This is a genomic window from Lawsonibacter faecis (assembly GCF_014287675.1).
Classification (GTDB): Bacteria; Bacillota; Clostridia; order Oscillospirales; family Oscillospiraceae; genus Pseudoflavonifractor; species Pseudoflavonifractor faecis.
Window position 1 is genome coordinate 287,063 of record NZ_JACOPQ010000004.1, and the last position, 56,494, is coordinate 343,556.

General features: G+C 62.9%; 55 protein-coding genes, 2 riboswitches and 1 other annotated feature (2 of these 58 cut by a window edge). Of the genes, 11 read left to right on the forward strand and 44 right to left on the reverse strand.

Going from position 1 to position 56,494, the window contains the following annotated elements; all coding sequences use genetic code 11:
* The 11 genes from H8S62_RS07115 to H8S62_RS07165 form a co-directional block, all read right to left on the reverse strand.
* A protein-coding gene (locus H8S62_RS07115) for a M16 family metallopeptidase (protein WP_155150272.1) crosses the window boundary here: on the reverse strand, positions 1–349 show its start. The gene continues 899 nt to the left of window position 1, outside the view; only the first 349 of its 1,248 coding nucleotides appear in the window; it begins with the start codon at positions 347–349; its stop codon lies off the left edge, out of view.
* Between the two features lie 112 nt (positions 350–461).
* Entirely contained in the window at positions 462–2,612 is a 2,151-nt protein-coding gene (locus H8S62_RS07120; RefSeq protein ID WP_186918866.1) for a polyribonucleotide nucleotidyltransferase, read from the reverse strand.
* Positions 2,613–2,791: 179 nt separating this feature from the next.
* Entirely contained in the window at positions 2,792–3,058 is a 267-nt protein-coding gene (rpsO, locus tag H8S62_RS07125) for a 30S ribosomal protein S15 (protein ID WP_155150268.1), read from the reverse strand.
* A 245-nt stretch (positions 3,059–3,303) separates the two neighbouring features.
* The gene (locus H8S62_RS07130) at positions 3,304–4,095 is read right to left on the reverse strand and encodes a class I SAM-dependent methyltransferase (protein WP_186918867.1); all 792 of its coding nucleotides are present in this window, start codon (positions 4,093–4,095) and stop codon (positions 3,304–3,306) included.
* Positions 4,096–4,134: 39 nt separating this feature from the next.
* Positions 4,135–5,235 carry an MFS transporter gene (locus H8S62_RS07135; protein ID WP_186918868.1) on the reverse strand — a complete coding sequence of 367 codons (1,101 nt, stop codon included), beginning with the start codon at positions 5,233–5,235 and terminating at the stop codon, positions 4,135–4,137.
* 401 nt (positions 5,236–5,636) lie between these two features.
* Positions 5,637–6,422, reverse strand: a complete 786-nt coding sequence (locus tag H8S62_RS07140) for a putative ABC transporter permease (RefSeq protein WP_155150262.1) — start codon at positions 6,420–6,422, stop codon at positions 5,637–5,639.
* A gap of 213 nt (positions 6,423–6,635) precedes the next feature.
* On the reverse strand, positions 6,636–8,255 hold the full coding sequence (locus tag H8S62_RS07145; RefSeq protein WP_186918869.1) for a hypothetical protein: 1,620 nt from the start codon (positions 8,253–8,255) through the stop codon (positions 6,636–6,638).
* Positions 8,248–8,958 carry an ABC transporter ATP-binding protein gene (locus tag H8S62_RS07150; protein WP_186918870.1) on the reverse strand — a complete coding sequence of 237 codons (711 nt, stop codon included), beginning with the start codon at positions 8,956–8,958 and terminating at the stop codon, positions 8,248–8,250. Before H8S62_RS07150 ends, H8S62_RS07145 begins: the two co-directional genes overlap by 8 nt.
* Before the next feature lie 7 nt (positions 8,959–8,965).
* Positions 8,966–9,391, reverse strand: coding sequence for a hypothetical protein (locus H8S62_RS07155; RefSeq protein WP_186918871.1), 426 nt, complete (start codon positions 9,389–9,391; stop codon positions 8,966–8,968).
* On the reverse strand, positions 9,381–9,575 hold the full coding sequence (locus tag H8S62_RS07160) for a helix-turn-helix domain-containing protein (RefSeq protein ID WP_186918872.1): 195 nt from the start codon (positions 9,573–9,575) through the stop codon (positions 9,381–9,383). The genes H8S62_RS07155 and H8S62_RS07160 overlap by 11 nt, the downstream gene beginning before the upstream one ends.
* Before the next feature lie 191 nt (positions 9,576–9,766).
* A complete protein-coding gene (locus H8S62_RS07165) occupies positions 9,767–10,594 on the reverse strand; it encodes a MerR family transcriptional regulator (protein ID WP_155150254.1) in 828 nt (275 codons plus the stop codon).
* A gap of 95 nt (positions 10,595–10,689) precedes the next feature.
* On the opposite strand from H8S62_RS07165, the gene H8S62_RS07170 reads away from it, so the two are divergent.
* Positions 10,690–12,018 (forward strand): MATE family efflux transporter, encoded by a 1,329-nt coding sequence (locus H8S62_RS07170; RefSeq protein ID WP_155150252.1) that lies wholly within the window; start codon positions 10,690–10,692, stop codon positions 12,016–12,018.
* A gap of 80 nt (positions 12,019–12,098) precedes the next feature.
* Here H8S62_RS07170 and H8S62_RS07175 read toward each other — a convergent pair whose 3' ends face one another.
* Positions 12,099–13,496 (reverse strand): MATE family efflux transporter, encoded by a 1,398-nt coding sequence (locus tag H8S62_RS07175; protein ID WP_155150250.1) that lies wholly within the window; start codon positions 13,494–13,496, stop codon positions 12,099–12,101.
* A 135-nt stretch (positions 13,497–13,631) separates the two neighbouring features.
* Complete coding sequence (locus H8S62_RS07180) at positions 13,632–14,219, reverse strand: hydrolase (protein ID WP_186918873.1); 588 nt, start codon at positions 14,217–14,219, stop codon at positions 13,632–13,634.
* 167 nt (positions 14,220–14,386) lie between these two features.
* On the opposite strand from H8S62_RS07180, the gene H8S62_RS07185 reads away from it, so the two are divergent.
* Positions 14,387–14,953, forward strand: a complete 567-nt coding sequence (locus H8S62_RS07185) for a manganese efflux pump MntP (RefSeq protein ID WP_155150246.1) — start codon at positions 14,387–14,389, stop codon at positions 14,951–14,953.
* A gap of 59 nt (positions 14,954–15,012) precedes the next feature.
* Entirely contained in the window at positions 15,013–16,482 is a 1,470-nt protein-coding gene (locus tag H8S62_RS07190) for a M20/M25/M40 family metallo-hydrolase (RefSeq protein WP_186918874.1), read from the forward strand.
* Positions 16,483–16,700: 218 nt separating this feature from the next.
* On the opposite strand, the gene H8S62_RS07195 is transcribed toward H8S62_RS07190, so the two are convergent.
* The 21 genes from H8S62_RS07195 to miaB all read right to left on the reverse strand — a co-directional run bounded on the left by H8S62_RS07195 (position 16,701) and on the right by miaB (position 39,724).
* Positions 16,701–17,519, reverse strand: a complete 819-nt coding sequence (locus H8S62_RS07195; protein WP_186918875.1) for an HAD-IIB family hydrolase — start codon at positions 17,517–17,519, stop codon at positions 16,701–16,703.
* Between the two features lie 15 nt (positions 17,520–17,534).
* Positions 17,535–18,122: an energy-coupled thiamine transporter ThiT gene (thiT, locus tag H8S62_RS07200; protein WP_243255464.1), complete on the reverse strand. Its 588-nt coding sequence runs from the start codon at positions 18,120–18,122 to the stop codon at positions 17,535–17,537.
* 73 nt (positions 18,123–18,195) lie between these two features.
* A riboswitch (TPP riboswitch) is annotated at positions 18,196–18,312 on the reverse strand.
* A gap of 79 nt (positions 18,313–18,391) precedes the next feature.
* A complete protein-coding gene (locus H8S62_RS07205; RefSeq protein WP_186918876.1) occupies positions 18,392–19,303 on the reverse strand; it encodes an RluA family pseudouridine synthase in 912 nt (303 codons plus the stop codon).
* The gene (lspA, locus tag H8S62_RS07210; RefSeq protein ID WP_186918877.1) at positions 19,278–19,766 is read right to left on the reverse strand and encodes a signal peptidase II; all 489 of its coding nucleotides are present in this window, start codon (positions 19,764–19,766) and stop codon (positions 19,278–19,280) included. Before lspA ends, H8S62_RS07205 begins: the two co-directional genes overlap by 26 nt.
* 284 nt (positions 19,767–20,050) lie before the next feature.
* Positions 20,051–20,638 carry a hypothetical protein gene (locus H8S62_RS07215; RefSeq protein ID WP_155152175.1) on the reverse strand — a complete coding sequence of 196 codons (588 nt, stop codon included), beginning with the start codon at positions 20,636–20,638 and terminating at the stop codon, positions 20,051–20,053.
* Positions 20,639–20,691: 53 nt separating this feature from the next.
* Complete coding sequence (locus H8S62_RS07220; RefSeq protein WP_186918878.1) at positions 20,692–21,984, reverse strand: hypothetical protein; 1,293 nt, start codon at positions 21,982–21,984, stop codon at positions 20,692–20,694.
* Positions 21,981–22,934 (reverse strand): PstS family phosphate ABC transporter substrate-binding protein, encoded by a 954-nt coding sequence (locus H8S62_RS07225; protein WP_173023477.1) that lies wholly within the window; start codon positions 22,932–22,934, stop codon positions 21,981–21,983. The genes H8S62_RS07220 and H8S62_RS07225 overlap by 4 nt, the downstream gene beginning before the upstream one ends.
* A gap of 200 nt (positions 22,935–23,134) precedes the next feature.
* Complete coding sequence (locus H8S62_RS07230) at positions 23,135–23,314, reverse strand: Arc family DNA-binding protein (protein ID WP_186918879.1); 180 nt, start codon at positions 23,312–23,314, stop codon at positions 23,135–23,137.
* A gap of 338 nt (positions 23,315–23,652) precedes the next feature.
* Positions 23,653–26,472, reverse strand: coding sequence for an isoleucine--tRNA ligase (gene ileS, locus H8S62_RS07235; RefSeq protein WP_186918880.1), 2,820 nt, complete (start codon positions 26,470–26,472; stop codon positions 23,653–23,655).
* Positions 26,473–26,606: 134 nt separating this feature from the next.
* Positions 26,607–26,835 (reverse strand) — a binding site (T-box leader).
* Between the two features lie 86 nt (positions 26,836–26,921).
* Entirely contained in the window at positions 26,922–27,740 is an 819-nt protein-coding gene (locus H8S62_RS07240; protein WP_155152165.1) for a DivIVA domain-containing protein, read from the reverse strand.
* Between the two features lie 334 nt (positions 27,741–28,074).
* Positions 28,075–28,554, reverse strand: a complete 480-nt coding sequence (locus H8S62_RS07245) for a cell division protein SepF (RefSeq protein ID WP_155152163.1) — start codon at positions 28,552–28,554, stop codon at positions 28,075–28,077.
* 29 nt (positions 28,555–28,583) lie between these two features.
* Positions 28,584–29,291, reverse strand: coding sequence for a YggS family pyridoxal phosphate-dependent enzyme (locus H8S62_RS07250; RefSeq protein WP_186918881.1), 708 nt, complete (start codon positions 29,289–29,291; stop codon positions 28,584–28,586).
* 118 nt (positions 29,292–29,409) lie between these two features.
* The gene (locus H8S62_RS07255) at positions 29,410–30,666 is read right to left on the reverse strand and encodes a biotin/lipoyl attachment domain-containing protein (protein ID WP_186918882.1); all 1,257 of its coding nucleotides are present in this window, start codon (positions 30,664–30,666) and stop codon (positions 29,410–29,412) included.
* Positions 30,667–30,957: 291 nt separating this feature from the next.
* Positions 30,958–31,071, reverse strand: a complete 114-nt coding sequence (locus H8S62_RS18675; protein WP_243142390.1) for an RNA chaperone Hfq — start codon at positions 31,069–31,071, stop codon at positions 30,958–30,960.
* Between the two features lie 98 nt (positions 31,072–31,169).
* Positions 31,170–31,283, reverse strand: coding sequence for an RNA chaperone Hfq (locus H8S62_RS18680; protein WP_279234170.1), 114 nt, complete (start codon positions 31,281–31,283; stop codon positions 31,170–31,172).
* Between the two features lie 98 nt (positions 31,284–31,381).
* Positions 31,382–31,609, reverse strand: a complete 228-nt coding sequence (hfq, locus tag H8S62_RS07270) for an RNA chaperone Hfq (RefSeq protein ID WP_155152156.1) — start codon at positions 31,607–31,609, stop codon at positions 31,382–31,384.
* A gap of 53 nt (positions 31,610–31,662) precedes the next feature.
* Positions 31,663–32,607, reverse strand: coding sequence for a tRNA (adenosine(37)-N6)-dimethylallyltransferase MiaA (gene miaA, locus H8S62_RS07275; protein WP_155152154.1), 945 nt, complete (start codon positions 32,605–32,607; stop codon positions 31,663–31,665).
* A gap of 207 nt (positions 32,608–32,814) precedes the next feature.
* On the reverse strand, positions 32,815–34,800 hold the full coding sequence (gene mutL, locus H8S62_RS07280; protein WP_186918883.1) for a DNA mismatch repair endonuclease MutL: 1,986 nt from the start codon (positions 34,798–34,800) through the stop codon (positions 32,815–32,817).
* Positions 34,801–34,894: 94 nt separating this feature from the next.
* Positions 34,895–35,587 (reverse strand): CPBP family intramembrane glutamic endopeptidase, encoded by a 693-nt coding sequence (locus H8S62_RS07285; protein ID WP_243141824.1) that lies wholly within the window; start codon positions 35,585–35,587, stop codon positions 34,895–34,897.
* Positions 35,588–35,604: 17 nt separating this feature from the next.
* Positions 35,605–38,208, reverse strand: a complete 2,604-nt coding sequence (gene mutS, locus H8S62_RS07290) for a DNA mismatch repair protein MutS (RefSeq protein WP_186918884.1) — start codon at positions 38,206–38,208, stop codon at positions 35,605–35,607.
* 100 nt (positions 38,209–38,308) lie between these two features.
* Positions 38,309–39,724, reverse strand: coding sequence for a tRNA (N6-isopentenyl adenosine(37)-C2)-methylthiotransferase MiaB (gene miaB, locus H8S62_RS07295; RefSeq protein WP_186918885.1), 1,416 nt, complete (start codon positions 39,722–39,724; stop codon positions 38,309–38,311).
* A 448-nt stretch (positions 39,725–40,172) separates the two neighbouring features.
* Between miaB and H8S62_RS07300 the strand changes: the two genes are divergently transcribed.
* The 6 genes from H8S62_RS07300 to H8S62_RS07325 all read left to right on the forward strand — a co-directional run bounded on the left by H8S62_RS07300 (position 40,173) and on the right by H8S62_RS07325 (position 45,735).
* Positions 40,173–41,240 carry an alanine racemase gene (locus tag H8S62_RS07300; protein ID WP_155151860.1) on the forward strand — a complete coding sequence of 356 codons (1,068 nt, stop codon included), beginning with the start codon at positions 40,173–40,175 and terminating at the stop codon, positions 41,238–41,240.
* 76 nt (positions 41,241–41,316) lie between these two features.
* On the forward strand, positions 41,317–41,778 hold the full coding sequence (dtd, locus tag H8S62_RS07305) for a D-aminoacyl-tRNA deacylase (protein WP_155151857.1): 462 nt from the start codon (positions 41,317–41,319) through the stop codon (positions 41,776–41,778).
* A gap of 74 nt (positions 41,779–41,852) precedes the next feature.
* A complete protein-coding gene (locus H8S62_RS07310) occupies positions 41,853–42,455 on the forward strand; it encodes an MBL fold metallo-hydrolase (protein ID WP_155151854.1) in 603 nt (200 codons plus the stop codon).
* On the forward strand, positions 42,452–43,939 hold the full coding sequence (gene hemZ / locus H8S62_RS07315) for a coproporphyrinogen dehydrogenase HemZ (RefSeq protein WP_155151852.1): 1,488 nt from the start codon (positions 42,452–42,454) through the stop codon (positions 43,937–43,939). The genes H8S62_RS07310 and hemZ overlap by 4 nt, the downstream gene beginning before the upstream one ends.
* Before the next feature lie 3 nt (positions 43,940–43,942).
* On the forward strand, positions 43,943–44,881 hold the full coding sequence (locus tag H8S62_RS07320; RefSeq protein WP_186918886.1) for a uridine kinase family protein: 939 nt from the start codon (positions 43,943–43,945) through the stop codon (positions 44,879–44,881).
* 29 nt (positions 44,882–44,910) lie between these two features.
* Positions 44,911–45,735, forward strand: a complete 825-nt coding sequence (locus tag H8S62_RS07325) for an Mrp/NBP35 family ATP-binding protein (protein ID WP_186918887.1) — start codon at positions 44,911–44,913, stop codon at positions 45,733–45,735.
* A gap of 334 nt (positions 45,736–46,069) precedes the next feature.
* Here H8S62_RS07325 and H8S62_RS07330 read toward each other — a convergent pair whose 3' ends face one another.
* The 10 genes from H8S62_RS07330 to H8S62_RS07375 all read right to left on the reverse strand — a co-directional run bounded on the left by H8S62_RS07330 (position 46,070) and on the right by H8S62_RS07375 (position 53,644).
* On the reverse strand, positions 46,070–46,501 hold the full coding sequence (locus tag H8S62_RS07330) for a hypothetical protein (protein WP_186918903.1): 432 nt from the start codon (positions 46,499–46,501) through the stop codon (positions 46,070–46,072).
* Between the two features lie 54 nt (positions 46,502–46,555).
* A complete protein-coding gene (locus H8S62_RS07335; RefSeq protein WP_186918888.1) occupies positions 46,556–47,617 on the reverse strand; it encodes a type IV pilus twitching motility protein PilT in 1,062 nt (353 codons plus the stop codon).
* 35 nt (positions 47,618–47,652) lie between these two features.
* Positions 47,653–48,039 carry a hypothetical protein gene (locus tag H8S62_RS07340; protein ID WP_186918889.1) on the reverse strand — a complete coding sequence of 129 codons (387 nt, stop codon included), beginning with the start codon at positions 48,037–48,039 and terminating at the stop codon, positions 47,653–47,655.
* Entirely contained in the window at positions 48,032–48,364 is a 333-nt protein-coding gene (locus H8S62_RS07345; protein WP_155151834.1) for a type IV pilus modification PilV family protein, read from the reverse strand. Before H8S62_RS07345 ends, H8S62_RS07340 begins: the two co-directional genes overlap by 8 nt.
* The gene (locus tag H8S62_RS07350; protein ID WP_155151831.1) at positions 48,361–48,855 is read right to left on the reverse strand and encodes a DUF4860 domain-containing protein; all 495 of its coding nucleotides are present in this window, start codon (positions 48,853–48,855) and stop codon (positions 48,361–48,363) included. The genes H8S62_RS07345 and H8S62_RS07350 overlap by 4 nt, the downstream gene beginning before the upstream one ends.
* A 35-nt stretch (positions 48,856–48,890) precedes the next feature.
* A complete protein-coding gene (locus tag H8S62_RS07355) occupies positions 48,891–49,205 on the reverse strand; it encodes a hypothetical protein (protein WP_155151828.1) in 315 nt (104 codons plus the stop codon).
* Positions 49,206–49,354: 149 nt separating this feature from the next.
* Positions 49,355–50,398 carry a type II secretion system F family protein gene (locus H8S62_RS07360; protein WP_186918890.1) on the reverse strand — a complete coding sequence of 348 codons (1,044 nt, stop codon included), beginning with the start codon at positions 50,396–50,398 and terminating at the stop codon, positions 49,355–49,357.
* A 295-nt stretch (positions 50,399–50,693) separates the two neighbouring features.
* Entirely contained in the window at positions 50,694–51,605 is a 912-nt protein-coding gene (locus H8S62_RS07365; protein WP_173023896.1) for a transglutaminase domain-containing protein, read from the reverse strand.
* Positions 51,602–52,381: a sortase gene (locus H8S62_RS07370; RefSeq protein WP_186918891.1), complete on the reverse strand. Its 780-nt coding sequence runs from the start codon at positions 52,379–52,381 to the stop codon at positions 51,602–51,604. The genes H8S62_RS07365 and H8S62_RS07370 overlap by 4 nt, the downstream gene beginning before the upstream one ends.
* Before the next feature lie 63 nt (positions 52,382–52,444).
* Entirely contained in the window at positions 52,445–53,644 is a 1,200-nt protein-coding gene (locus H8S62_RS07375) for an AfsR/SARP family transcriptional regulator (protein WP_186918892.1), read from the reverse strand.
* Between the two features lie 236 nt (positions 53,645–53,880).
* On the opposite strand from H8S62_RS07375, the gene H8S62_RS07380 reads away from it, so the two are divergent.
* Positions 53,881–54,075 carry a hypothetical protein gene (locus H8S62_RS07380; RefSeq protein WP_155151818.1) on the forward strand — a complete coding sequence of 65 codons (195 nt, stop codon included), beginning with the start codon at positions 53,881–53,883 and terminating at the stop codon, positions 54,073–54,075.
* A gap of 110 nt (positions 54,076–54,185) precedes the next feature.
* Positions 54,186–54,275, forward strand: a riboswitch (cyclic di-GMP riboswitch).
* 36 nt (positions 54,276–54,311) lie between these two features.
* A protein-coding gene (locus H8S62_RS07385) for a VWA domain-containing protein (RefSeq protein ID WP_186918893.1) crosses the window boundary here: on the forward strand, positions 54,312–56,494 show its start. The gene runs 3,829 nt beyond the window's last position; 2,183 of the gene's 6,012 nt are visible here — the first part of the coding sequence; the start codon lies at positions 54,312–54,314; its stop codon lies off the right edge, out of view.

A 56,494-nucleotide genomic window follows, 5' to 3' on the forward strand; every position in this document is an offset into this window, starting at 1 on the left:
GGACGTCGGCCTCGTCAAACCTGGAGGAAAAGAACATATCGCAGAGGATGTCGGCGGCCCGCTCCAGGTGGCTGTCCAGGGCGCGGGCGTAGAAGCAGGTGCTCTCCTTCGTGGTGTAGGCGTTCACCTGGCCGCCAATGGCGTCCATCTCCTCCGCGAGCGCCGCGGCGGAGCGCCTGGCGGTGCCCTTGAAGAGCATATGCTCGATAAAGTGGGCGGCGCCGTTCTCCGCCGCCTTCTCCTGGCGGCTGCCGGTGGCCACATAGATGCCCAGGGCGGCGGAGCGCACGCCGGGGACCTCCTCGGTCAGAATGCGCACGCCGTTGGGCAGGGTCAATTTTTCGTACATGAGGACCTCCTTGATATGGACGGCAAGGGCGAAGCCCCTTGCCCTGCAGGACAGCGATTGAAAAGACCGGGCGGGCAATTATGCCCGCCCGGTCTCAGTATAACCAGATATTTTACTTTACGCTCTCGCCGGCGTCCTGCTTGGCCTTAATCTCCTTCAGGGCATCCTTGTAGGAGAGGTTCACGCGGCCCTTCTCGTCGATCTCGGTGACCTTGACCCAGATCATATCGCCGATGTTGACCACGTCCTCCACCTTCTCCACCCGGCGGTCGGCCAGCTTGGAGATGTGGACCATGCCGTCCTTGCCGGGGGCCAGCTCGACGAAGGCGCCGAACTGGAGAATACGGACCACCTTGCCGTAGTAGAGGGCGCCCACCTCGGGGACGAAGACGATCATATCGATCATCTTCTTGGCGGCCTCGCAGCTTGCGGCGTTGGGGGAGGCGATGTGGATGGTGCCGTCGTCCTCAATGTCAATCTGGGCGCCGGACTCGGCGGTGATCTTCTGAATAACGCTGCCGCCCTTGCCGATGACCTCGCGGATCTTGTCGGGGTCAATCTTGACGGTGACCATCTTGGGGGCGTTCTCGTTGACCTCGGGGCGGGGCTCGGCGATGCAGGGGAGCATAACCTCGTCCAGAATGGCAAAGCGGGCGTCCCGGGTGATCTCAAGGGCTTCCTTGATGATCTCGTGGGTCAGGCCGTCGTTCTTCAGGTCCATTTGGATGGCGGTGATGCCCTTCTTGGTGCCGGCGACCTTGAAGTCCATCTCGCCGTGGAAATCCTCCACGCCCTGGATGTCGATGAAGGTCTGGAAGGAGCCGTCGTCGTCCTGGATGAGGCCGGAGGAGATGCCGGCCACGGGGGCCTTGATGGGTACGCCCGCGTCCATAAGGGCCAGGGTGGAGCCGCAGATGGAGCCCTGGCTGGTGGAGCCGTTGGAGCTGAGCACCTCGGACACCACGCGGATGGCATAGGGGAACTCATCCACGCTGGGGAGGACGGGCTCCAGGGCCCGCTCGGCGAGGTAGCCGTGGCCGTACTCCCGGCGGTTGGTGGAGCGGGGGGCGCGGGCCTCGCCCACGGAGTAGGGGGGGAAGTTGTAGTGGTGCATATACCGCTTCTCCTCCTCCTCCCAGATGGTGTCCAGCTTCTGGTTCATGGAGAGGGTGTTCAGGGTGGCGACGGAGAGCACCTGGGTCTGGCCGCGGGTAAACATACCGGAGCCGTGGACCTTGGGCAGCACGCCCACCTCGGCGGCCAGGGGACGGATCTCGTTTTTGGCGCGGCCGTCCACGCGGTGGCCCTCCAGCAGCCAGGCCTTGACGATCTTCTTCTGGAACTTGTAGGTGAACTCCTCCAGGTACTTGTCCATGTCGGGGTACTGCTCCAGATACTTCTCATGCCACTTGTCGATCATGGCGCTCCAGCGCTTCTCACGGACATTCTTGTCGTCCGTGTCCATGGCGGCCCTGGCCTCGTCCATGAAATTGGCGACGATATCGTCGAAGAGCTCCTGGTTGAAGTCGGCGTGCTCGTACTCCATCTTGGGCTTGCCGATCTCGGCGACGATGCCATTGATGAATTCGACCTGCTTCTTAATCTCCTCGTGAGCCTTCACGATGCCCTCATACATGATGTCGTCGGGGATCTCCTTGGCGCCGGCCTCGATCATCACCACCTTGTTGGCGGTGGCGGCCACGGTCACGTCCATCTGGGAGCTCTTGCGCTGCTCCTGGTTGGGGTTAAAGACGATCTCGCCGTCCACATAGCCCACCTCCAGGCAGCCGATGGGGCCCGCGAAGGGGATCTCGGAGTAGGACAGGCAGGCGGACACGCCGATCATGGCGGTCACCTCGGGGGAGCAGTCGCGGTCCACGCTCATGACGGTGCAGGTGATGCACACGTCGTTGCGGAAGTCATAGGGGAACAGGGGGCGGCAGGGCCGGTCGATGAGGCGGGCGGCCAGCACGGCGGGCAGGCTGGGACGGCCCTCGCGGCGCATGAAGGAGCCGGGGATGCGGCCCACGGCGTACAGCTTCTCCTCAAACTCCACGCTCAGAGGGAAGAAGTCGATGCCGTCCCGGGGACGGGCGCTGACGCAGATAGCCACGTTCACCACGGTGTCGCCGTAGCGGACCATGGCGGAGGCGTTGGCCAGCTCGGCGGTCTTGCCCACCTCGATGGAGAAGGGGCGGCCGGCGATCTCGGTCTTATAGATCTTGTGGTTGGGGAATTGCTTGTGGGTGATGACGGTTGACATGGTTGTCCTCCTTTTGTCTCTGCGCGGAGCCGTCGGCACCTTTTAGCATTTGAAAACAGGTCTGCACGGCTGCAGGCGCATTTTCAACTGCTAAAAAAGCGTGTGGGCTCCGGCTTGTTGGAATTTCATTTTTTGGAAAAAGGGCGGTGCAGTCTCCCACACCGCCCTCTATTCAAAACTTACTTACGGATACCCAGCTTGGCGATGATCGCACGGTACCGCTCGATGTCCTTGTCCATCAGATAGTCCAGCATCTTGCGGCGCTTACCGACCATCTTCAGCAGGCCACGACGGCTGTGGTTGTCGTGCTTGTGAATCTTCAGGTGCTCGGTGAGCTCCTGGATGCGGGCGGTCAGAATGGCGATCTGGACCTCGGGGGAACCGGTGTCCGTGGCGTGGGTGCGGTTGGCCTCGATAACGGCCGTCTTTTCGTCTTTACGAATCATGGGATTTCCACCTTTCATTTTATACATACCTACGGGCTGAGTAATGGGCGGGCGGACCCCCGCGACGACGCGGCTTTTGTCCCAGAACTAAGCGGGGAGGCACAATTTGCACGCGTCCTGCCGCGCCCGGCATGTCTCGCGGCCGCCCTCCGGGTGCGGGCCTGCCTGCTTAACGGCTCGGCGCTTCTATGCGTGCTTTGGCAGTATACCACAATTATGCCCTGCTGTAAAGGAAAACTTCACTTTTACAGCTTATTTGCCGTCAGCAGGAAGGAGAGTGGAAATCCTCTGTGGTCATACGCCTCGGACAGGCCGATATCGTAGTCGTATTCGTTGAATTTCGTCAGGCGCAGCCGGGAGCGGCAGACGGCGTTGAGAACATCGGACAGGGTGTGGGAAAAGCTGATGAACGTCTTGGAGGGGTAGGCCCCGGACAGATAGCCCATGCCCTCGTTTTCCACCCAGGGCTCCCTCCTGAAATAGGAGTAGGCGATTTTGTTGAGACCGCTCCCGTCAAACCCGGGCTCACCGGGCAGGGGCAGCATATTCATGACGGGGTGGGCCTCGTGAATGAGCAGCGTGCCGCCGGGGCTGAGGCAGTCGGAGACCTTCTCAAAGAGAGGGCTCAGGTCTTCAAACCAGGTGAGCGCGCCGATGGTGAAGAAGATAAGGTCGAAGGCGCTGTGGTATTCCCGGGGGATGTCCAGGATATTGCACGCCACAAAGCGGCAGTTTGCAATACCCGCCTTTGCCGCCGTATCCCGGCCCTGGGCGATGATATTTTCCGCAATGTCGAAGCCCACCCCCTCCGCGGGACCGAGCCCCATCAGACTCAGCAGCTCCCGTCCGTTGTTGCAGCAGAACTGGGCCGCCCGCTTGCCCCGGAGATCCAAGGTCCTCAGCTCAGCCGCCGCGGCGGGCCAGAAGAAGGGCAGGTCCTCCCGGAGCAGGCGCAAATGATTTTCCTCGCCCCAGCCGGGGCGCTTGTGGTCAAAGGCCTCCTCCCAGGCCGCCTTGTTTCCCTGAATATAGTCCATATCTATCATCCTTATTCGTGTTTTAGTGTGTATTTACCGTCAGGACACCAGCGCCCCGGTCAGGGGGGAGAGCACCACCATCATCAGCGAGAAGCACATGGAGGACACCGAGATCAGTGTGGCCCGCTGATCGGAGGGAAGCCCCTGGTTGAGCCGGGCGTCGGTGAGGGTCTGGAGGCAGTCGTCCCCGGCCACGGCCAGGAAGCCCCCGGCGGCCATCAGCGGCAGCATATTGCTGGCGGCCATCAGGTATCCGCAGGCGATAGCGGCGCAGGAAAATACGGCCGCAGTCCTGTAGGGGAGCCGGGCCAGCCCTGCCGCCGCATGGGAGCCCGCGGCGCCGCCCAGGCCGACGGCCACCAGCAGGGGCCCCAGCAGGGCCGGATGGGCGCCCGCGCCGGGCAGGGCGTCCTGGAGGTAGAAGCCCAGCAGTGTGGCGAAGGCCCCCACCAGGGCGTTGAAGAGCATCAGCCCCAGCGTGCGGGGGTGTTCCCGCAGAAAACGCAGCGTCTCTCCCAGGTAGGCCCGCAGGCGGCTCCAAAGGCCGCGAAGCGGGGCGTTTTCCCGCTCCCGCTGGCCTTTTGTCACCACCGGCTCCCACAGGGAGAGGGCGGCACAGGTCCCGGCGAGGGCGAAGAGAATGTCTGCGGCGTAGGCGAGCCGGTAGCCCACCGCCGCGGTCGCCCCCGCACAGAGCATGGCCGCCGCCGCCGTGAGGCGGTAGACCACGTTCTGCCGGGAGGAGAGCTTCAGATACCCCTCCTCCACGCCGTAGGCGACCAGACTGTCGTATGTGATGGCCTCCCGTGTGCCCGAGGCCAGATTATATCCCATAGCGGACAGCGCCATGCCCAGGCATACGCCCGCCATGGTGTCGGACAGGAGCATGGCCGCCGCGCTGAGGCCGGACATGATTTGACCCGCCGCCAGGGTCCGCTTGCGGCCCAGAAGATCCGCAAGCATACCGGAGGGTATCTCGCAGATCATGCTGACCAGATGAAAGAAGCCTTCCGCCAGCCCGATCTCTGCCAGGGAGAAGCCCCGACCGGCGAGAAGGAGCACCCACACGCAGCCCGCAGGGCGGAAATAGCCCACGCACTCCAGTGCGAGCAGACGCCTAATCTGTTGTTTGAGTTTCATAATTATCATTTTCCTTCTAAAATTTAATGCTTTTAGAGGGAAAAGCGCGCAAAAAGGCCGCGGCGAGAACGCCGCGGCCCGATAAAACAAAAGCTGCCTTACCGCCGTGACCTCTCAAAAAAGGGCGCACTGATCCCCTGAGAGGCCAAAACATTGCCCTGCTCAACCATGATGTTGATATTCATCCAGCCCATGGTACGCCCTCCTTCCGCAGTAAAAGTAAGTTTAGTATAGCAGGCACGCCGGAAAAATACAAGCAGAAAATCGTCGGTGTGCGCCCCATAGACGATGTATGGGCCCGGATGTGTGGTGGGAACGGCCTGACAAGGGGCGCCCCCAGGAACGGGGGCGCCCCTTGTCAGGCCGTCGAAAAACACCGAATCTAAATAAATTTGCTGCCCCTATTTCCCGGGGATGTCGTTGGGCTTGGGCACGCCGGCCGCGGCGCGGGCCTCGTCGGTGCCTATGTAGGTCAGGTTGGTGAAGGTTTTGAGAAGCACCCGGTCGGGATACTGCGCGTCCAGGAAAAGCTCCACCGCGTTGGAAGCGGGGACGCCCTTGTGGCGCTGGTCCATCCGGCCCAGGGCGGCGGAGGTGACTGCGATGTTGAGGACCATCAAACCGGCCAGCACCAGCGTCAGCGGCTTGCCGAAGCGGTTGGGAATGCGGCCGATCCAGCGGCACATGGCCGGATAGGCCCTGCCGACCCAGAGCACGGCGGCCAGACCCCAGAACATGGAGAAGACCAGGTTAACGCGGCCGTTGATGTTGAAGGGGAGATGGCTGTAGTCCCAGAAGCAGGCGCCGAAGAGGACCTCCTGAATCCAGGAGCAGGCGTACTCATACACCGCGCCCAGCAGCGTGCCCGCCAGGAAGACCAGCGCCGGCCGCTTGGCCGAGAGCTTGTGGAAGCAGAGGGTGAAGAGCACCGCGCCCAGGCCCCAGACCAGGGAGAAGGACCCGTAGAGCACGCCGCTGCGGTTCTGGAGCTGGCCCCGTGTGACGACCATGAAGACCGTCTCCACCATGCAGCCCAGGAAGGACACAATGAAGAAGAGCCAGAAGAGCTTGTAGAAATTGACGCCCCTTGCGAAGAAGCCGGGTATCGTCTCGGAAGAGGGGGATTCGGTCCGTTCTACCGCTGCAGCGGCGCGGGAACGGGTGCGCTCCTTGACCAGTGTGGGCATACAAGACCCTCCTTTCTCATTCAGGTTATCCCTTTGAACGGAGGGTATCATATCATATCCACCCGGTACTTGACATAAAGGAATTCTTAAATTTTCATTTAAATCTCGGGCATTGTCCGTGTTACACGGACAAATGGCGGGTCGTAACCCGCCATTTGCATAAACAGAGCTAAACCTGGGCTAGTTGGCACAATATTTGCAAAAGATGCGCCGTCACTTTACCCGGAAGGTCTTCGGGGCCCGCCTCCACACCACCAGAAGGGCGGCGGCGCTGTATACAACTGTGGCAGCCAGGACAATGAGGACGAAGTAGTGGGGCGGCTGCTTAATCTGCAGGCAGAGGACGCAGACCATATACACCACCCAGTTGATGACGCTGAAGAAGGGGTTCTTGACCGCCAATTGGGAGGTATAGGGCTGAAAGACGTAGTACATGAATAGGGGATGCACTGTAAAAAAGACGGAGAGGCAGAGGATGGACAGGAGGAATGCGGCCAGCTCCAGAGGCGGCAGGGCCGCGCCCGTGAGGAGCACCGGAGCCGCCAGGGCCAGGCAGATGGCGCCCGCCACCAGCAGGTTCAGCCCCGCCACCCGCCGCAGGCGGATGGCGAAATTGTGCAGGACCACCTTCCGCTCCCGGTACCAGCCGTACCGCAGAAAGGAGATATCGCAGTTGTAGAACATGGCCTTGCAGATGCGCTGCCCCAGGGTATTGCACATGAAGTACATAATGAACACGAAGGTGGGCAGAAATGCCGGGAGCTGTTCCACCAGCGAGCGGGTAAGCTCCGGGGCGAGGAGGGCGCCCGCCAGCCCCGCCAAAAAGACCGCGCCCACGCCCATCAGCTCGTACTTTACCGGCTTCACCAGCAGCCGCCGGTGGCGGCGGAAGAAGAGGGCGTTGAGGTACTCGTAGCCCTTCAGTGAGCGGATGCGGCTCCCCGCGTCCTCGGCCGTCAGGTCGGAGTCCTTCATCTGCACGTCCTTGAAGGCGGCCTGGGCGGCGTTTTGCTTGGCGGCGGCGGTGGAGACGTTCTCAGCCTTGCAGGTCTTCCACACCAGCTCCCGGTAGTGTGGAAAACGCAGGAGCCACATGGCCGCCCACGCGCCGCAGCCCACCAGGGCGATGCACACCGCCGGATTTAAGAGGAAGCGGTCCAGGGGCAGGGCGGCCCCGGCGAAGACGGGGATATAGGCCCCCGCCAGACCGCCCATCACCAGGACGATGATGAACCAGGCGTTCTTGCCCGGCAGCTTTTCCGTCTTTAAGTAGAGAAGGACGTGGAGCAGCTCCCCGATGGCCCGGGCGGCCGCCAGCTCCAGGGACAGGAGGAGGCCCGCCCAGGGGCCACGGCCCAGGACCCATGAGAAGACCATCAGCGCCGGAGTAAAGGTGATGAGCATCTGCAGATGGTCCCGGCCGGTGGTGGCGGCCAGGCAGGCCCGGGCGCTCATGCCCATCTGACGCACGCAGGTGTATTTCACCAGGCTGGCGGTGAGAATGCCCGACTGGAGAAAGCAGCCCACAAAAAAGCTCATAAAGAACACCATGGAGACAAACATGGGCCAGTTCCCCGCCGGAGTCATCTCGTCGGCCAGCAGGACCAGGGGCGCGTAGCAGCAGAGAAAGAGGTAGAGGAACTTGCCGGCAAAGTAGCTCAGGACCTTCAGCGCCTCCACCACCGCCATCAGCCGCTGCTTGGCGTTCACCGCGCCGTAGAGGCTGTCGGGGAAGAGCCGCCTGATGAGGGGCAGCTTCTTCAGCCAGAAGAGAAAGCGGTTGCAGCTCATGGCGGCCTGGATGCGCAGTACGTTTTTGACGGAATTAATCATGGTGCTCCTCGTCTTTCAAAATCTCCACCACCCGGTTTTCAAATGCCGGAGTGTGGATGATGGCGGGGTCGACCTCCTCCAGAAGGCCGTGGTTGAGGATGGCAATCTCGTCGCAGAGGTCGGCCGCCAACTGGAGAATGTGGGTGGAGAAAATGATGATATGGTCGGCCTTCATCTCACGCAGAAGGTTCTTCATCTCCAGGGCGGCCACCACGTCGAAGGAGGTCAGCGGCTCGTCCAGCAGAATGACCGGAGGACGGGCGATAAGGAAGCAGAGCATCTGCATCTTGTTCTTCATGCCGTGGGAGTAGTCCTTCATCAGGCGGCTCCGGTCCTCGCCGTCAATGCCCACCAGGGCCAGCCAGTCGTCGGGGGTGCGGCCTGAGGCGTCCTTACCCCCGGCAATCTCCAGAAAGAATTTCACGAACTCCCACCCGGTCAGGAATTCGGGCACCACGGGGGTGGAGAGGACATAGCCCACGTCCCCCTCCCCCAGGGGCCGGGGCGCGCCCTCCGCCTCCAGATGGAAGGTCCCGCCGTCGGGGGGGAACTCCCCGGAGAGACAGTTCATCAGCGTGGTCTTGCCCGCGCCGTTGCGGCCCAGCAGACCATAGATATGGCCCTGCTCAAAGGTGAAGGAGGCCCCCTTGAGCACCTGCTTTTCCCCAAAATGCTTTTCGATCTGGTCTAAAATCAGCTTCATAGATACCTCACATTTCCTTTTGCAGCTTGACGAGATGATAGGCGTAAACGCCAAAGTTCAACAGATAACCGGCGCACACCACCAGCAGGCCCGCCAGGGGGACGTCCAGAAAGAGGAGAATGAGCCAGACGGACAGAAAAATGGGGGTGCCCGAGACCAGGGCCCGGTAGGCCGCCATGCCCCGGATGGTCCGGGTGCGCTCGTCCCGGTCCTCCACCTCCATCATCCGGCGGGCCTTCTGGTTTTTCACATAGTACCGCTCTGTCAGCGCCTTGGAGAGGAAGAATACACCCAACCCCACGCCGCCGCCCACCAGCAGCCCGCCCCAGCGGTCCGGGAGAGGCGCGGAGAGCTTATCCAGCAGATAGGCCGCTGCGGAGAGCAGGAAGAAGAGGGCGGCGAGGGCGGTATAGAGGCGCAGCTTATTCTTCATAGTGAAAGACCTCCTCAATGGTGGTGTGAAAGAGCCGGGCGATTTTGAAGGCCAGAATAATAGAGGGGTTGTACCGCCCGTTCTCCAGGGAGCCCACGGTCTGCCGGGAGACCTCCAGCACGTCGGCCAGGTCCTCTTGGGTCATGCCGTGGGCTTTGCGCAGTTCTTCCAGCCGGTTTTTCACCGGGGACCACCTCCGTCGGTTGGATGGAAAGTTTGCTTTCCATCCAGAGTATAATACTTCGCTATCCGAATGTCAAGTGAACTTTCCGTCTTGGGGCAGAGAACAGCGGCGCGCTTGCAGGACACGCCGCACCGCCGGGGCAAGGGCCGCTGCGCCTGAACACACCGGGATCCGACACAGAAGGGGGGCATTTATCCCCCCTGTGTCAGAATGGAGATCTGGAGCACATAATTGTCGTACCCCTCCATGGAGAGCTCGTCCAGCATGGTGTCCTCGAAGAAGGGGCCGCAGAGGGTCATGCCGCGGGTCTCCGCGCAGCCGATGAGCCGCCCGTATGCCTCACCCACGCTGGCGTACCCGCCGATGTGGCAGGCGGAGAGATAGCGCCCGGCAGGGCGGGTAAAGACCTCCACACCCTTGGGGCGGCGCTCCACCCGGGTATAGAAGTGGCTGTATCCGGTCTCAAAGTCCCCCGCCCGGGCGGCCTCCACACTGATCATGGAGCCGATGGAGTAGGGGCTGTGGATGTCGTGCCGCTCCCGGAAGAGCACATGCTCGGAGATGGCCATGGCGGTGTCCCGGCTGGTGGTCAGGGGCGGCAGGCGGGTCAGGACGAAGAGGGCCTCCTCCTCCCGGCGGAGGACGATGGCGTCCCAATCGGTGCCCAGGGCCGCCCGGGTCAGGGCGGCCTTGCGGTGGATGAGGCCGCGCATCTGCCGCAGGGCGCGGATCTTTTCGTCCAGCTGGGCCTCCTCCCCCTCCAGCAGGGCCACCAGCTCCCGGGGGCTGCGGCGGTCCAGGTAGGCCTTGATGTCGGCCAGGGGCATCCCCAGCTCCTTCAGCGTGGCGATGACGTTGAAGACCTCCAGCTGGGCCAGGGAGTAGTAGCGGTAGCCGTTCTCCCCGCGGCCGCTGGGGGAAAAAACGCCCATCTCGTCATAGTGAAAGAGAGTGTGCTTGGACACTCCGCAAAGCCGGGCGAACTCCCCGGTGGTAAAATGACCCTGAGGCTGAGACATGGGAAAACTCCTCCTTGACTATCGGGTTACCCGATAGTATATACTATCCTTCGCCTCTGTTCAACCGATGGAAGATTGAAAGGAAGGGAAATCAAATGACCAATACTTTGGATCGGGACTACGGCTTTGGTTCCCTGCTGAAGTTTGCACTGCCCAGCATCATTATGATGATCTTTATGTCGCTGTACACCGTGGTGGACGGCTTCTTCGTGGCGCGCTTCGTGGGGGCGGACGCCCTGTCCGCAGTCAATATCGCCTACCCGATGATCTCGGTGGAACTGGCGGTGGGGGTGATGCTGGCCACCGGCGGCAGCGCCGTGGTGGCCCGGCGCATGGGCGAGGGGGACGAAAAAGCGGCCCGGGAGGGCTTCGCGCTGCTGCTGGCGGCCGGGCTGATCGCAGGCGTTCTTTTCACCGTGCTGGGCCTGACCCTGGCCGAGCCCATGAGCCGCCTGCTGGGCGCCAGCCCCGCCCTGCTCGGCTACTGCACCGACTATCTGCGTATCCTCATGGCCTTCGCCCCGGCCTACATCCTCCAGCTCATGTTTCAGAGCTTCTTCGTGGTGGCCGGCCGGCCCGGGCTGGGGCTGTGGCTCACCGTGGCGGCGGGTCTTGCCAATATGGTGCTGGACTATGTCTTTATCGTGCCCCTGGGACTGGGGATTGCCGGCGCGGCCCTGGCCACTGCGGCAGGCTACCTGATTCCCGCGGCGGCGGGGGCGGCGTTTTTCGCCCTGCGCAGGCACGGCCTGCGCTTCATCCGGCCCCGGTGGGACGCGAGGATGCTCCTCTACAGCTGCCTCAACGGCTCCTCTGAGATGGTGACCAACCTGGCCAGCGCCGTCATCACCTTCCTCTTCAACATGCTCATGCTCCGCTACCTGGGGGAGGATGGCGTGGCGGCCATCACCATCGTGCTGTACGCCCAGTTCCTGCTCACGGCCCTCTATATGGGCTTTTCCATGGGCGTGGCCCCCATCATCAGCTTTAATTACGGCGCGGAGAACACCCATCGGCTGAAATCGGTCTTCCGCAGCTGCATGATATTTGTGGCGGTCTCGTCGGTGGCGGTGTTCATCGCGGCGATGGCCTTCTCCGGGGGGATCGTGGGGGTTTTCTCCCCGCCGGGCACGGCAGTGTTCGACATCGCCGTGGCGGGCTTTTGCATGTTCGCACCCATGATTCTCTTCGCAGGGCTCAATATCTTTGCCTCCGCCCTCTTTACCGCCCTGTCCGACGGGAGGACCTCCGCCCTCCTCGCCTTTTTGCGGACCTTCGGATTCATTCTCCTGGGACTGCTGGTTCTGCCCATTGCCTTCGGGGTCGACGGCGTCTGGCTGGCGGTGCCCTTCGCGGAGCTGCTGGCGGGGGCGGTGTCGGTGGGTTGCATCCTCTGGGGGCGGAAGAGGTACCACTATGCGTGAATCCTGCCCTTCCCGCAATTGGCGGACCGGGGGTGAGCAAAAAAGGGCAGAGACGGGGGTTTCCGTCTCTGCCCTTTTCTTTACTGTCCCTGCTGGGACAGTTCCGCCTCCCGGCGCTTTAGAATCCGGGGGAATTTATAGAGGAACATAAGGCCTGTGGCCGCGGCGGCCAGGAAATCGGCCACCGGCTCGGCCAGATAGACCGCGAAGACCTGGTTGCCCGTGATGATCAGGGGCAGGAGATAGGCCAGTGGAATCAGCAGAATGATCTTCCGCAGCAGAGCCAGGAAGAGGGAGATCTTCGCCTGTCCCAGGGCCACAAAGGTGTTCTGGCAGGAGAACTGGATGCCCAGCATGAACATACAGCCCATGTAGACGTGAAGGGCCCAGGTGGCGGCCGTGACCAGATCCTGCTCGTCGTTGAAGATGGCGATAAAGGCCCCGGGGAAGAGCTGCACGGCCGCCCAGCCCAGTACGGAGAGGGTGACGGAGGAGATGAAGAGCAGCTTGAAGGCGTGCTTCACCCGGCTGAGCTTCCCCGCCCCGTAGTTAAAGCCGATGATGGGCTGGGCTCCCTGGGCCAGCCCCATGAAGGGCATGGTGAGCACCTGCATGATGCTGCTGCCGATGCCCATCGCGCCCACGTAGACGTCCTTCAGCTCCCCGCCGTACATCTTCAGGTTGGAGTTGAGGGCGATCATCACCAGGCTCTCTGTGGACTGCATGATGAAGGGGGACACGCCGATGGCGGCCACAGGCAGAAGGATTTTCGCCCTGAGGCGCAGGAACCTGGCCTGAATTTTCAGCTTGGTCTTCTTCCCCAGCAGGAAGCAGACCACCCATACCGCGGAGACCGCCTGGGCGATGATGGTGGCCAGGGCCGCGCCCCGGACGCCCATGTCGAGGCCGAAGATAAAGATGGGGTCCAGCACGATATTGGTAATCGCGCCGAGGACCACCGTGAGCATGCTTGTGGTGGAGAAGCCCTGGGTGGTGATGAAGTTGTTGAGGCCCAGGGCCAGCTGGACGAAAACGGTGCCCCAGAGGTAAATGGTCATATAGTCGGTGGCGTAGCCGATGGTGTTCTCCGTGGCGCCGAAGAGGAGGAGCATGGGCTCCTGAATGGGCATAAAGACCGCCGTTACCGCCACCGAGATGAGGACCAGCAGCAGCGTGCAGTTGCCCAGAATCTCATTGGCCAGGTCCATCTTGCCCTCGCCGATGCGGATGGCCGCCCGGGAGCCGCCGCCCATGCCCACCAGCGCGGAGAGTGCGGAGATGAACATGAGTACGGGGAAGCAGACCGTCAGGCCCGTCAGGGCCAGCTTGCCGGTACCGGGCATATGGCCGATGTACATCCGGTCCACAATATTGTAGAGTGCGTTGACCAGCTGGGCCGTGACGGCGGGGACCGCCAGCCGGAACAGCAGGGACGGGACCGGATCGTTCCCCAGGTCGTTGGTGCGTTTTTGCCGCAAAGCGTTTCGCCTCCTATGGTAATTGCAAGCACAAAGCGGCGGCCCCGGAGGGCCGCCATGCGCGTATTTGCCGCGGTATCTCCCCCCGGGCAGGGCGGCGGCTTGCCCCCGCCGTTCTCCGGGGGTGCGGACCCATTACGCTTGGGGATCGCCCTCCAAAAAGTAGGTGGCCTCCATGTCCGCGGTAGCCAGGGCAAAGGCCAGGGGGAACTGCTGGAAGGCCTGTCCCACGGTACGGGCGTCCTCCGTGCCGGAGAAGCCCATATGCCAGCGGATGGCCATGGCCTCCTCCCGGCTCAGGCGGATGAAGCCGTTTACGATGTAGACCGACTTCTCCCCGTGGCCGTAGGGCAGGGGGTCCTCAAAGTAAAAGGTGGGCACGGCCTGCCACTTGCCGTCCGGCCCCTTCACATTCCGGGTGCCGGGCTTGTAGCAGCCGATCTTGCATGCGTCGTGCAGCAGGGAGACCACGGCCACCGTCTCGCTGTCGTACTCCAGGCCGTAGAGCTCCTGAACACGGGGCCGGGCCAGATAGTCCGCCAGGCAGTGGTAGACGTTCAGGCTGTGCTCGCACAGGCCGCCGGCATACGCCCCATGAAATTTGGCCGAGGCGGGGGCGGAAAAAAAGTCGCTCCTGTTTTCCAGGAAATCCAGCAGGGCGTCGGCCCCGTCCCGGTGGATGCTGGCCTTGAAAATTTCGATAAACTCCTCGCGGGCGCTCAATTTGGATACCCTCTTTCTGTTAGCTATGTAACTGATTCAGTATAGCACAAACAAGACTGTAAATCCAGTCAAAACGCCCTTTTTGCACCACTCTTTTCCGCCCCGCATAGGATGGGGGGCGACGCGGACCGGGCTTTGCTTCCGCCGCGTAAGAAAGGAGGCGTGCAATGGAGTTTTGGATATCCTTTACGGCCGTCCTGCTCTTTTCCATGGCCTGTAATCTGGATACGGTCATGTTATCCATGGGGTACGCGGTGAGAGGGGTACATATTACCGGCGGCGGCTGCCTCATCATCGCCGTGGTCACCACCGCCGTGACCTGGCTCTCCCTGGCCCTGGGGGATCTGGCGGCGGGGGTGATCAGCCCCGGCCTCTCCGACGCTCTGGGGGGACTGGTGCTGGTGGGCATCGGCTTCTGGTTTCTGCTGGACTGGCTGCGCCAGCTGGGGAGACCCGAGGAGGGCGCCCAGAGCGCCCAGGCCCCCGGGATGTGGGGGTGCGTATCCCTGGCGGCGGCCCTGGCCGTCAACAACGCGGGGGTGGGCGTGGCCGCCGGAGTCAGCGGCATCAGCCCCCTCTGGGCGTCGGTATGCAATTTTGTGGTGACCATCGTATTCCTACTGCTGGGGCGGTGGCTGGGCCGGGGGGTTCTGGGCCGTTTCCTGGGCAGGTTTGCCCTTCCCCTCTCCGGAGCCCTGCTGGTGGCGCTGGGCGTGTGCGAGGTGTTCCTCTGATTGAAAGAGGCCGCCGGTGCTGGTATAATGGAAAGGCACGTGGTTAGGAGGGCGGACCTATGGACCTTATCGCGCGATTGGGCGGAGAAAACGCCGTAATTGAGGGCATTGTGGAGGAATTTCGCGGCCTTTGCCTCGTTCCCCACGGATCGGGGAACGAGGCGGCGGAGAGCGCGTATCTGGCGGAGCGGCTGAGGCGGATGGGCCTCTCCCCCGCCGCGGACGGTTTGCATAACCTGTACGCGGACGTACCCGCTGCCCCCGGCCGGGAGAACGCGCCCCTGGTGATTTTGCAGGGCCATATGGATATGGTATGCGCCGTGCGACTCGGGAGCGGATACGACCCCGTGGGCTCCCCTGTGCGGATAGAGGCGGCGGACGGCTTTCTCCGGTCGGACGGGCGGTCCTCCCTGGGCGCGGACAACAATCTGGGCAACGCGGCGGTGCTCTGGCTGCTCGGCCGCGGTGTGGAGCACGGACCGCTGCGCCTCCTCTTTACCGTACAGGAGGAGGTGGGCCTCCGGGGGGCGGCGGCCCTGGACCCGGCCTGGCTGCGGGGCGCGGACTACCTCATCAATACCGACGGCTTCCACCTGGGACGGGCGGTGGTCAGCTCCGCCGGGGGCAGGCGGGAGACCTTCTCCCGTCCCCTGGAGACGGCGGCCCCCGCCCTGCCCGCCCCATTCCGGGTCGAATTGTCGCTCTTCACCGGCGGCCACTCCGGGGACGACATCCACCGGGGCCGGGGCAATCCCATCAAGCTGCTGACGGCCTTCCTCACGGAGCTGGACTTCGCCTATGAGCTGGCCGGGCTGACAGGCGGGCAGGCCCACAACGCCATCCCGGCCCAGTGCGCCGCTGAGCTGGCGGTGGCCCGGGAGGACGTACCCGCCCTTGCGTCTGCGGTGGAGCGGCTGGCGGCGGAGATCCGGGCGCGGCACGGGGAGATTGACCCGTACGCGCGCGTGGAGCTTGTCCCCGCCCCTATGCCGTCCGTGGTCTGGTCGGAAAACTGCCGCGGAAGTACGCTGGAACTGCTGGCGGGCCTCTGCTGCGGGGTACTGGGCTGGCACGCGGATTTCCCGGACACCGTATGCGCCTCGGCCAACCTGGGCCGGGTATGGGCCCGGGATGGGGAGATCCGCGCCGCAGAATTCCTCCGCTGCACCGAGCCCGCCGCCGAGCGGGCCATGGCGGCGGCCCACGCCGCCCTGGCCGGGCGGACCGGCTTTGCCGTCGCGGCCAGCGGCTACCCCGGCTGGGTGGGGGACGCCGCCAACCCCCTGGCCCGGCTGATGGATGGGGTCTACCGCCGGGAGACCGGCCGGGGCATGGAGATTACCGCCGTCCACGTGGGGCTGGAGCCCTCCTGCTTTCAGGCCAAGGCGCCGGGGCTGGTGATGGTCAGCACAGGGCCGGATATCCTGGACGCCCACGCAGTTACCGAGCGCGCGCCCCTGGCCTCCCTGCCCCCCTACGCCGCCCTCCTGGCCGGAACGCTGGAGGAACTGTCGCGCACTGCACGCTGACGCGCCTTTGACTCGTTTGGAGGTCCGTACCCCGGGGGTACGGACAGTAAAGCCCTCCGCAGAGCAAGCCTCGCAGAGTTCCGTCGTCGGCGGACGACGGAATCAAGTGAATATCCGTCATGCAGCCTTCCTGTCAAATAAGCCCAGAGGGGCTTCTTTGGCAAGCTAAGTAAAAACCGCGGACCCAGGACGGAGATTCCGTCTTGGGTCCGCGGCTTTTACATTGAGGGGTACATCCCGTCCAGGATGGAGATGATATCGGCGATGCAGTGCTCGTCGCAGGACTTGACAATCCTGGCCCTCCCCCAATCCCTTACCGCGTCGGCGCAGTTGGCGGGGGCAAAGGGAATGGCGGATACCTCCAGCATGGGGATGTCGTTCTGGTTGTCCCCCACGCAGTACAGGTCCTTTCGGGCGATGCCCAGGAGCTGGGCCAGCTTGAGGACCATACCACCCTTGGTGGCGCCCTTGGCGGTGACCTCCAGCAGGGCGGAGTTGGAGAAGATGACCTCGTACCGGTCGCCCCAGCGCTCCAGGATTAATTTCTGAGCGTCCAGGAGGACGGCGTACTCGTCCTGAAGGACGGCCTTGCTCCAGGGGGTGGGCATATCACGAAGCTCGCAGGGAGTCCAGTCGGTGTTCACCTTGGTGACGTGCCGCTGGGTGAAGTCGTTGGGGTGGTGGATATACACGTCGTCCCCGTGGTAGGTCTCGATGCCGACGGTGGGCAGCTTGGCCGAGAGAATGCCCAGATCCTCCGTCGCCCGGCGGGGCAGGGGAAACTCGCAGATGACCTTGTCGGCGCTGTAGTCATAGAGCAGGGCACCGTTTGAGAGGATGACGGGGGCGTTGACCGGGGCCAGATGGACATAGGGGGAGAAGGTGCGGTGAGCCCGCCCGGTGGACACGGTGAAGCGTCCGCCCTGACGGATGAAATAGTTCAGGGCCTCCCTGTTTTCGGCGGATACCTCCCGGCTGGAATTGTAGAGGGTATCGTCAAAATCGCTGGCCAGCAGCACGCAGTCGAACTTGCCCAAAAAATCACACCTTTTTTATCTCAATAAATCATACCCCATGAAATACTTTTTCATGGGCCTGTAGAGCAGACCGAAAATTGCAAGGCACAGGGCCATGTCGATGAGCATATAGCTGCCGTTGTACGCCAGGGAGTACATCCACGGGCTGGTGAAGGTCATCTCAAAGAGCTCCGTAGGCGCGGCGATGGCATAGATGGTGATGCCGCTGATAAAGTGGACGATGAAGCGGACGAAGGAGCCCACGACGGTGCCGGCAAAAATGCCCCACTTCTTACCCCGGAACAGCCCGGCCAGCCCCAGCGGGGGGAAGGCGATGAGATAGTCCAGCAGCAGGGACTGCCAGCCCCAGGCCACCGCGCCGTCAATGAACATCTGCAGCAGGCCGAAGGCAAAGCCGGCCAATACGCCGGGGCCAAACCCCCAGCGGATGGCGTAGAAAAAGATGGGGAGCATCTCCAGGGTGATGGAGCCGCCGTTGGGCAGGCGAAAAATTTTAAGCTGGTTGAGCACCAGGGCCAGGGCGACCATAACGGCCCCTTCACAGAGCATACGGACCGACTGCCGCGCGCGGGAGTTCTCCTTGGACTGGGTAATGACAGGCATCGTTTCTTCCTCCTGAAAAAAATGTACCGCAGCGCAAACCTGGATAGCGCAATGCGGTACGAAAGAAACGACGACAACAGCCGAATCATCTTCCTACGCCGGCATTACCCGGATCAGGTTCAAGGGACGGGGGGCGGCATTACGCCCCGCATCTCAGCCGGACTTGCGTCCAGCGCCCCTGCTATTCGATTTGTCTTGCGGTCGGTGGTATTCTATCGAAAAACGGCGCGGTTGTCAAGGCGGTGGGAAAAAGGGCGTACCCGCGGCGGCTACAGCCTCCTCAGTTTCTCCAGCACCAGCCTGAAGTATTCCGGCAGAGGGCACTCCACCGTCACGCGCTCGCCGGTGCGGGGGTGGACAAAGGAGAGCCTTTTCGCGTGCAGGCACTGGCCCGCAAGGCCCGGATAGGGCTTTTTGGCGCCGTAGACAGTGTCCCCCAGGAGGGGATGGCCGATGGAGGCCAGGTGGACCCGGATCTGGTGGGTGCGGCCGGTCTCCAGGCGGCACTGGAGATGGGTATAGCCGGAAAAACGTTCCAGGACCGTCCAGTGGGTGATCGCCTCCCGGCCACGGAGGCGGTCCACGGCCATCTTCTTGCGGTCGCTGTAATGCCGCCCGATGGGGGCGCTTACGGTGCCCGCGTCCTCCTGAAAGCCGCCCACCGCCACCGCCTCGTACTCCCGGTAGAGGGAGTGGTCCTGAAGCTGCCCGGCCAGGGCCAGATGGGCGAAGTCGTTCTTGGCGGCGATGATAAGGCCGGAGGTGTCCCGGTCGATGCGGTGGACGATGCCCGGGCGCAGTTCCCCGTTGATTCCTGAGAGTGATTCACCGCAGTGATATAACAGTGCGTTGACCAGCGTCCCGTCCGGGTGGCCCGCCGCGGGGTGGACCACCATGCCCACGGCCTTGTTGACCACGATTACGTCGTCGTCCTCATAGGCCACGTCCAGGGGGATATCCTGGGGGAGGACGTCAGCCTCTACCGGGTCGGGCAGGACGAGCACCAGCTCGTCCCCCGGGGCGGCCTTGTAGTTCTTCTTGACCCTTACCCCCCTCAGGGTTACCGCGCCCTCCTCCAGCAGCCGCTGGGCCGCCGAACGGGAGAGCTCGGGAAGCTGGCGGGAGAGAAACTGGTCGCAGCGCTCCCCCTCACGGTCAGGTGTCAGACGCAGAATCGCCATGGGGCGTCTCCCCCTTCTCCAGCTTATCGTAGAAAAAGAGAAAATACACGCAGAAGGCGATGCCGCCCAGCACCACGCAGATGTCCGCCACGTTGAAGACGGCGAAGCTGATGAAGGTGGTCTGGAACATATCGGTGACGAAGCCGAAGAAGAGCCGGTCGATGAGGTTGCCCACCGCCCCGGCCAGGACCACGGACAGGCAGACGAGGCCAAAGCGATGGCGCACCACCTTTTTTGCCATCACCGCCACAATGACCACGGCCACCAGGGCGGAGATGAGGGTGAGCAGCCAGGTGTGCTCCCTGAAAATATTAAAAGCCGCGCCGGTGTTCTGGACGTAGGTCAGGTCCATTACATGGGGGATGAAGGGGATGGACTCCCACATGGGGATGTTTGCGCGGACCAGAAATTTGACCACCTGGTCGGCGGCGATGAGAACCGCCGCGATAATGGCGTAGAGCATAAGGGAGATCTCCTTTGGGTTCAGATTCGGTCTGCCGTACCGGGGTACTGTACCATGGGCCGACGTTGGGACGGTCAATAGGCTCCGCCGCTTTCGGCGTTCCGCCGGGCGGACAAAAATGCGCAGGACCGTGGTACGATATCCGTCATGCGGATATTGTACCACGGAACCGCCGCCGCTACAATGACAAAACCATTATGCCGTCACTGTCATTGACGGCATAATGGCGTTGCCCCGGTGCGCGCCCGACTGGCGGACTGCTCAGCAGAAGGTAAGGCCTCCCCTTACATGTCTTTCCGGTAGGTCAATTTGCTGCAATACGCCTCGATGGTCATCGTCCCAGCCGCTTGTCTGCACGTGTCGGCGGAGACGTAGAGGGCAAACCGTTCGGCGGGGCCCTGCCCGCGCAGGGCAGCCGAGTCGGGGTACACACTATCGGTGGCGGTAATATCCCTGCTGCGGAGATCAACAGTATTTGTGTATGCCCCCGTTGCTGTTTTTTGGTAAGGAGTCAGCACAGAGCCGGACTCCGGCAAATCATAGTCGTAGTGAAAGATTAAATAGAGCTGGTCTTCGCTTTCGTTTGAAAGCATTGCGCGTTCCAGACAGATGGAGGTCGTCTCATTTTGATAGACGACCACCTCGCCGCGGTCAAACGTATGACCTTCCTTTGTATAAATGGAGTCGGGAAGAAGGGACGTCTGGATGGAGATGGTGAAATCCGCGTATTCCTGATTGCTGATTGTGTAGCCCTTTTCTGCGGTAATGTCGTCGATTGTGGGCGGGGACAGGCTGCTCTTAAATAAGAATCCGATCCCCGCCGTTAAGACAATCACAGCGGATGCAGCAGATAGGACGGTCCGCTTTTTCATAATGCATTTCCTTTCGCTTTTTGCGTTTGCAAGGCGCCGCCTGTCCCGTCCGTCTACTCCCCCTCGTAGCCCAGGTAAGTACGAAAGACGCACTCGCCGGTGTCCAAGTCGTAGTAGCTGGCGGTGTTCCAGTCCAAAAGCTCGATGAGTCCGCCCACCAGGCCGGCCTGACGGTACCAGCGTGTGCCCATGGTATCCTGCCAGCCGTCCAACATGGGCAGGGGAACGGGGGTCCCGTCGGGGCGGTAATAGGTGATGATGATGCTCTCGCCGCTGTAGTCGGTGACGGCCAGAAGCCCCCCGTCCCCGAGAGCGTCCCGCATCCAGGAGACCGAGGCGTGGTCCCTGGGGGGCAGAATCTCCTTTCCGTCCAGGGTGTAGACTGCGCAGGAGTTGGAGAAGAGGACCAGGTCCCCTTGGACCTCCACCCAGCCGTCCGGGGTGCTGTGGGGAATGACATGGCTCTCCCCGCCGCGGGTGAGGGTGGTGCCTCCGTTCCCGGCGGTCCACTCCCAGGCCGAATCGCCGCTCTGGGCGGCATAGTAGTCGTTCCACTCGTCATAGCCCATGGTGGTCAGCTCCCCGGTGGAGAGCTGGTAAAGGCGGACGGCTGTGGTGCTGTCGTCCGTCCAGTCAAGGCTGATGTAGTCGCCGCACCAGGTCCCGCCCACGCCCTCGTACGAGAGCACATCGGAGAAAAGACGGTCGAATTCCTCCTGGGAGAGGCCCATCTCCTCCGGCGAATAGCTGTGGAGAATCTGGCCGTCCGCCCCCATTGCGGTCAGGCGCTCTTTGGTCAGCAGGAGCAGGCCCTGCTGAGAGGCCCGGCAGCAACGATAGTCATAGCCGGTGACCCAGCTCCCGTCGGCGGCGGCCACGGCCAGCATGGCCGGGTCCCAGTTGTCGTCCAGGGCGGGGTCCCCCTTCCGCAGCACCAGCAGGGGGAGCGCGCCGCCGTCGTAGCCGGCCCGGGAGACGCTGCTGAAGACCGGGTCGGTGACCGCAGCGCCGTCCGCCGTCATCAGGCCGTAGAGGCAGCCGGTGGAGGCTGGCCAGTCGTCCAGCAGGCGCAGTCCCGCGTAGGGGATGAGTTCCCCGTAGTCCTCCCGGGGGATGAGGTCGGCGGTGTAGTCCGCGTACCAGCGGCTCCCCACCCGGGGCAGCGGGTCGGGCCGGGGCTCCAGCTTGGACCAGTCGGTGCGGACCGTGAGGCCCTGGGAGGGGATGGGGGACTCCGCGGCGCAGGGCGTTTGGACGCCGCCGGGGCCGGGGGAAGGCTCTGCCGGAGGGGTGCAGGCGGTAAGCGCCAGGAGCAGGGCGGCGCAGATGGGAAGCAGCCTCTTCACGGCGCATCCACCTCCAGAATGGACACATAGCCCTCCTGGGCCACCAGCCGCTGTCCCTCCTCGCCCAGCAGCCAGTCGAAGAGGATCCGGTTGGGGGCGTCCTCGGCCGCATCGGCGGGGATTACAACGTATTTGGGGTTCACCAGGGGGTATTCCTCGGAGCGGATGGTGTCCGGATTGGGCTCCACACCCTCCAGAGCCAGGAGCTTGAGCCCCTGGGCCATGCGCATCTCCTCGGCGTAGTAGTAGACGCTGTAACCGATGGCGCCGGGGGAGCCGTCGTAATTCTTCACCGCCTCCATGAGCTGGCCCATGGTGCTTACGATATAGTCGGTGGGGGCTTCCATCATGGGCGTGCCCTGCATCACCAGCTTCTCCATCAGGGTCTGGCTGCCCGCATCCCGGTTGCGCTGGAAGGGGATAATCTCCCGGTCCTCTCCGCCCAGCTCGCTCCAGTTGGTAATCTCTCCGGTGTAGATCTTCCGGGCCTCCTCCACGGTGATGGAGCTGACGGGGTTGTCCTCGTTGACCACAAAGACGAAGGCGTCGGTGGCGAAGGGCTGCCGCTCCCACGCAAAGCCGTCGCGCTCTTTTGCGGCCAGCACGTCGGGGTTGGCCTCGCCCACGATGAGCAGATCGGCGTGGCCGTTTAGGAGGTTATAGTAGGCGGTGGTGGTCTTGCTGAAGGCCACCAGATCGGCCACGTCCTCCCGGCTCTCACCCAGCAGTACGCTGCAGACCGCCTCCGCCAGGGGCGCGGTGGAGGTGGAGCCGTCCAGCCGGGGCAGGTTTTCCCGGGTAAAGGTGAACACCTCCCCGGTGGGCGCGGGCGGCGCGGCTGGCGTGGGCGTAGGCGTCCCCTCCGGGCCGGGCGCGGCGGCGGGGGTGCATGCGGCGAGAAGGCCCAGGCTCATAAACAGGGCGGCCAGCCCGGCAAGCTGTCTTTTCATTCTCGTTCTCCTTTCTCCTTGCGGCGGTGCGCGGACAGGTTCTGTTACTATATTGCTTGGAAGAGCGGATACGTGACAGAACCCCATGCCACTATTTTAACGGATTCCCCGGGTCGAAAGCGCCCTTTCGGGGTTACACATGGTTACAAAGAGATGCAAAAGGCCGCCCGCTGAAGGCGGACGGCCGGGACAGGAGCGCACTACCGCACCGGCCCATCCGGGAGAGGAATGGGACCGTTTTCCCGCTCGTAGGCTTTGAGCTGTTCCTTGACCGCAAACTCAATCTCTTTATTAATGGAACGGCTGTTAGCCTGGGCCAGGATTCTCGGCTTCGCCATAACTGTCTCGTCCATGCGAAGCGAAAACGGGTTGTCAGCCATGGTTATCCCTCCTCAATATGATATCTAAATTATATCATTTAGATATTACTTAATAAAGTGGTCGTAATGATATCAAAATGAGATTAACAGAGCGACACCGTTATGATATCATGCCATAAAAGGGGGTGGTTTACTTGAAAATGCGTCATCTCTCCATTCGAATCGAAGACACGCTTCGCCTTAAGCTCCGCTATCTGGCGGACGCGGAAGCGAGATCCATGAATGGTCTGATTCTACACGTTCTGCGGGAGTATGTGAGAAAATATGAGGCGCTGTATGGCGTGATAAGCCAATAAAAATCTCCCGTGCCGTTTGGCACGGGAGATTTTTCAATATCGTTACTGCTCCGCCCTGACCACGCTGGCGCAGCGCGTGCAGAGCGCGGGATGGTCGTGGTCGCGGCCCACGTCCTCCTTGTACATCCAGCAGCGCTCGCACTTTCCGCCCTCGGCGGGCTCCACCTTGACGGTGAGGCCGGGGACGGCCTCGCCGGCGTAGCCCTCGCCGCTGCCCAGCACCGCGTCCACGTGGGAGACGATGCAGACGGTCTCCAGGTCGGCGGTGTCGAACCCGCCCAGGGGGCCGTTCCACAGGGCCTGGGCCTCGCCGTCGAAGTACAGCGTCACCTTGGCCTCCAGGCTCTTGCCGATGCGCTTCTCGCTGCGGGCGATCTCCAGGGCCTTGTTCACGTCGGCGCGCAGGTCCATGGCGGCCTGCCAGCGCGCGGCCTCCGCCTCGGGCAGGGCCAGGGCCTCATCGTAGTCGGGCATCTCGTTGAAGAGGACGCTCTCGCCGTCGGCGGCGCCGTCGTGGGGCATGGCGGCCCAGATCTCCTCGCTGGTAAAGGCCAGGATGGGGGCTGCCAGCCGGGTCATGCCGTCCAGAATGCGGTACAGGGCGGTCTGGGCGGAGCGGCGGCCGGAGAGGTCCCCGCAGTAGAGCCGGTCCTTGATGATGTCGAAGTAGAAGTTGGACATATCCACCACGCAGAAATTGTAGATGCTGCGGTAGACGCCGTGGAACTCGTACTTATTGTAGTAAGCGCGCACGGTCCGGGATAGGTCGTTCAGGCGGGAGAGGGCCCATTTGTCCAGGTCCGCAAGCTCGGCGTAAGCGACCGTATCCGTGTTGGGGTCAAAGCCGTTGAGGCTGCCCAGCATATACCGGGCGGTGTTGCGGATTTTCAGATACGCGTCGGAGAGCTGCTTCATGATCTCCTTGGAGATGCGCATATCCTGGGTGTAGTCCGCGCTGGCCACCCAGAGGCGGAGCATGTCCGCGCCGTAGTCCTTGATGACCTCGTCGGGGGAAACGGCGTTGCCCAGGCTCTTGTGCATGGCCTTGCCCTCGCCGTCCACGGTCCAGCCGTGGGTGATAATCTGCTTGTAGGGGGCCACGCCCTTGGTGGCGATGCTGGTCAGCATGGACGACTGGAACCAGCCGCGGTACTGGTCGCCGCCCTCCAGATACACGTCGGCGGGGAAATGGAGATAGGGCCGCTCGTCCAGCACGGCGGCGTGGGTGGAGCCGGAGTCGAACCACACGTCCATGATGTCCGACTCCTTGGTGAAGTGGTTATGGCCGCAGACAGGGCAGACGAAGCCCTCGGGCACCAGCTCGTCGGCGGTCTTGTCAAACCACACGTTGCTGCCGTGCTCCCGGAAGAGGTCGGAGATCCGCTGGATGGTCTCGGGGGTCACGATGTCCTTGCCGCACTTCTCGCAGTAGAAGATGGGGATGGGCACGCCCCAGACACGCTGGCGGCTGATGCACCAGTCGTTGCGCTCGCTGATCATGGAGGTCATACGGTCCTTGCCCCACTCGGGCTTCCACTGGATGCCGTCGCAGGACTTCACCGCCGCGTCCTTGATGGCGTCCACGGAGCAGAACCACTGCTCGGTGGCGCGGTAGATGATGGGGTGCTTGCAGCGCCAGCAGTGGGGGTAGGAGTGGGTGATGTTCTCCTTGGCCAGCAGGAAGCCCTCACGCTCCAGGTCGGCCACCACCATGTCGTTGCCCTTGGCATAGAACTGGCCGTTGTAGCGCTCGTCGGTCATGACGCCCCTTGCGTTCACCGGCACGGGGGTGCCGATGTGGGTGAGGCCCGCCTGGTCATACTGCCTGCAGATATGAAAGTCGTCCGCGCCGAAGCCGGGGGCGGTGTGGACGCAGCCGGTACCGGCGTCCAGGGTGACGTGCTCCCCGCAGAGGAGGACGCTCTCCCGGTCGAAGAGGGGGTGCCTGGCGGTCATCAGCTCGAACTCGCCGCCCTTGAGGGTGGCGAGGACCTTGCAGGCGTCGAAGTCGATGCGCCCTGCCTTGCAGACTGCTTGGGCCAGGTCCTTGGCGAGAACGTACACCTCGCCGCCCGGCGCCTGGAGGAGGACGTATTCAAACTCGGCGTTGACGCAGATGGCCATATTGCCGGGGATGGTCCAGGGGGTGGTGGTCCAGATGACGAAGAAGAGCCTGGAGAGGTCGCAGTACTGAGACAGCTTGCCCTTGTCGTCGGCCACGGGAAATTTGACGAAGAGGGTGGTGCAGGGGTCGTCGGCGTACTCGATCTCAGCCTCGGCCAGGGCGGTCTGGTCGTGGGGGCACCAATACACGGGCTTCATGCCCTTGTAGATATAGCCCTTCTCGGCCATCTTGCCGAAGACCTCAATCTGCTTGGCCTCAAAGGAGGGCTTGTAGGTGAGATACGGATCCTCCCACTCGCCCAGGACGCCCAGGCGCTTGAACTGCTCCCGCTGCTTGTTGACAAAGTCCTCGGCATAGGCCTGGCACTTCTCACGAAACTCGCTGGTGCTGAGCTCGTCCCGCTTCACCTTCTTGTCCTTGAGGATGGCGGACTCGATGGGCAGGCCGTGGGTGTCCCAGCCGGGCACGTAGGGCGCGCAGTAGCCGGTCATGTTGCGGTGCTTGACGATCATGTCCTTGAGAATCTTGTTCAGGGCGGTGCCGATGTGGATATTGCCGTTGGCGTAGGGAGGGCCGTCGTGGAGGACAAACTTGGGCTTGCCCTCGTTTTTCTGCATCAGCTTGTGGTAGAGGTCCTTCTCCTGCATCTCTTTGAGCATATCCGGCTCGCGGCGGGGCAGGCCGGCCCGCATGGGGAAGTCCGTCTTGGGCAGATGGATGGTCTGGTTATAGTCCATGGGTAGTTCTCCTTCTATTTGAAAATAGTGATTCTCTCAGATGAGGCGGCAGGTACTCGCCGGAGCCGCAGGGCATTGCCGCGCTCAGAAGTGCCGCGCAGGTACAAAAACAAAAAGCGCCCCTGTCTCTCAAAATAAGAGACAAAGGCGCAAACCTCTGCGGTACCACTCTTCTTGCCGCGCGCAGAGGCGCGGCCACTCCGGCAGGCGGGTAACGGCGCGACCCGTCCCGGCTTAGTGGGTTACCCGTTCAGCCGGACGCTCCAAGGTGATTTTCACGCCTCTCCCCTCTCCGCCTTTCACCAAAACGGCGGCTCTCTGTGCAGGCTGCGGGGCGCTACTCTTCCTTTTCCATGCGTTTATGATATATAAAGATACACGGTGATTTGCCGCCAAGCGGCGTTTCACCGTGTATCTTACCCGTTTCCCCCCGGAATGTCAAGGGAAAATCAGAATTTGAAGTCCTTGCCGAACTTCAGGTTCTCAAAATCAATCCGCTGGGTGGGGGAATCGTCGGCGTCCTCCCCGTCCCCGGCCTCTTCCTCCCCGTCCTCCTCGTAGCGGCGGGCGGCGTGGCGCTCGTGGTCCCGGCGCTCCTCGGCCCGCTTGGCGCCCCGGTCCAGGTTCAGCTCCAGCAGCTCGGCGTACAGGCCGCCGTCCCCCTCCTGTTCCGGCTCGGGGGCGTCCGCCTGGAGGTCGGAGAGATCCACGGTGTCCTCGGGCTCGGCCTCCGGTGCGGGGGTCTCCTCCGCTACAATCCTCTGCATGGAGGACTCGATCTCCCGGGCGGCCTTGTCTGCGGTGGTGGGCTCGGGCACCGTCAGGCTGGAGAGGGTGCTCAGGTACTCCATCTCGTGCTGGTAGAGTCCCTTGAGCTTGGCGACGTAGGCGGTGGTGGCGTTTTGAGCGGCGGTGAGGCGGAGCTGCTCACTCTCCAGCTCGTGGCGCAGACCCTCGATCTTGGCGCGGGCCTCGGCCTCGGCGGTCCTCATCAGCGCTTCCTTCTTCTGCTCGGCCTCGGCCACCATCTCGTCGGCGGTCCGCTGGGCGGCCAGCAGGGCCTTACGCATCCCGTCCTCGGTGGCGCGGTACTCCTCCACCTTGTCCACCAGAACCTTCATCTTGCTCTTGAGAACGGCGTTCTCTTTATAGAGCGCGGTGTAGTCCTCGGTGAGCTGGTCCAGGAACTCGTCCACCATAGCCATATTGTATCCGCCGAAATTGGCTTTGGCGAATGCGTGCTGGGAGACCTCCTGAGGAGTCAGCATAAATATTCCCCCGTTCTTTCTATAAAAGGTGTCCGGAGAATGAAAAGCAGAAAGCAAAAGGTAAAAAACCGCCTAAAGTTTCGGCTGCTTTTTCATCTTTCATGTTCCCTTTTTCACTCAAAAAATAGAGGCCGTTGTTCTACAGTTCGTAAATTCAAATCGCCCAAAATGTCCACCCCATCCGATGCTGCGCATCGAATGGGCGCCCCTTATTTGAATCTGCTCGGGCGGAGTAAATCCGCCCGGCATCAAGGGTTTGGCTGCGCGGAGCCAAACCGCTTGGGACGCCGCGTCTGCGGCGGGACAACGTGGACACGCTCTAAACAGGTCTCTTTTAAAAATAGAGGCCGTTGTTCTCCAGCTCGTCAATCAAATCGCCTAAAATGTCCACGTTGTAGGGCGTGATGATATAGGTGGAGATGGCGACTTTTTTAATTTTGCCCTCGTTGGCGTAGGCCACGCCGGAGAGGAAGTCCAGCAGGCGGCGGGCAATGTCCTTGTTGGTCTGCTCCAGGTTGAGCACCACGGTGCGCTTCTCCCGCAGATGGTCTGCGATCTCGGCGGCGTTCTCAAAGCGGTCGGGCTTCACCAGCACCACCTGCAGCTGGGTGGTGGTGTGGATGTTGACCACCTTGTTGCTCCGGCGGGGCTCCTCGGGCTGGAAGAGGCTGGCGGAGGAGTCCATCTTGGCGGACTTGTCCTTGCGCTCGCTGCGGTCGGACCGGGTAACCGGCTCGAAATCGTCCTCAAAATCATCCTCGTCCTCATCCTCATAGGGCCGGGCGAGGCGCTTTAGTTCATCAATAAAACCCATGTTGGTTAACCCCCAAAATATTAGCCAGACTACGCCTGTCCCATAGGGGGCCGGGGGCCGAACAGGGCGGTGCCCACCCGAACCAGGGTGGCACCCTCCCGCACAGCGTCCTCGTAGTCGCCGCTCATGCCCATGGAAAGACAGTCTATATCAGATACATTATCATCCAAAGCGGTTCTTATGTCAACAAAAAGGTGGCGCATTTCTGCAAAAAAATGACGGTTTTCTCCCGGCTCCCCGGCGGCGGGGGGGATCGCCATGAGCCCACGCAGGCGAATATGGGGCAGTGCGGCGGCTTTCCGGGCCAGGGGCAGGAGCGCCGCCTGGCTTACGCCGCTTTTGGACGCCTCACCGCCGATGTTGACCTCCAGCAGAATATCCTGGACGATGTCCAGCTTGGCGGCCTGGATCTCGACGGCGTCCAGCAGGTGCTCGGAGCCCACCGACTCAATCATATCCACCCGGCCCACCACCTGCCTGACCTTGTTGGTCTGGAGGTGGCCGATGAAGTGGAGCCGCGCGCCGTCGTAGGCGTACCGGGAGAGCTTCTCGGCCATCTCCTGGACCCGGTTCTCCCCGCAGATGGCGACACCGGCTGCAATGGCCTCCCGCACGGTCTCGGCGGTCTGGACCTTGGTGGCGGCCACCAGCGTAATCTCCCCTGGATCGCGGCCCGCCTCGCGGGCGGCGGCGGCGATATTGGCCTTCACCTTTGCAACGTTTTCTGCAATAGACATTAAAACACCCCCGAATAAAAGAAAAAATGACAGCAAAGCCAGCATCATTATAGCATGATACACGCGCGGCAGCTTCTGAATGTGACCAAACGTGCCTGCAGGGGCCGTTTCTTCCGGTTTACTGCCTGACGACCTTCCCGTCGTACAGCCCCTCGGCGGAGATGATAATCTCGTCGCCGGGTCGGAGGGCCTTTTTCGCGCCCTCCTTGTCCTCCACGCTGGTGGCGCTGACCAGGGGCTGAATCAGATAGTAGTCATCGTCCTCCCCCACCACGGTGATGGGCTTGAACTCCGCCTGGGCGCCGACCACCGCGTATACGCCCCACTGGCCGGACTCGTTTTGATAGAGGGCGTTTTTGGGCACCCGGATGCCCGTGACGCTGGAGAAGACGATATCCACCGTCTGCCGGCGGAGCAAAGTGGTGTCCGAGAGGTGCTGGGTGGTGGAGAGGACCACCGCCACCCGCCCGTTTTCCGGGGCGCTGATGCGCTCCACGGTCATGTTTACCTCTCCCGACCAGTCCCGGGAGAAACGCACGTCCACCGCCCAGCCCTCCACCAGGCGCTTGGCCTGGTCCTCGGGCAGGACGCAGACGAAATACCAGCGGGAGCTGGTGATCAGCTTGCCCACGGTGTTCGACTCGGGCTTCACGGACTCCCCGGCGAGCTTGTCCAGCGTGGAGGGGGTCAGGGTCTCCAGGGCGGCGGGGGTGAGGAGCGCCTCGTACCCGTCCACCAGCCCGGAAAAGATGCCGGAACGGTCGGTATAGACGGCGGAGGTATCCAGGGAGGATTTGCTCTGAAGATTGTTGATGTCCTCCGTCAGCTTGGCGATTTGAGCCTGGAGGGCGGTCAGGTCGCCGCCGGATTCGGAGGTGTAGTCCCGCTTGTAGACCAGGCCCTTCAGCTCCATGGCGCTGTCCTCCAGGCCTGTAAAGTCCCGGCGGGACACCGAGGCGCGCAGGCCGGCAAGCTGCTGCATAATCTCCTTGGTGAGCTTGGCGTTGTCCGAGAGGTCGTCGGTGCGGCCCAGAGAGTACTCCAGCTGCTCCTTTTCCAGCGTCAGGGTGCGGATATCCTGCTTGCGCTCCAGGGCGTCGGCGCTCTGGTAGAGGTAGGCCACCGTCTGCCCCACGGATACCTTCTCCCCCTCCGCGGGCAGCACGTCGGCCAGCGCCGAGCGGGCGGGGAGCACATACTCGTCCCTGGCCAGGAAGCCCGTGGCCTCCTGGAGATCGTCCAGGGTATAGGAGTAGGAGGTCACGGTGGTGATGCGCCCCGTAAAGCCCTGCCAGGCCGACACGATAAGATAGATCATCAGCGCGGCAAAGAGGACCAGCATGACAATTCGGTTGACGATGGTGCCCTGTTTCATAATAGCCTCCGGGAGAGCGGGAAGTGGGTGAGGACGGGGGGCGGGACGGGCGAGCGGGCCGCAGAGCCTGAAGAATAAGAGGCGGGGAGTTGTTATCATCAGATTTTGCGGGGTGCACGGCGCGATACCCCCTCGGAGAGCGGAGGGGGGATCGCGCCGGCATACGGTCCGGCGCGTATCCAGGGGGAACGGGGTTCCCCCTGGAGGGCGCGGCCGGAATTCCACATTTTTCGCTGAAAATGTCAGCGCCCAGTGCTTGAACGCCGCAATTGCGGCGGAGACGGCAAGCCGCTATTCAGCCTCGTTGAGCACAATGGGCTGTTCAGGGACAATGGTGGAAATCGCGTGCTTATAAATCATCTGCTGCTTGCCCGCCCGGCCGGAGCCGGGCGGGGACCCTGTCAATTAGATCTGCCGCGGCAACTGAATTGCCCCGGCATCAAGGTTTTGAGCTGCGGGTCAAAACGCTTGAACGCCGCATTTGCGGCGGAGACGGCAAGCAGCTATTCAGCCTCGTTGAGCACAATGGGCTGTTCGGGGACAATGGTGGAAATCGCGTGCTTATAAATCATCTGCTGCTTGCCCGCCCGGCTGAAGCCGGGCGGGGACCCTGTCAATTAGATCTGCCGCGGCAACTGAATTGCCCCGGCATCAAGGTTTTGACCTGCGGGTCAAAACGCTTATACGCCGCATTTGCGGCGGAGACGGCAAGCAGCTATTCAGCCTCGTTGAGCACAATGGGCTGTTCGGGGACAATGGTGGAAATCGCGTGCTTATAAATCATCTGCTGCTTGCCGTCGGTGGTGAGAAAAACCACAAATGCGTCAAAGCCGGTGACCCGTCCCCGGAGCTGGTAGCCGTTCATCAGGAAAAAGGTGACGTTGAGGCGGTTCTGGCGGGCCTTGGCGAGAAACTGGTCCTGGAGGTTGTTGGTCTTCTGCATAATATGTACATTCCTTTCTCTCTCATGGGGACGTTTCGTCCCATGGAATGCACCTATAGTAAACCAAAATCTTCCATATATGCCGTCGAATTTTGTAGGGCATTTGCAAAATTTGGTATTTTGTCCCAGTTCATCCACCGGACGGCCTTGTCCCGCCGGAACCAGGTGAGCTGACGCTTGGCGTACTGCCGGGAGCGGAGCTTGATTTCTCCGGCGGCCGCGGCGGCGCTCCGGCCCTCCCGCAGGGCGGCGGCCATCTCCTTGTACCCGATGGCCTGCATGGCCGTGCACCGCTCGGGAATGCCCTCGGCCAGCAGGGCGCGGACCTCCGCCTCCAGTCCGGCGTCCATCATTTCGTCCACACGAGCATCGATCCGCGCCCAGAGGTCGGCCCGGTCGGCGAAGTTGAGGCCCAGCTTCAGCGCGTCGTAGCGGGGGGGCAGGGCCTGGGTCTCCAGATTGTGGGCTGTGATGGTTTTGCCCGTCTCATACCAGACCTCCAGGGCCCGGATAATCCGCTTCTCATCGTTGGGGTGGAGCCGGGCGGCGGCCTCGGGGTCGATTTTCTCAAGCTCCGCGCGCAGGGGGGAGAGGCCCTCTGCGGCGGCAATGGCCTGGAGCCTGGCGCGGTGGCCGCTCTCGGGCGTAAAAGAGGCGAAGGTGCGGCCGGAGAGCAGAGAGTCGACGTACAGCCCGGTGCCTCCCGCCACGATGGGGAGCTTTCCCCGGGCCAGAATATCGTCCACGCAGGCCGCGGCGGCCTCTACATACCGGGCAACGGAGTAGTCCTCTCCGGGCTCGGCCACGTCCAGCATATGGTGGGGGACGCCGCGGGTCTCCGCCAATGCGGGCTTGGCGGTGCCGATATCCATGCGGCGGTAAATCTGCATGGAGTCGGCGGAGACCACCTCGCCGCCGTGGCGGAGGGCCAGCTCAACGGCCAGCCTTGTTTTGCCTGAGGCCGTGGGGCCGCAGACCACTAAAATTTTGGGAGACATGGGGCCACACCCTTCGGCTGCTGCACAAAAGACACTCCCGGTTGCTGCATCAAAGGTTTTGATGTCTTATCATTATGCTTTCGTGCCTGCCGGTTTTGTTCACTGGGCAATTCTTTTTGAAACATAAAAATCTCTCCTGCCGATTCAGGTATTCTCCCATGGGCTGTTTCTCAAATAAAAACCAATGCCCCAATGGCGCTGCGGCCGTTACGCCCGCTTGAACTGCTTCTCCAGCTGTCCTCGGGTCAGCTCAATGGCCACCGGGCGGCCATGGGGACAGTATTTGACCTCCCCGCGCATAACCGCGCCTGCCACCCGCTCCAGCTCCTCGGCACCGTTCTTCTGGCCGCCCTTGATGGCGGCCTTGCAGGCCATGGTGTGCATCAGCTCGTCACGGGCCGCGTCAGGGTCCGCCCGGCCGGTGGTGAGGAGCTTCCCGGCGATCTCGCCCAGGGTGGCCTCAATGTCCGCGGCGTCCACGTCGTAGGGGGCCTGGCGGACAAGGATGGCCCCGCCGCCGAAATCCTCGGCGTCGAAGCCGAACTCAGCCAGGAGAGGCAGGCTCTGCAGGAGGATTTCCCCCTCCTCGGCGGGGGGCGTGAAGACCGCCGGAACCAGCAGCGTCTGGACCATGGGCCGGTAGCCCGCGGCCTTCAGCTTGTCAAAGTTCATCCGCTCATGGGCGGCGTGCTTGTCAATCAAGAGGACCGTCTCCCCCTGCTCCACGATGATGTAGGTGTCCAGCACCTCCCCCGCGATGCGCCAGGGGGGAATTTCCTCCACAGGTGCGGGTGCGCAGCGCGGGCCGACGGGTTCGGCGGCCTCTGCGGGAGTGTCGGGAACCGGGTCCGGGACGGGGGACGGGGCGACCGGCTGCCACGCCGCCCGGGGCGGCTCGCCATGGCCCTGCGGGGGGACGTGGGCCGCTGGGCGGGGGCCGGCAGCCGGATCCGGTGCGGCGGGCGCGGGGACTCCGGCAGGGGCTTCCCGGGCGGCCGGTTTCGGGGCCGTGAAGTCGTGCAGGGGCAGCTTGGGGGCCGGACGCTCAGCCCGGGGAAAGGCCGGGCGGGAGGCGGGGGACGCCGTCGTTCGGTATTCCTCCGCCGTCATGTGGGTAAAGGTGGTCTGATTGGGTGTGACGGTGTCCTCCCTCGCCGGGGGGACCAGTCTCCCCGCGCCCCCCACCTCGGCCTGGGGCCGGGTATGGTCCCGCTCCAGGGTGGAGAGGACGGCGTAGTACACCGCGTCAAAGACCTTCCGGTCGCTGGAAAACTTGACCTCCTGCTTGGTGGGGTGGACGTTCACGTCCACGGCGCTGAGCCGGGTGGTCAGGTGGAGGACGCAGCCGGGGAATTTGCCCACCATCTTCTGGTTTTTGTAGGCCTCCTCCAGCGCCGCCATCATGGTGCGGCTCTTGACATAGCGGCCGTTGACAAAAAAATGCTGATAGCCCCTGGTTCCGCGGCAGCAGGCGGGCAGGGACGCAAAGCCGGTGACGGACATATCCTCCCCCGAGCCCTTGACGGGCACAAAGCCCAGGGCCAGGTCCCGGCCGAAGACGCTGTAGACCGCGCTCCGAAGCTGCCCGTCGCCGGGGGTGAGCAGCTCCTGTTTGCCGTCCCGCAGAAATTTGACCGACACCTCCGGGTGGGCCAGGGCCAGCCGCTGCACGGCGGCGAAGACGGCGGCCCCCTCGGCGGAGTCCTTCTTGACGAATTTGAGTCGGGCGGGGGTGTTGTAGAAGAGATCCCGCACCACCATTGTGGTTCCGGCGGGACAGCCCGCCTCCTCCCGGCTCACCACCGTGCCGCCCTCCAGGGAGAGGGCTGTGCCCAGGGGCGCGCCGGGGGTGCGGGTCAGCAGGTCGATGCGGGAGACGGCGGCGATGGCGGCCAGAGCCTCGCCCCGGAAGCCCAGGGTGCCGATGGCCTCCAGGTCGTGTTCATCCCGAATTTTACTGGTGGCGTGGCGGAGAAAGGCGGTCTCCGCGTCGTCCGCGGCAATGCCGCAGCCGTCGTCGGTGACCCGGATGAGAGCCATGCCGCCGTTTTGAATTTCCACCGTCAGGGCGGCGGCCCCGGCGTCAATGGCGTTTTCTGCCAGCTCCTTCACCACGCTGGCGGGCCGCTCCACCACCTCGCCGGCGGCAATCAGGTCGGCGACGTGGGAATCTAATTGTTGGATATGGGGCATAGAAAACCTGCTTTCTAAGTACGCGGCGGCAAGGGTTCTGCCCTTGCCTTAGCCGGAGCATCGGCTGCAGGGGGCGGCCTCGTGCCGCCCCGGGTCAGTGCACGATGCTGAAGAGCATAAAGCCGTTGATGGTCATATGGAGGGCCACGGCGCTCCATATGGAGCCGCCGTTGTCGTAGCACCAGGCCAAGGCCAGGGACATGGGCAGGTACTGGATAAACAGCAGCAGATAGGCCGGGTCGCCAATCTCCAGGGCGTACCGCCACACGCAGGCCAGGGCATAGACCAGCACGGAGACCACATAGGCCAGCGGACGGCTGTACTGCCGCAGACTGCCGAAGACCAGGCCCCGGAAGAGGGTCTCCTCAATCAGGGGGATGAGGACCACCAGCAGCACGGCAGTGGCGACCGGAGAGATGGCAAATTCCTGGAGGTACTGCATCTCCGAGGGGTTTTGCACCGGGTAGGGGATGAGCGTCACAAGAAAGTGGAGCAGCCCCGCTCCGGCAAGACCGGTCACAAAGGCAAAGGCGTTTTCGGGCAGCCAGTCCACCAGCAGGGAAAAACCGTGTCGCAGAAAGGTCCAGAAGACCAGCAGGGCCAGGGCGAAGAGGAGCACGTAATAGACCACGTTGGCCTCGGCCACCGGGGCCTCCCCCTCCCCCATCAGCAGCCGCTGGGCCCAGGCGTTCAGGTAGGGAAACACCAGCAGGTACAACGCGAAGAAGACCCACCCGCGCCTGCGCTCCGAGTCGGTCATCTGGGGCCTCCATTTGTGTCGTACCATCGCACAGCCCTCCTCGGCTACAGCTTCTGCTTCAGCTCAAAAATCAAGTTCATGGCCTCGATGGGCGTCAGGATGTTCACATCCACCAGCCGCAGCCTTTCCGCCACCTCGGCGGCGCCCATGTCCAGCATGGAGAGCTGGTCGTCGGCCCGGGCGGCGGGCGGGTTGGCGCAGGCGCCCTCGCCCCGCTCCAGCTCCTCCAGAATGTCCCGGGCGCGGGAGATGACCCGCTCCGGCACCCCGGCCAGCTTGGCCACCTCGATGCCGTAGCTCTGGTCGGCCCCGCCCCGGACGATTTTCCGCAGAAAGATAATATCGTCCTTCCGCTTCTTGGCGGCGATGTTGTAGTTCTTCACGCCGGGGATTTGGCCTTCCAGGCAGGTGATCTCGTGGTAATGGGTGGCAAAGAGGGTCTTGGCCCCCAGGCGGCGCTTGTCGGCGCAGTACTCCATCACCGCCCGGGCGATGGACATGCCGTCATAGGTGCTGGTGCCCCGGCCGATTTCGTCCAGGATGAGGAGGCTCTTGGACGTGGCGTTTTTTAGAAGCTCCGCCACCTCGGTCATCTCCACCATAAAGGTGGAGGCCCCGGCGCTCAAATCGTCGGACGCGCCGATGCGGGTGAACACCCGGTCCACAATGCCGATGCGGGCGGCTTTGGCGGGAACGAAGGAGCCCATCTGGGCCATAAGGCAGATGAGGGCCACCTGGCGCATATAGGTGGATTTGCCGGCCATGTTGGGGCCGGTGATGATGCAGACCTGGTTCTCGCCGTTGTCCATCCGGGTGTCGTTGGGCACAAAGAGGGTCGATTTCAGCATCTTCTCCACCACGGGATGGCGGCCCTCGGTGATCTCAATCCTGTCCGAGAGGTCCACCTGGGGCATGCAGTACTGGTTGGCCGCGGCCACTGCGGCGAAGGAGGTCAGCACGTCCAGGCAGGCCACCGCCTGGGCGGAGCGCTGGATCTCACGCACCCGCCCGGCGGTCAGCTCACGGACCTGGGTGAAGAGCTCGTATTCCAGGGCCACGATTTTGTCCTGGGCGGACAGAATCGTGTGCTCCATGTCCTTGAGTTCCTGGGTGATGTAGCGCTCGCAATTAGCGAGGGTCTGCTTGCGGATATAGGTGTCGGGCACCAGATCGTAATTGGACTTGGACACCTCGATATAGTAGCCGAATACCTTGTTGTAGCCCACCTTCATGCCCTTGATGCCGGTCTTCTCCTTCTCCCGGGACTCAATGGCGGCCACCATGCCCTTGCCGTTTTGCATGATGTCCCGCAGGTAGTCCACGTCGGCGTTGTACCCCGCCCTGATAAAGCCGCCCTCCCGGACGGAGAAGGGGGGCTCGTCGTCGATGGCGCTGCCGATGAGGGTGCGCAAATCCTCGAGATCGTCCAGTTCCTCCCGCAGGGAGGTCAGCATGGCGGACTGGAAGGGCGCCAGCAGCTCCCGCAGGGCGGGGAGCTTCCCCAGCCCGGCGGCGAGGGCGACCAGATCCCGGCCGCCGGCGGTGCCGTAGACGATTCTTCCGATAAGACGCTCCAGGTCGGTGATCTCCCGGAGACACAGGGCGATCTCCTCCCGGGCGATGGAATGCTCCGTCAGGTCCTTCACCGCCGAGAGGCGGCGGTTGATGGCCACCGGGGATAGCAGCGGCTGCTCCAGCCAGGCCCGGATGAGCCGGTGGCCCATTGCGGTGCGGGTCTTGTCCAGCACCCAGAGGAGGCTGCCCTTCTTCTCCTTGCCCCGGAGGGTCTCGGTGAGCTCCAGGGTCCGCCGGGCGGTCAAATCCAGCTCCATGTAGGGCCGCTGGTCGCCGGAGCTGAGGGTCAGGGCGGCGATGTGGGAGAGGTCGGTCTTCTGGGTCTCATAGAGGTAGGAGAGCAGTCCCCCCGCGGCCTGGCGGGCCAGCCGGGCGCCGTCGTCGGTCTCAGCCGGAAGCGCGGGGACGTTTTTGTGAAGGGTTTCGTCCGCCGTCTCGGGGCGGAAGCGGGCTTCCCCGCCGTTCTCGCAGCGGCAGTCCAGCTTCTTTTTGAGAAAATCGGTGAGGGCCTCGTCGGAAAACGCGGCGTCGGAGAGGACGGCCTCCCGGGGCCGGTAGGCGCCGAGAACATTCAGAAGGTGCTCCATCCTGTCCGCCCCCCGGAAGGGGGTGGCGGTGAATTCACCGGTGGAGATGTCGCAGAAGCTGAGGCCCAGGCCCGCGGAGTCCTCATATATGGCGCAGATGTAGTTGTTGCGGCCCTCCTCCAGCATGGAGGAGTCGATGACCGTGCCCGGGGTGATGACCCGGATGATGTCCCGCTCCACGATGCCCTTGGCCAGGGCAGGGTCCTCCATCTGCTCACAGATGGCCACCTTGTACCCCTTGGCGATGAGCCGGGCGATATACGCGTCGGCGCTGTGGTAGGGCACGCCGCACATGGGGGTGCGCTCCTCGGCGGGCTTGCCCCGGTCCCGGCTGGTGAGGGTGAGGTCCAGCTCCTTGGAGGCCACCTGGGCGTCCTCGTTGAACATCTCGTAAAAATCCCCCAGGCGGAAGAAGAGCAGGCAGTCCGGGTGGAGTTCCTTCATGCGGAGGTATTGGCGCATCATGGGCGTGGTGTCAGCGGGCATGGCCGTGCGCTCCTTTTCTCTCTAAATTGCGGAGTCAATATCCTCCCGCCACCAGGCGGGGTTGTTTTCGATGTAGGTCCAAATCCTTTGGAAATCCCGCTCATTCCACAACTTCTCCAAACAGCGCCCAGGTGGAGCAGCCGGTGATCTTGAGATCGGTATAGGCCCCGATGAGGGCCTTGTCCCCGGTAAAGTGGACCAGGCGGTTTCCGGCGGTGCGGGCGGTGAGGTTATTGCGGGGGTCCTCCCCCTCGCCGTCCACCAGGCAGCGCAGGACCTTGCCCACGTAGGCCTGGTGCTTCTCCAGGGAGATGGCGTTTTGCAGATCCACCAGCCGCTGGAAGTTGGCGGACTTCTCCTCCTTGCTCATGGGGTCGGGCATTCTGGCCGCGGGCGTGCCCTCCCGGGGGGAGTAGATGAAGGTGAAGAGTGCGTCGAACCGGACCTCCTCCAGGACTTTGAGCGTGTCCTCAAATTCCTCGGTGGTCTCGCCGGGGAAGCCCACAATCACATCGGACGTCAACACGATATCGGGGATGCGTGAGCGGAGGGCGCGGACCTTTTCCAGATAAGCTTCCCTGGTGTACCGGCGGTTCATGGCCTCCAGCACCCGGTTATTGCCCGCCTGGAAGGGCAGGTGGATGACGGGGGCCACCCTTTCGCAGCTTGCCATGGCGTCGAAGAGCTTCTCCCCCGCGTCCTTGGGATGGCTGGTCATAAAGCGGATCAAGAAGTCGCCGGGGACGGCGTTCACCCGCTTCAAAAGATCGGCGAAGTCGATATCCTCCTCCAGATCCCTGCCGTAGGAGTTGACATTCTGCCCCAGGAGGGTGATGTCCCTGTACCCCGCCGCCGCCAGCTCCTTCACCTCGGCCAGAATGGCCTCCGGGCTGCGGGAGCGCTCCCGGCCCCGGACGTAGGGGACGATGCAGTAGGAGCAGAAATTGTTGCACCCGTACATGATGGACACCCAGGCCTTGATGCCGTTTTGCCGCACCACGGGGATGCCCTCTGCGATGCTTCCGGGGTCGTCCGCCGTCTCGAAGATGCGGCCCCGCCGCGTCTGAATCCGCCAGAGGAACTCGGGGAAGCGCCAAAGCGCGTGGGGGCCGAAGACCAGGTCCACATGCCGGAAGGACTGCCGCAGTTTTTCCGCGACGTGGGGCTCCTGAGCCATGCAGCCGCACAGGCAGATGATCTGGTTGGGGTTTTTCCGCTTGGTGTGGGTCAGCGCGCCCACATTGCCCAGCACCCGCTGCTCGGCGTGCTCCCGGATGGCGCAGGTGTTGATGACGATGACCGCCGCCTCACTCTCGTCCTGGGTGAAAGCATACCCCATCTCTGCCAGATACCCCCGGATACGCTCAGAATCCGCCTCGTTCTGCTGACACCCGTAGGTGTCCACATAGGCCAGGGGAGCCCGGTCGAACCGGGCGTTGAGCTCCTTTATTTCGGCGCAGTACGCCCTCTGCCCGGCGATGTCGTCCGGGGAAATCCGTGTCGTCTTCCGCTCCAAAATCGTTCCTCCGTCTAAATGGCTATAAATAAAAAACACCGTTCCACGCTATTTTGATGCGCATACGCCGTCTCCGACGGCGTCAGGCTGTCCCAAAACCCTCCGCAGAGCAGGCCCCGCAGAGCTGCGCCGTCCGCAGACCACGCAATCAAATGAAAATCCGTCATTTCTGGGGACATGCGCCTGAGTAATGACACCTCTCATGACGGATGGGGCGACTTTTTTCCAGGAAATCGAGCCCTGTCCGTTATGCAGTCTTCCGTCAAAGAAGCCCCACGGGGTTACTTTGACAAGCTGCGTTTTTGATAGATTGCCTTAGCAATTTATCAAAAAATTATATCATTACTCTCGGAGAAAAACAAGGGTGAAGCGGCGTTGACGGCATTTATTGAAAGAGGTATAATGTTTCCAAATACCAATCGATAAGCGCGGGAAAGGCGGGAAAGCCATGAAGACCCTGGTGATAGAGAAACAGGCGATCAAGCAGAACGTGGCGGTGATCAAGGAGCGCGCCGGCAGCGCGGTGATCTACGCCGCCCTCACCGGGGACGCCTACGGCGCGGGCCTGGTGGAGATGGCGAAGCTGCTGCGGGACGAGGGCATCGGCCGCTTTGCGGTGGGCTCCGCCAAGGCGGCGGAGGATCTGCGGAAGGCGGGGCTGGTGGAGGAGGAGATCCTCATGCTCCGCTCCACCACCGACCGGGAGGAGCTGGAGCGGCTGGTGGACCTGAACGCGGTGTGCACCATTGGGTCGGTGGACGCGGGGCTGGCCCTCAACGGCCTGGCCGAGAGCCGCTCCACCGTGGTGGAGGCCCACGTCCAGGTGGACACCGGCATGGGGTACGGAGGGTTTCTGGCCGGGGAGCCGGACAAGGTGCTCTCCGTCTATAGAAATTTGCCCAACGTGGCCCTCTCCGGCATCTATACCCAAATCCACTCCGCCAAGCCCGACGGGCGGGACGCCACAGTCCAGATGGGGGAGTTCAACGCCCTGCTGGAGGCCATCCGGGCCGCCGGGTTTGAAACCGGCACGGTCCACGCAGCCGGGTCCTTCGCCCTGCTGCACTACGACTTCGCCCGGATGGACGCGGTGCGCCCCGGCTCGGCGTTCCTGGGCCGGTGCCGCCGGACCAAGGGGGACGGCCTCCAGCGCGTGGGGTACGGCGAGGCCGGCCTGGAGGACGTGCGCTGGCTGCCCCAGGGCCATACCGTGGGCAACGAGGTGCTCATCACCCTCAAGCGTCCCACCCGAGTGGGCATCATCCCCGTGGGCTACCAGAACGGCTTCGGCGTGGCCCGGACCCGGGACTCCGGCCTGACGGCCGCCATCCGCCGCTGGTGGCGGGGGCGGAAGATTACCGTCCGCATCGCCGGGCAGAAGGTGAAGGTCATCGGGCGCATCGGCGCCATGGAGACCCTGGTGGACGTGACCGACATGAAGTGCTCCGCCGGGGACACGGTGCTCTTTGACATCGACCCGCTGTATGCCAAGGGCCTGGCGAGGGAATACCGATAGGCCGGAAGGAAATCAAGGGAACGCGCCGGGCGGCTATCCGCCGTCTACACAAAATGTCTTATCTTCGGAGGTTCTTATGCGCGCAGTCGTCACAAGAGTGAAAAATGCCTCGGTGGAGATCGGGGGCAAGGTCAACGGCCAAATCGGCCAGGGTTTTCTGGTGCTGCTGGGGGTGGGTCCCGCCGACACGGCGGCCCAGGCGGAAAGGCTGGCGGACAAGGTCTGCGGCCTAAGGGTCTTTGAGGACGAGAACGGCAAGATGAATCTGAATCTGGAGGCCGTGGGCGGCGGTCTGCTGGTGATCTCCCAGTTCACCCTCTATGCCGACACCAGGAGCCGGCGGCCCGGGTTCACCGGGGCCGCCAAGCCGGACGTGGCCGTCCCCCTCTATGAGCGGTTCATGGATGCCTGCCGGGAGCGGGGCTTCGCCGTGGAACACGGCGAATTCGGTGCCGATATGCAGGTTTTTTCCCAAAATGACGGACCCGTGACCATTTTGCTCGATACGGACGCCATGCAGGGAGCGGGCGGTTCGTGAGTTGCCCCTATGGGCTGCGCTGAAACGGCACGTCTCCCCGTGCCCCCACAATCAGAAAATTGAGGTATTATTATATGCTGCTCAAACAACTCCTGGTGCCCCCCTTCGGCACCAACTGCTACATTTTCGGCGATGAAGCCGCCAAGCTGGGGGCCATTGTGGACCCCGGCGGGGACGCGCCCGGCATTCTGTCGGCGGTGCAGGACCTGGGGCTGGAGGTGCGCTGGATTTTCCTGACCCACGGCCACTTCGACCACACCGGCGCGGTGGAGGCTCTGCGCAGGGAACTCCCCGGCGTGACGGTCTTCCTCCATCCCGACGACCGCGCCAAGCTGGGCGACGAGCTGATGCCGGCCCTGAGCGGTACGACGGATTACGACGACGGCGACATGGTGGGCGTGGGCGGACTCAACGTGGCGGTGCTCCACACTCCCGGCCACACCCCCGGCGGCGTGACGCTGAAGGTGGGGGACACCCTCTTCACCGGAGATACCCTCTTCAAGGGCTCCATGGGCCGCACCGACCTGCCCGGCGGCAGCTACGAGGCCATCATGGCCTCCCTCAGGCGTCTGGGAGGACTGGAGGGGGACTTCAAGGTCTGCCCGGGCCACGAGGGTCTCTCCACCCTGGCAGACGAGCGGGCGGGGAACTACTATATGCGGGAGGCAGGCACTTGAAGCTGTACCTCCGCGGCCACGACTACAAGTATGCGGCTGAACAGATTATGCTGACCCTCTTCCCCGGTGAGCGGCCCACCTACCCCGAGGAGCCGCCCCAGGCCGGGGAGCTGGCCGCCGTGGTGTCGATTTTCCGGGGAAAGGTGTGGGCCACGGGGAAAACGGTCCTCCACCATCCCGGGGGCGTCTTCTCCGGCGCGTGCCGGGTGCGGATTGACGCCGCCGTCGGCCAAGTGGAGCTGGACCGCGCGCTTCAAAAAGCGCTGAAGCTCTCCTTCTACCGCGCGGCCACGGCTGCCCTGGGCAAGGAACCCCCCTGGGGGGCCCTCACCGGGGTGCGTCCGGTGAAAATCCCCACCAAGGCCCTGCTGCGGGGGGAGTCCCCCGCCAGGGCCGAGGCCGCCCTGCGGGAGACCTACCACGTCACCCCCACCCGTGCGGCGCTGGCCATGGACTGTGCCCGGGCGAGCCTCGCCGCCAGGGCGGGGCTGCGGGCCGACGAGATCTCCCTCTACGTGGGCGTCCCCTTCTGCCCCACCCGCTGCGCCTACTGCTCCTTCGTCTCCGCCGACGTGGGAAAGAGCCTCAAACTGGTGGAGCCGTATCTGGAGGCCCTCTTCCGGGAGGTCGAGGCGGCGGGGGCCCTGCTGTCGCGGGAGCGGCTCTTTGTGCGCACGGTGTATATCGGCGGCGGTACTCCCACCACCCTGTCGGCGGAGCAGCTGTCCGCCCTCATGGGCCGTATCCGGGCCCATATCGATCTCTCCCGCTGCACGGAGTACACGGTGGAGGCCGGCCGGCCCGACACCATCACCGCCGGCAAGCTGGCCGCCATCCGGGAAAACGGGGCGGACCGGGTGTCGGTGAATCCCCAGTCCATGGAGGACGAGGTGCTGGCCGCCATGGGCCGGGCCCACACGGCGGCGGACATTTTGCGGGCCTACGAACTGGTGCGGGAGTCCGGCATCCCGGCGGTCAATATGGACCTGATCGCGGGCCTCCCCAAGGACACACCCAAGGGCTTCCGATATACCCTGGACACCGTCCTGGCCCTGGACCCGGCCAATATCACCGTCCACACCCTGGCCCTCAAAAAGGGCTCCCGCCTGATGAGCGAGGGCGGCTGCCTGCCCAGCGGCGGGGACGTGGCGGACATGCTGGACTACGCCTGGCAGAGACTGCGGGCTGCGGGCTATCTGCCCTACTACCTCTACCGGCAGAAATATATGTCCGGCTCCTTCGAGAATGTGGGCTGGTGCAGGCCGGGGTTTGAAAACCTCTACAATATCTGCATGATGGAGGAGCTGCATACCGTTCTCGCCCTGGGCGGCGGCGGTGTGACCAAGCTGGTTGACAGCGAAAAAGGGCGCATTGAGCGTATTACCGACCCCAAATATCCATATGAATATATCGGCGGAATTGAAAAAATCATTGCCGATAAGGAAAAGCTGGCGGAATTCTACGCCGCGATGGAAAAGAGGTAAGCTATGGCCTATCAGCTGCAGGAGATCAACGACCGCATCCGCGCCGACGCGAAGGGCTTCCTGGAGGAGTGCGATTTCAGCTTTCGCAGGCGTGTGGAGGAGGCGGCGAACCGCATCATCAACCGCACCGCGGAGAGTCCCATCGTACTGCTGTCCGGCCCCTCCGGCTCGGGCAAGACCACCACGGCCCTCAAGCTGGAGGAGGAGCTGGAGCGGCGGGGTATCTCCACCCACACCATCTCCATGGACAACTATTTCAGGACGATGAACCCCAAGACCGCGCCGCGCACCCCCGAGGGGGCCATCGACTACGAGTCTCCCCTGAACCTGGACATGGAGCTTCTGGATGAGACCTTCACCAAGCTCTCCCGCGGCGAGGAGGTCATCATCCCCAAGTTCGAGTTCGCCCGGCAGATGCGCAACGACGCCCGGGGCCGTCCGCTGAAGCTGGCAAAGAACGAGATCGCCATTTTCGAGGGCATCCACGCCCTCAACGACGATATCGCGGGCCGCCATCCGGAAGCCACCAAGCTCTACATCTCCGCCCGCTCCAACGTGTGCGACGGGGACCTGCTCCGTTTCAAGGGCACCTGGATGCGCCTGACACGCCGGGCTGTGCGCGACTTCAACTTCCGCGGCACCGATATCTCCACCACCCTGGATATGTGGGCCGACGTCCGCCGGGGGGAGAAGCTCTATATCTCCCCCTTCAAGAACAAGGCCGACGTCATCATCGACTCCTCCCTGCGATACGAGGTGTCGGTCATGAAAAATTACGCTCTGCCCATGCTGCAGGCCGTCCCCGAGGAGAACCAGCGCCGGGCGGAGCTATTAGACCTCATCGACGCGTTCCAGTGGTTTGAACCCATCGACCCTGAGCTGGTTGCCAGGGATTCCCTTATTCGGGAGTTCATCGGCGGGGGAAGCTATAAATATCACTGATTTTGGATAGGAAAAGGAGATTTTAGAGTATGTCCGACTGTACGCACGACTGCTCCTCCTGCGGCGAGAGCTGCGGGGAGCGCACTCAGCCCCAGAGCCTGCTGGCCCCGGCCAACGCCCTGAGCGACATTAAAAAGGTCATTGCCGTGGTGAGCGGCAAGGGCGGCGTGGGCAAGAGCCTCGTCACATCTTCCCTGGCCGTCGCCATGCGGCGCATGGGCAAGAGGGTGGGCATTCTGGACGCCGACATCACCGGCCCCTCCATTCCCACCGCCTTCAACCTCCACGAGCGGGCCACCGGCACCGACGCGGGCATCAACCCCTCGGTCTCTGAGACCGGCATTGAGGTGATGAGCCTCAACCTCCTGGTGGAGCGGGAGACCGACCCGGTGGTCTGGCGGGGCCCCGTCATCGCGGGCACGGTGAAGCAGTTCTGGACCGATGTGGTCTGGGGCGATCTGGACTATCTTTTCGTGGATATGCCCCCCGGCACCGGCGATGTGCCCCTCACCGTCTTTCAGTCTCTCCCCGTAGACGGCATCATCGTGGTCACCTCCCCTCAGGACCTGGTGAGCATGATTGTCACCAAGGCCGTGAAAATGGCCGAGCTGATGGACATCCCGGTCCTGGGCCTGGTGGAGAACTACAGCTACTTCAAGTGTCCTGACTGCGGAAAGGCCCACGCCATCTTCGGCGAGAGCCATATCGACGAGGTGGCCCACGACCTGGGGCTCAAGGTCCTGGCCCGGCTTCCCATCGACCCCAATGTCGCCGCCGCCTGCGACAACGGCGCCATCGAGAAGTTCGAGCCGAACTACCTGGCTGGCGTGGCCAAGGAGCTGGAGACCCTCTAAAACGGATATCACCGCCCGGAGCTTAAAAGCTCCGGGCGGTGATTCTTGCTGTCATAAATTGCGGCAGAGCGGCCCGTCAAGGACGCTTCACCCTATAGAGGACGGGGGTGCGACCGCCATGAGATGCGCTGCACCCCCGGAGACAGGAGAAGCCGCCCTGCGGGGCGTTCCGACATGGACGATGGAAGCATCCGTGCGGTTGCGATTTACAATGTGGCGGAAAATCCGAGTGGGTATCCCAGAAGTAGGTCTCATGGCATAAAAATGCGCAGCGCCCTCCAAAGCCATTTGGTTCAGGGGGCGCTGCGCTATCCTGTCCATTTAAATACCGGTGTTAAATCACGTGCTCCTCGATGAGCTTGATAAGCTCAAGGGCACTGGAGAACTCCTGCCTGCCCTCTCCGTCCAGCCAGTCCACCATGCCCTGCCAGGAGGCGTTGCGCCGGGAGGTGACGGAGACCTCAAAGGTATACACCAGCCCGTGGGCGTCCGTCACCGTATCGGCGGACATGCCCTCGGACGGGTCGGCGGCGGCCGGAACCGGGTCCTTCCGGCCGGTAAAGCTGCGGGAGCGCTGAAAGGCCTGGGGGAAGTTCTGGGCCTCCAGCACCTCGTCCAGTCGGAGGAGCAGGTTTCCAATATCGGTGAAGGGGATGGGCTCGGTTACCCGCTGACTGTATACCAGACCGGACAGATACCCGCCTCCGGCGTGGTCCACGCACACGCGGAGGGCGGAGCTGGGGGCGTTCAGGTTGGAGAAGGACATGGCGAATACCTCCTATGAGCGGCCGGTGAGCGGCCGGGATTGGGTTGACTGCGGTCAGGTGGGCAGGGAGAGGCGCTTTTGCATCCAGTCGCCGTTGATACAGTGACGCAGAGCCGTATCGTGGGTGATGCGCCCCTCCTTCGCCAGCTTCAGAAGGCTCTGGTCCATGGTGACCATGCCCATGTCCAGGGAGGTGGAGATGACGTTGTCGAGCTGATGGGCCTTGGATTCCCGGACCATGTTCCGCACGGCGGGGGTGACGGTCATCACCTCAAAGGCGGGGATGAGCGTGCCGTCTTCCGCGGGAACCAGTTGCTGAGAGACCACCCCCTCCAGCACCAGGGCCAGCTGGGTGCGGATCTGCTGCTGCTGTTCCGGGGGGAAGGCGTCCACGATGCGGTCAATGGTGTTGGACGCGCCCAGAGTGTGGAGGGTGGAGATGACCAGATGCCCCGTCTCGGCGGCGGTTACGGCGGCCCGGATGGTCTCCGCGTCCCGCATCTCCCCCACCAGGATAATGTCCGGCGCCTCCCGGAGGGAGGCGCGCAGCGCGGCATCATAGCTCTGGGTGTCGGTGGCCAGCTCACGCTGTGTGACGACGCTCTTTTTGTGCTGGTGAAGGTATTCGATGGGGTCCTCGATGGTGATGACGTGGAGGTTGCGCTTGGTGTTCACGGCGTCCACGATGCAGGCCAGGGTGGTGGTTTTGCCGCTGCCCGCCGGGCCGGTGAAGAGCACCAATCCCCGGGAGTACCCGGCAAAGGCCATCACGTTGTCCGGAATGCCCAGCTTCTCCCGGTCGGGCAGGGTGAAGGAGACCACCCGGATCACAAGGCCGATGGAGCCCCTCTGCCGCAGGGCGTTCACCCGAAAGCGGGAGAGGCCCGGAACGGCGAAGGAGAAATCGTCGTCCCCCGTCCGCTCCAGCCGGTCCATGCTCCGGCCGGCCAGGGCATAGGCCTCGCCGGCCAGGGCGTTCAGGGCGTCGGGAAAGAGGCGGTCCCCCTCCCTGCCGATGACGCCGCTCACCTTGTAGGACGCGGGCAGGCCGGGGATCAGCAGTACGTCGGAGGCCTCCCGGCGGACGGCCTCGGAGAGAATCGATTGCAAGTCCATGGACGTTCTCCTTGTGGTGGAATGAAATGGCCTGTTCAGCCGGGAAGAGTCCCGTCCCAGACGGGCAGGGAGTCGCCGCCCAGGTCCGTGCCGTCCTCCAGCGGGACGGTCTGCCAGGCGAGGATTCTAACCCCGTCCCCCTCCCGCACCAGATGGATATGGAGGGACTGCCTCTCGGTCATGGGCACGTCGGCCACCAGCTCAACCTCGGTCCCGGCGGCGAATTCCTCATAGAGGGCGGCGGCCTCGGCGTCGGCGGCGTAGTAGGCGGAGACGGTCCTGGCATTGGTCCGGGAGAGCGCCAGGTCGGCCCGGGCGGAGGTCAGGGTCAGCGCGGAAAAGACCGACAGCGTGAGTACCAGCAGCACCGTGAAGACGGTGACCACGCCGATGCCTACCGGAGGCAAATTTTTCCTATTCAAGGCGGGTCACCCCCTCCAGCCGGTAGATCAGGGTTTCGCCCGCGTAGATATCGATATTCAGCCGTCCGTCCTGCTCGGCAGTCCTGACGGAAAATTCCTCCGACTTCACGCTGACGCCCACATCGCTGCCCGCCGGGGCGGACCGCCAGGTCTCGGCGATGGACTGGGCCATATAGACCGCCTCGGTAAGCTGGGTGCTCTCCCGGCTCATACCTCGGGCGTGGACCAGCAGGGCCGCGCAGACCGCCGCACAGATAGCGAAGAGGGTCAGACTGATGATGAGCTCCACGAGAAACAGGGAGGAGCGGTGCTGAGCATCCTTCACAGCGCCCCCACCTCCCCAATGCCGGCACGGGGGGCCAGGGAGACCTGCCAGCGCTCTCCTCCGCTCCCGGCGGTGACGGTCAGAAGGCCTTCGTTCAGGGCGAAGTCCAGCGAATCCAGGGGCATGAGGGCGGCGCCGTCCCCCGGTGCGAGTCCGGTGCCCTCCTCCATATAGAGTTCCCGGAGCTGGCCGTCATAGCAGTAGATGAGGGTGATATACACCGAGCCGTCCTCCAGCGTCTCTGTGGTGCGCGCGGCGGGAACGCCCTCAAACTCGCCCACGGCCAGACCGCCGTTGTCGCCCCGGCGGAGCTGATTGACCACGTAGGAGAGGGCGGTGCGGTGGGTATCGTTCTCGTCGGCGTCGGCGGCCACGGCCCGGTAGAGGTTGCCGCCCAGCAGGGCCACGCCCATGGCCAGCAGGAAAAAGAGGCCGGCCAGACAAACTGCCAGCGCGGAGCGGAGGCCCGGCTGGCCTTGGTTGAATTTCATGGGTGTCGCTCCTCTCCTCTGGATGGGCCCATCCCTCAGGGACTGGGCAGTACGGTGATGTTGGGCATCAGGTTGGAGGCCACGTACTCATAATAGACGATGTAGCGCTCCCGGTCCACGGAGACGCCGTAATTCTCATAGAGGTAATCCACATCGGCGGGGTAAAAGCCCTCCAGCGCGTAGCACTCCACCGCGCTGCGGCGGAGGGTCCGCTCCGCCAGGGTGAGGGCTTCGGCGTCCGCCTTGCGCCCCAGGACGCCGGTAAAGAGTACCACCGCGGCCACAATGGCGGCCAGGAGCACCGCTAAGGGCAGGACACGCCGCCAGAGGGGATTGGATTTTTCACTCATGCGGCGACCTCCGAATACAAGTAAGAGATAAGAAGCAATAATAGAAAAGGCGATGGAGTGGGGGGGAAAGAACGGCGGCAGTCAAAAGCAGCGAACAGAAAAATGAAAAGGACGTTAGGTTATGGGGGTCTTCACGCATTGTTCCCCAATCACCCAATTGCCGCCAGCACACCCAGCAGGGGCAGCATAACGGAGAGAAGCACCAGGCCGACGGCTGCGCAGAGTAGAATCACCAGGGAAAATTCCAATTTGGAGAGGAGGCGGCCCAGCGCGTCATCGGCCTCGGCCTGGCAGCGGGCGGCCAATTCCTCCATGGCCTGTTCGGGCACGCCTGCCCGGAAGCCCGCGCCCAGCAGGCCCGCCTGCAATCCGTCCAGAATGCCGCACGCGGCGACGGCCTTGGAAAAATTGACCCCGTCCTCCATCTGAGTGCGGCACGCGGAGAGCCGTGGGGCCAGGGGCGCCCCTTCCAGCAGGCGGACGGTGCGGTCCATGGACTCGTCCAGGGGCAGGCCGCTGGAGAGCATGAGGGCCATGGCAGAGGAGAAACGGCTGCGGTCCACCGCCAGCCCGGCGGCGCCCCGGCGCAGCAGCCGGGACTCCAGGGAGCGGGCGGTCTTCGCCTGACGGCGGGAGAGGAGCAGCGCCGCCGCACCGACGGCCAGCAGCGCCACCAGCGCCGCACCCACGTATTTGCCCGCTTCCCCCGCCCGCAGCAGCCCCTGGGCCACCGGCGAGAGGGAGACGCCGAGCTGGTTGAAGACCTGCTGGAACACGGGGAGCACCCTGGTCACCAGCACCAGAAAGACCAGGGCCACCAGAATGGCCATCACGGCGGGGTAGAGCACCGCCCGGCGGATGGAAGCGGCGGTGTCGGCCTCCCGACGGTAGTAGTCTGAGAGGGCGGAGAGCACCTGATCCAGCCGCCCGGCGGCCTGGCCAATCTCCACCATGCGCACCATATAGCCGGGGAAGGTGCCGCAGTCCTCCAGTGCGCGGGAGAGGGGGGCGCCCTGGAGCAGGGAGGCGTGGAGCCGGGTGAGCAGGTCTTTTACAGGGGCGGACTGCGCGTCCCCCGCCAGGATGTCCACCGCCTCCTCCGAGCCGATGCCCGAGCGGAGCATGAGGGCGAGCTGACTGCAGAAGACCGAGAGGGCCTCAGGCGGGAGCGTGACATTTTGCTTTGAGCCCATGGCGGACCCTCCTTACGTGTGAATAGCCAAAAAACAGGGCTGAGCCCTGTTTTTTGGTCAGCCTGATAAAGAAGCCCCTCGGGGCTTCTTTATCAGGCTGCATGATGGATGGGACTCGATTTCTTGGAAAAAAGTCGCCCCAGCCGTCATGAAAAGTGTCAATTCTGAGAAACAAGTCCTCAGAAATGGTAAATTCTAACTTGATTCCGCCGTCTGCGGACAGCGGAACTCTGCGAGGCTTTCTCTGCGGAGAATTCTTGGGGTATGTTGCGGCGCTGGTTCCGGCGCGGGAGGCCTAGTAGGCGTATTTCTGGCTGTAGTTGGTGCCGTCGCCCACGTACTTGAGCACGGCGGGGTCGTTCTTCCCGCTGGAGACAAAGGTGGGGTCCATAAGGGACCAGGTCTTGCCGTCGAAGTAGATGAGCTGGTCCACCCAGCCCACGCCCTCGATATAGACGTTGATCCACGCATGGTAGACCTTGCCGGCAAAGCCCACCACCAGCTTGCAGGGGATGTTCTGGGAGCGGAGCATGGCGGCCATCACGGCGGCATAGTCAAAGCAGATGCCCTTGCCGCTCTCCAGCACCTTGTCCACGTCGGGCAGGTAGCCGGAGGCCACATTGGCGGCCAGGTCGTAGTCGTAGGAGATATTGTTCACCACATAGTGGTAAACGGCGGTGACCTTCTCCAGGTCGGTCTTGGCCCCGGCGGCCTTGATGAGCTCCGCGGCCTTGGCCACGACCTTGGAGCTGTCGCTGAAGTTTACATACTGGTTGGGGTACAGGTAGGGAGAGAACTCGCTGGTGAGGGCAAGGGTCACCGTGCAGGAGTAGGCGCTGGCGTACTTGGTGCCGGTGGTGTTCTCGTAGACGCCGATGGTGTACTCCCCGTCGCCTCCGGTGAGGGGGAAGGTCTCGGCGGTCCCCTTGTTGTTGAGGTTGTAGTCATAGTAGTCCGTGGTGCCGGACTTGGTGATGCGCACTTTGATGCGCACATCCTTGCCGCCGGTGTACTTCACGGACACGTAGCCGTCGGCCAGGTTGGAGGCGTCCACCGCGGCCTTGGCGTTCTGGTAGACGGTCACGCCGCTCTGGGCCGGGGCCTTGGCGGGGATGGCGGCGGCCAGGGCGGTCACGGCCAGACCGGCCACCAGGACAATTGCCAGCAGAGCACACAGTACGCGCTTTAAACTCAGCTTTTTCTTCACGGTGTTGCAGCCTCCTCTTCGGATGTGCTCGCGGGATAGGCGTAGTCCTCCGCGATGGGAATGGTGTCCGCCAGCCTGCCCCGCACCACCAGGCGGTGGTCGGATACGCCCACGGGGGTGCAGGTGGTGAGGGTCACGCAGGAGTGGTCGGTTTTATAGATGGGGCCCCAGTCGTCGCTCTCCACGACCTCCTGGAACTCAAAGACGTACTGGTAGATGTACTCCGCATCCCGCAGATAGATATAGTCCCCCTCCTCCAGGGTGTCCAGATAGGAGAAGGGCTGGTCCAAGGTGATTTTGCCGCCCCGGATCCAGTTGCGGTGCCCGGCGATGGAGGTGTTGGAGCGCGTCTCACTGGGGAGCTGGGCGTAATCGAAGAGACCCTCGCCCCGGAGCAGCGTGTCGGCGTCCACACCGCTGAGAATGGGAACGTCCACCTCCAGCCTGGGGATGATAAGCTGCAGATCCCCGTCCTGGTAATTCTGGCGGGGAACGGTGATGAAAAATTTGTCCGTGGGCAGGCCGTCGTCCTCCTCCACGGGGGCGGTCTCCGCCGGCGGCGTGCCGTCGGGGACGGGACAGGCGGTCTCGCAGCCGGTGGGCTCCGGCGCGGGGGCCGGGGTGGGCGTCCGGCTCTCCACCGGGGGGAGGGACGGCGTGGGCATATCCGGAAGCCGGGCGTCCTGTTCCGCCCTCCACAAGAGGAAGAGGGCCAGAACGAGCAGGGCCGCCGCAGCGACGGCGGCGGCAATCGCCGCCTTGGAACGCTTTTTCATATATCTATACTATTCCTTTATTAAGCGGATGGGGATTGAGGCGGATACGGCGGCTGAACCAATTCAATCCAGCGCCCGCAGGCGGTACGACAGCTTGAGAAAATTCCGGCGGTGCTGCCGGTAGAAGGCGGAGACGATACGCTCCATGACCATGGTGCTGTCCTCAAAATTGGCGGCGGGGAGCATGACCACGAACTGAGCCCCCGAGTATTTGGACACCACGTCTCCCCGGCGGAGGTTGCCCACCATGACCTGGAGGAGCTGGTCCATGGTGGCGCCCAGCACGTTGAGGGCGGGCACACCCCCGTCGGGCAGGGATACGGTGATGAGGCCCACATGGACCGACTGGCCGCTCCGGGCGGCGCGGCGGGCTTCCAGGCGGTACGCCTCCTTGAAAAAGCCGTATTCACATACAAAGGCGCCGGGACGGGCCGCGGCCTCCCGGAGGTCCCCCTGGATGACCTCCAGATCGGTCTCCAGCCCCTTTTCCACCGCCATAATCTCCGTATAGAGGGCGCGCAGCTCCTGGGAGGGGCGCACGCCCAGATTGCGGTAGAGCAGATCGGTGGCGCTCTCGTAGTGGGCCAGGGCGGCGGCGTCCTTGCCCTGGCGCAGCAGGGCGCGGACAATCAGGATGTGGATCTCCTCATCCAGCTGGTCGATGAGGCTCGCGCGCATACAGACCGCGGCCATCTCCTCAAAGGCCTCGTGCTTTTCCAGCAGGGCGGCAAACTCTTTCACGGACTTTAAGTAAAGGTTGTGGTAGCGGGCGGTGATGGGGATGGTCCAGAGCTCGTTGGAGAGCTTGGGCAGAAAGTCCCCCCGGTACAGGGCGTCCGCCCGGCGGTAGAGATCCATCCGCTTCTCGTCGGAGAGGCGCGCCTCGGCGGCCTTCTGGCAGAGGCGCTCGAACTCGTCGGCATCCACGCTGCACTCAATGGCGCGGTTCCAGGAGTAGGAGCCCCGCTGGGAGAGAATGGGGTCGATGTCGGCGCCGAAGAGGGGCTCCAGCATGGCCCGGACCCGATAGAGCAGGGTCTTGAGGGCGTTGACGGGGTTGGAGCTGTTCTCGTCCGGCCAAAACTGCTCGATGAATTCCGACTGGGGCACGTTCCGATCCCGGTGGACGATGAGATAGGACAGGACGTTCCATATTTTCTGCGAGCGGTTGACCTCGTCGGTAAGGATTTCCTCGTCAACATTCATGGTGAAACCGCCCAGCAGGGTGATGGAAACCTTTCTTGCGGGGGTGGAATCGCCCATAGCCGGCACCTGCTTTCTGTCCAAAACGGACTCTCGGAATTCATTGCGTAACGATACAGATTAATTATAGCGCACTTTTCCGGCGGTGAGAAGTCCCTTTTTGGAAATTTTATTTTATGCCTGCTGTGCGCAGATACCGGCTTTTAAAATGTAACCAATTTGTGACCGCCGCCGCTTAAAATGTGATCACACAACTGGGGGAGCACTTTCTCCGGCGCGAAAGGAGTGTACGCAGCATGAAGACCACAGGCGGGGAGACCTTTGTGATTAAGGTGATGAACACCCAGAACGCCACATGGCAGGGCACCGTCACCTGGACGGACGGGAAGAGAACGGAGCCCTTCCGCAGCGCGCTGGAGCTCATCAAATTAATCGACAGCGCACTGGAGGAAGAGATCCCACAGAGAGAGGGGGCAGGGGTAAGACGATAGGAACCGCTGCCTCCCGGAGGGTACGGGAAGGAAACTGAAGAAGCAAAACTGCCGGACAGGGGGGCCCCCCTGTCGCATTTCCCCTGCGGGGAAATGACAACACTTATGGAACACGACAAGGGCAAACCGGCCGAAAGACCGGGACGCAAAGCTCAGGAGGCTACAGCGGGAACACCCGCCAGGCCAGTCCAGCCGCCGACTTCCATTCTCTCGAACTTGAAAGGAGAATGAAAATGTTGGCTAAAAAAGGAAAAAAAGTTCTTGCAATAATCCTCACGCTCTGCATGGTTCTGGGCCTGCTGCCCATGAGCGCGCTGGCGTCCAGCAAAGACCAGATTGGCTCCTATTATGAGCTGGATCAGAACGGGAACATGGTGGGTGAGGGCACCGCGACGTCCGTTACCACCACGGATGACGGCGCGGTCACACTGGAAAAGAATATTAAGCCTCTCGCGGGCGAGAATGAGTTTGAAATCACCCTGAAGGTCACCACGACGCCCCAGACCAAGGTGGTCACCACCTCCCCCGATGCGGCGGTGGTTATCACCATTGACGTGTCCAACAGCATGGACAGCAAAGATATTAAAAATGCCAAGGCTGCGGCCAAGGCGTTTGTCAAAAATTTCATTGCCGATGCCGGCACCGCCAAGCGCATGGTCTCCATTGTGGCCTTCGGCTCCAACGCTGTTACCGTACTCCCCTGGACTGACGCCAACAGCAACGGCACTGTCAACCCCGACGTGAATGCGGCCATCGACCGCGTGAGCAGCTCCTTTGTGCGCCGGGTGGGCGAGGGCGCCTGCAATATTCAGGGGAAGCACACCCATGACGAGGCATATAGCTTTGTTGAGACTGCGGAGCAGTCGGATATAAGGGATGAGGCCAGTAAAAACGGACCCAGTTCCTCTACTTGTAAGGTTTGCGGCGCGACTGTGAAACGTGAAAGCCAATGGATACTAGTGGGAACCATATATTACTGGAAAGACCATGATCACTGCACCTATGACGGCTGCGCCACCCCCAAGGATACCAATCATAGGCATAATGCGCCCAAGGAGTACAGCGGTCCCCACGGCGGGTCCGACGTGACCCCCGGCGGCGGCACCAACATGCAGGGCGGCCTCCGGCTGACCGATAATCTGCTCCGGGAACTGAAGGGCCGGGAAGCCTTCGCGGGCATGAACAACCTCTATGCGGTGATGCTGACCGACGGCGCGCCCAGCGACTACTCTACCTCTAAGCAGCTTACCGGCAGTGTTGAGTATATTGAGGGCGGCAACGACGGCAGCAACTTGAAAGATGAGTACAAGACCTACGCCGCCACCGAGGCCAGGGCCATTCGCAATACCACCGGCGCGAAGCTCTATACCATCTCCTACGGCACCAGCGATAAGGTCAACAACTGGCTTTCCGGCAGCATTGCCACCAAAAACTACCCCGCCGACAAGGCCGGTGATTTAAACCTGGTGTTTGAGGCCATCAGCCAGCAGATTCTGCTGGAGGTGGAAGCCTGGCGGGTCACGGATCCCATGGGCCCCGACATTGTCTTTACCTCCGAGGACGTCAGCACCACAGACCCCGATATGATGAAGTACTTTGACGGCGGCACCCTGTACTGGGATCTGAAGCAGGATGTGCCCACGTCCCAGGGGAAGAATAAGGTCTACACGACCTCCTATACCATTAAGCTGGACAATACCAAGGAGTCGTTTATTCCGTATGAGGGCGAGTTCCGTCCCACCAACGGCGTCACCAGCCTGACCTATATCATTTACGATGAGAACGGCGCGCCCATCCCCACCGACCCCAAGAAGCCCGAAACCAGCCTGCGCACCGGCTACTTCAAGGTGCCCACCGTCAAGAGCGACCGGCCCGAGGCGGAATACACCGTCAACTACCTGTACAAAGATAAGGAAACCGGCAAATACGTGCAGGGCAATACGGAGACCAAGGCCGCCAAGCTGTGGGATAACGTGACCATCAATTCCGCCGATTACAGCAGGGAGAACTACTCCTATGTCAGCGGCGACGCGGGCGACCAGAAAATTACCGCCAAAGACATGACCTTCAACCTCTACTACGACCCCGATACCACCACCGTCACCGTCAATCACTACTACAAAGAGACCGTCATTGACGCGGATGGAAACGAGACGGTGGGCGAATACCCCCAGAAACCTGATCGCGTCGTGATTGACGGTTTGAATGACCCCCTCTACGTGGGCGATTCGTATGAGGCCAAAACGCTTGCAAGCGGGTATGAACTTGATGCAGGAGCGTCCGATGAGGCCAAAATTGATAAGCTGGTCAAGACCGGCAATGAGGTGAACTTCTACTACTACCGCACCGTGGACAGCCGGAAGGAAGCCACCGTCCAGGTGTACCACATCTACAACGAGGAGCAGTGGGTCCTGGAAAA

What these genes read in the sequence shown, in the direction of transcription:
- H8S62_RS07205 (WP_186918876.1), bottom strand. Translation starts at nt 19,303, where the DNA reads ATGGCGATTCTGCGTCTGACACCTGACCGTGAGGGGGAGCGCTGCGAC.
- H8S62_RS07320 (WP_186918886.1), top strand. Translation starts at nt 43,943, where the DNA reads ATGGCCTATCAGCTGCAGGAGATCAACGACCGCATCCGCGCCGACGCG.
- H8S62_RS07185 (WP_155150246.1), top strand. Translation starts at nt 14,387, where the DNA reads ATGGAGTTTTGGATATCCTTTACGGCCGTCCTGCTCTTTTCCATGGCC.
- H8S62_RS07225 (WP_173023477.1), bottom strand. Translation starts at nt 22,934, where the DNA reads ATGAAAAGACAGCTTGCCGGGCTGGCCGCCCTGTTTATGAGCCTGGGC.
- H8S62_RS07145 (WP_186918869.1), bottom strand. Translation starts at nt 8,255, where the DNA reads ATGATTAATTCCGTCAAAAACGTACTGCGCATCCAGGCCGCCATGAGC.
- H8S62_RS07165 (WP_155150254.1), bottom strand. Translation starts at nt 10,594, where the DNA reads ATGTCTCAGCCTCAGGGTCATTTTACCACCGGGGAGTTCGCCCGGCTT.
- H8S62_RS07310 (WP_155151854.1), top strand. Translation starts at nt 41,853, where the DNA reads ATGCTGCTCAAACAACTCCTGGTGCCCCCCTTCGGCACCAACTGCTAC.
- H8S62_RS07155 (WP_186918871.1), bottom strand. Translation starts at nt 9,391, where the DNA reads ATGAAGAATAAGCTGCGCCTCTATACCGCCCTCGCCGCCCTCTTCTTC.
- H8S62_RS07380 (WP_155151818.1), top strand. Translation starts at nt 53,881, where the DNA reads ATGAAGACCACAGGCGGGGAGACCTTTGTGATTAAGGTGATGAACACC.
- H8S62_RS07130 (WP_186918867.1), bottom strand. Translation starts at nt 4,095, where the DNA reads ATGGACTATATTCAGGGAAACAAGGCGGCCTGGGAGGAGGCCTTTGAC.
- H8S62_RS07245 (WP_155152163.1), bottom strand. Translation starts at nt 28,554, where the DNA reads ATGGGTTTTATTGATGAACTAAAGCGCCTCGCCCGGCCCTATGAGGAT.
- H8S62_RS07335 (WP_186918888.1), bottom strand. Translation starts at nt 47,617, where the DNA reads ATGGACTTGCAATCGATTCTCTCCGAGGCCGTCCGCCGGGAGGCCTCC.
- miaA (WP_155152154.1), bottom strand. Translation starts at nt 32,607, where the DNA reads ATGTCTCCCAAAATTTTAGTGGTCTGCGGCCCCACGGCCTCAGGCAAA.
- H8S62_RS07330 (WP_186918903.1), bottom strand. Translation starts at nt 46,501, where the DNA reads ATGTCCTTCTCCAACCTGAACGCCCCCAGCTCCGCCCTCCGCGTGTGC.
- hfq (WP_155152156.1), bottom strand. Translation starts at nt 31,609, where the DNA reads ATGCAGAAGACCAACAACCTCCAGGACCAGTTTCTCGCCAAGGCCCGC.
- H8S62_RS07140 (WP_155150262.1), bottom strand. Translation starts at nt 6,422, where the DNA reads ATGCCCACACTGGTCAAGGAGCGCACCCGTTCCCGCGCCGCTGCAGCG.
- H8S62_RS07250 (WP_186918881.1), bottom strand. Translation starts at nt 29,291, where the DNA reads ATGTCTATTGCAGAAAACGTTGCAAAGGTGAAGGCCAATATCGCCGCC.
- H8S62_RS07230 (WP_186918879.1), bottom strand. Translation starts at nt 23,314, where the DNA reads ATGGCTGACAACCCGTTTTCGCTTCGCATGGACGAGACAGTTATGGCG.
- H8S62_RS07255 (WP_186918882.1), bottom strand. Translation starts at nt 30,666, where the DNA reads ATGAAACAGGGCACCATCGTCAACCGAATTGTCATGCTGGTCCTCTTT.
- H8S62_RS07215 (WP_155152175.1), bottom strand. Translation starts at nt 20,638, where the DNA reads ATGAAAAAGCGGACCGTCCTATCTGCTGCATCCGCTGTGATTGTCTTA.
- thiT (WP_243255464.1), bottom strand. Translation starts at nt 18,122, where the DNA reads ATGCCTGTCATTACCCAGTCCAAGGAGAACTCCCGCGCGCGGCAGTCG.
- rpsO (WP_155150268.1), bottom strand. Translation starts at nt 3,058, where the DNA reads ATGATTCGTAAAGACGAAAAGACGGCCGTTATCGAGGCCAACCGCACC.
- mutS (WP_186918884.1), bottom strand. Translation starts at nt 38,208, where the DNA reads ATGCCCGCTGACACCACGCCCATGATGCGCCAATACCTCCGCATGAAG.
- ileS (WP_186918880.1), bottom strand. Translation starts at nt 26,472, where the DNA reads ATGGACTATAACCAGACCATCCATCTGCCCAAGACGGACTTCCCCATG.
- H8S62_RS07360 (WP_186918890.1), bottom strand. Translation starts at nt 50,398, where the DNA reads ATGGGCTCAAAGCAAAATGTCACGCTCCCGCCTGAGGCCCTCTCGGTC.
- H8S62_RS07300 (WP_155151860.1), top strand. Translation starts at nt 40,173, where the DNA reads ATGAAGACCCTGGTGATAGAGAAACAGGCGATCAAGCAGAACGTGGCG.
- lspA (WP_186918877.1), bottom strand. Translation starts at nt 19,766, where the DNA reads ATGCTCTACGCCATTATCGCGGCGGTTCTCATCGCCGCCGACCAGGTG.
- H8S62_RS07355 (WP_155151828.1), bottom strand. Translation starts at nt 49,205, where the DNA reads ATGAGTGAAAAATCCAATCCCCTCTGGCGGCGTGTCCTGCCCTTAGCG.
- H8S62_RS07120 (WP_186918866.1), bottom strand. Translation starts at nt 2,612, where the DNA reads ATGTCAACCGTCATCACCCACAAGCAATTCCCCAACCACAAGATCTAT.
- H8S62_RS07325 (WP_186918887.1), top strand. Translation starts at nt 44,911, where the DNA reads ATGTCCGACTGTACGCACGACTGCTCCTCCTGCGGCGAGAGCTGCGGG.
- H8S62_RS07375 (WP_186918892.1), bottom strand. Translation starts at nt 53,644, where the DNA reads ATGGGCGATTCCACCCCCGCAAGAAAGGTTTCCATCACCCTGCTGGGC.
- mutL (WP_186918883.1), bottom strand. Translation starts at nt 34,800, where the DNA reads ATGCCCCATATCCAACAATTAGATTCCCACGTCGCCGACCTGATTGCC.
- dtd (WP_155151857.1), top strand. Translation starts at nt 41,317, where the DNA reads ATGCGCGCAGTCGTCACAAGAGTGAAAAATGCCTCGGTGGAGATCGGG.
- H8S62_RS07190 (WP_186918874.1), top strand. Translation starts at nt 15,013, where the DNA reads ATGGACCTTATCGCGCGATTGGGCGGAGAAAACGCCGTAATTGAGGGC.
- H8S62_RS07285 (WP_243141824.1), bottom strand. Translation starts at nt 35,587, where the DNA reads ATGGTACGACACAAATGGAGGCCCCAGATGACCGACTCGGAGCGCAGG.
- H8S62_RS07370 (WP_186918891.1), bottom strand. Translation starts at nt 52,381, where the DNA reads ATGAAAAAGCGTTCCAAGGCGGCGATTGCCGCCGCCGTCGCTGCGGCG.
- H8S62_RS07240 (WP_155152165.1), bottom strand. Translation starts at nt 27,740, where the DNA reads ATGCTGACTCCTCAGGAGGTCTCCCAGCACGCATTCGCCAAAGCCAAT.
- H8S62_RS07150 (WP_186918870.1), bottom strand. Translation starts at nt 8,958, where the DNA reads ATGAAGCTGATTTTAGACCAGATCGAAAAGCATTTTGGGGAAAAGCAG.
- H8S62_RS07170 (WP_155150252.1), top strand. Translation starts at nt 10,690, where the DNA reads ATGACCAATACTTTGGATCGGGACTACGGCTTTGGTTCCCTGCTGAAG.
- H8S62_RS07135 (WP_186918868.1), bottom strand. Translation starts at nt 5,235, where the DNA reads ATGAAACTCAAACAACAGATTAGGCGTCTGCTCGCACTGGAGTGCGTG.
- H8S62_RS07350 (WP_155151831.1), bottom strand. Translation starts at nt 48,855, where the DNA reads ATGAAATTCAACCAAGGCCAGCCGGGCCTCCGCTCCGCGCTGGCAGTT.